The organism is Burkholderia sp. AU30280 (assembly GCF_020420125.1).
Taxonomy (GTDB): domain Bacteria; phylum Pseudomonadota; class Gammaproteobacteria; order Burkholderiales; family Burkholderiaceae; genus Burkholderia.
Window position 1 is genome coordinate 631496 of record NZ_JAIZRY010000001.1, and the last position, 55674, is coordinate 687169.

Below are 55674 nucleotides of genomic sequence, written 5' to 3' on the forward strand. Positions count from 1 at the left end.
TAGGCCTTCGACTTGTAGCCTTCCTTTTCGAACGCGCGGCGCATCTTGTCGAACCACTCGCTGATCTGCGCGAACTTCTCGAGCGAGGCACGCTTGAGGGCTTCGAGCTGGGCGGCGTTGGCCGATGCCTGGGCGGCACCGTCGTCTTCCTCCTCTTCCTCTTCTTCCTCTTCCTCTTCGGCTTCCTCGTCCTCGTTCTCGATGGCTTCCGCTTCCTTCGCGGAGAAGCCGTCGGTGTCAGCGGAGTCCGAAGCATTCGGATCGAGCAGGCCGTCGACGAGTTCGTCGACGCGGATCTCTTCGTTCGCGACGCGTTCGGCCATCGCGAGGATGTCGGCGATCGTCGTCGGGCACGCGGAGATGGCCATCACCATGTGGCGCAGGCCGTCCTCGATCCGCTTCGCGATCTCGATTTCGCCTTCGCGCGTGAGCAGCTCGACCGTGCCCATTTCACGCATGTACATCCGGACCGGATCGGTCGTGCGGCCGAATTCCGAATCGACGGTGGACAGCGCGACTTCCGCTTCCTCTTCGACTTCATCGTCCGACGACGCGGCGGGCGCGTTGTCGTTCAGGAGCAGCGTTTCCGCGTCCGGCGCCTGCTCGTAGACCGCCACGCCCATGTCGTTGAACGTGCCGATGATGCCTTCGAGGGCTTCGGTCTCGGTGAAGTTGTCCGGCAGGTGGTCGTTGATTTCGGCGTACGTCAGGAAGCCACGCTCCTTGCCGAGCTTGATCAGCGCGCGCAGTTTCACGCGGCGCTCTTCGAGCTCCTCGGCCGTACCCGGCGTGCTCGTCGCGAACGCTTCCTTCAGCAGCGCCTTTTCCTTGGCGCGACGATCGCGCACCTTGGATTTGCCCGGTGCAGCCGCCGCTGCGGGCTGCTCGTCGCTCTGATTTGCGTCGTCTTCGACGGATACTTCGTTCAGCTTTTTGGTCATGGAGTTCGCCGTACCGGCTATATCGACTCGCGGCTGCTGGACGACAGCCGGTTGAACCGTGGGTGCATGAGTAGTACGTACTGCCGTTTCGTCCGCGGCGGCAGTCGTGTCCCTTGCGCTTTTCGCACTTGCCCGCTTCGCCGCCGGCTTGGCCGGCCCGGAGTCGGGTCTGGCGGCAGCCCGTGTTCTGGCTGCCGGTGCCGGCGCAGCCTGAGCAGTGCCGGCCGCGGTTTTCTTTCCTGCAGCGGCTGACGTGGCTGAAGACGTTGTCCTGGTGGAAGAAGCAGACTTGGCCGCTGTGACCTTTCTGGTCGGCTCCGTCGAGCCCTTGCCCGTTGCTTTCTTTCCGCCTGTCGTCTTTGCCATCGCGATTCTCGCCTCTGCTTGGAAAACAAACCGCTGGAAACCTTATATTATAGCACGCTGGGGAGCCCTCTCTAAGCTCCCCGGCCGCCTACAGCCCGAGCCGACGCTTCATGTCGGTTCGCTGCTGGTTCAATTCCGTCAATTCGGCCAATTCCTCGGGTGTGAAGGTGGACTGCCGCGCCAGCCTGTCGAGCCGGTCGCAGCAGGCGTCGTAACGCATCTTGAGCACCGCCGCCTGCAGTTCCTCCCCCGCGATCCGTTCCTGTTCACGCTGCCGCTCGGGCACCGTCTCGTCTTCCGGATTCTGTAACAGCAAGTCGCGGACGTTTTCATCATAGTCCAGAATTTCGCGGAAGATTTCCTCGTAAGTCGCTCCATTCGAGGACGTCCGCAGGACATCCGACAGCAGCCGGAACTCCGCGCCGTCGCCCAGCGCGCGCGCATGATCGACGACTTCCGCGAACAATTCGCCGATGCGCGGCAATGCGCGCAAGGTCGCAATTTGTTCGTCGTCGAGCTGCGACGCGATACGCGGATGCATCACCAGCGTGCGCAGCGCACGCTTTTCGCTGTCCGTCACGCGGCGCCGCTCGCTGCGCGCGGGCGCCTGGCGCGGCGGCGGCGCGATCCGCGTATCGACGTCGGACAGCGCCGCGACCTCTTCGAACGGGATGTCGAGGCGGTCCGCGAACATGTGCATGATCTGCGCGCGCAACGCATTCGCGGGCAGCGCCTGCAGCAGCGGCTTCGCATCGAACAGCGCCTTCGCGCGGCCTTCCGGCTGGTCGAGCGCCTTGCCGGCAATTGCTTCGTTCAGCAGAAATTGTGACAGCGGCATGGCGCGCTCGACCTGCTCGGAGAACGCATCCGCGCCGAACTCGCGCACATAGCTGTCCGGATCGTGCTCGGCCGGCAGAAAAAGGAACCGGATCGTGCGGTTGTCCGCCGCATGCGGCAAGCACGCCTCCAGCGCGCGTCGCGCCGCCCGCCGCCCGGCCGAATCGCCGTCGAAACTGAAAATGACCGTATCGGTCTGGCGCAACAGCTTCTGCACGTGAATCGGCGTGCACGCGGTGCCGAGCGTCGCGACCGCGTTCGGGAACCCGAGCTGCGCGAGCGCAACGACGTCCATGTAGCCTTCGACGACCAGCACGTACTTGCGCTCGCGAATCGCGAGCCGCGCCTCGAACAGGCCGTACAGCTCGCTGCCCTTGTTGAACAGCGGGGTTTCAGGCGAATTCAGGTACTTCGGCTCGCCGCTGCCGAGCACGCGCCCGCCGAAGCCGATCACCTGCCCCTTCACGTTGCGGATCGGGAACATGATCCGCTCGCGGAACCGGTCGTAGCGGCGCGCAACGCCCTGCGCATCGGTCTTCTCGCTGACGATCACGAGCCCCGACTCGACCAGCGATTCGTCGCGATAGTCCGGGAACGCGGCTTCGAGGTTCTGCCAGCCGTCCGGCGCATAGCCGAGCCCGAAGCGCGCGGCGATCTCGCCGGTCAGGCCCCGGTTCTTCAGGTACTGGATCGCGACGGTCGCGCCGCGCAGCTGCTTGCGGTAGTAGTCGCACGCGGCGGTCATCGCATCGGACAGCGCGGTCGCGACCGATTTCGACACCGGCGCAGGATAGTCGCCACCCCCGCCTCCGCCACCACCGCCGCCACGCATCGAAGGCTCGTGCGGCACGGTCAGGCCAACGGACTGCGCGAGCTCCTGCACGGCTTCCGGGAACGTGAGCCCCGCGTGTTCCATCAGGAAGCCGATCGCCGTACCGTGCGCGCCGCAACCGAAGCAGTGATAGAACTGCTTGGTCGGGCTGACCGTAAACGACGGGCTTTTCTCGTTATGGAACGGGCACAGCCCCATGAAGTTGGCGCCGCCCTTCTTGAGCTGCACGTACCGGCCCACCACGTCGACGATATCGACGCGGTTCAGCAAATCCTGCAGGAACGAATGCGGAATCACCGTGGGTTCGAGCGAAAAAAGACAATACGACACCCCGGCGCACGCACTGCGCGCCGGGGAAGCAGGTGTTACTTCGTGAGCGCGGCCTTGACCAGCGCGGAAATGGCCGTCATGTCGGCACGGCCGGCGAGCTTGCCCTTCAGGACGCCCATCACCTTGCCCATGTCCTGCGGGCCGGCGGCGCCCGTCTGCGCGACAGCTGCCTGGACTTCGGCGGCCACCTCGGCCTCCGACAGCTGCTCGGGCATGTAGCCGCTCAGCACGACCAGTTCGGCCTGCTCCTTCGCGACGAGATCGTCACGGCCGGCGGCCTGGAACTGGCTGATCGAATCCTTGCGCTGCTTGATCATCTTGTCGATCACGGCCGTGATGCCTGCGTCGTCGAGGGTGACCTGATCGTCGACTTCGCGCTGCTTGATCGCGGCCATCAGCAAACGAATCGTTGCCAGGCGCTCGCTTTCCTTCGCGCGCATCGCGGCCTTCATGTCTTCGCTGATCTGCTCTTTCAAACTCATCTCTCACCCGGGAAGGAAACGTGAATCCGACGCCCTCCAAAAGGGCGTCAACACAAAAACCCGCTTGGGACAGTGTCTCAAGCGGGTTGCTCGAATCCGGCATCGGCGGCTCGCCTGATCGGTCGCACGATCAGGCGCGATCTTTCGCGATCGCCCGATCGCACGGAGTCGCCGGTGCGCCGCTCAGCGAACCGCGCGGCGCCCAATCGTTCAGTACAACTTCTTCGGCAGTGTCTGGCTGCGGATACGCTTGTAATGACGCTTCACCGCAGCAGCCTTCTTGCGCTTGCGCTCCGCGGTCGGCTTCTCGTAAAACTCGCGCGCGCGAAGTTCGGTCAGCAGACCATTCTTCTCGATCGTGCGCTTGAAGCGACGCATTGCAACTTCGAACGGCTCGTTCTCTTTAACGCGAATGATCGTCATGATCCGACACGAATAAAGGTTTGCAGGGAAAGACTACCGAGTATAGCAGAGCGATTGTCTAAAGGCACGGGGCCTGGTCCCGCCAAAACGGCGTCTCCGGCCCGTCAGGTGCCGCGCGAATACTCTGCCGCGGCCTGTCCGGCCGCCGTGCCGGACGCCCACGCCCACTGGAAGTTGTAGCCGCCGAGCCAGCCCGTCACGTCCACCGCCTCGCCGACGAAGAACAGCCCCGGCACGCGCGCGCTCATCATCGTTGCCGACGACAGGTCGCGCGTATCGACCCCACCTTTCGTCACTTCGGCCTTCTTGTAGCCCTCGGTGCCGTTGGGCGTCAGCGTCCAGCCGGACAGCGCGTCGCCGATCTGGCGCAGCGTCTTGTCGGGCAGGTCCGCGAGCCGCGCGTCGGCCGCGACGCGATGCGTGTCGAGCCACGCATGCGCGAGACGCGACGGCACCCAGTCCGCGAGCAGCGAACCGATCTGGCGCCTTGACGTGCGCTTCGCGTCGAGCAGGTCGGCGACCGTGTCGCGCTGCGGCAACAGATCGACGCGGATCGGCTCGCCAGGCTGCCAGTAGCTCGAGATCTGCAGGATCCCGGGCCCGGACAGGCCGCGATGGGTCAGCAGCAGATCCTCGACGAATTCGCCGCCGCGTTTCTTGTCGCCGGTCGATACGCGCACTTCGAGCGATACGCCGGACAACGCCGCGAACGGCTCCCAGTCTTGCTGCGCGAATGTCAGCGGCACGAGCGCGGGCCGCGTATCGATGAGCTTGTGACCGAACTGCTTGGCGAGCCGGTAGCCGAAGTCGGTTGCGCCGATCTTCGGGATCGACAGGCCGCCGGTCGCGATGATCAGCGCGCGCGCGCCGATCGTCCCCGCCTGCTGCGTGTCGAGCGTGAAGCCGTCGGCCGGCGCGTGGCGCACCGCGTCGACGACGACGGGCCGGCGCCACGCGACGCCGCCCGAATCGCACTCGTGCTTCAGCATGTCGATGATCGCGTCGCTGCCATGGTCGCAAAAGAGCTGGCCCTTGTGCTTTTCGTGCCAGGTCACATGATGGCGCTTGAGCAGCCCGAGGAAGTCGCGCGGCGTATAGCGCGCCAGCGCCGAGCGCGCGAAATGGGGATTCGACGACAGGTAGTTGTCGGGGCCGGCGTACAGGTTCGTGAAATTGCAGCGGCCGCCGCCCGAGATACGGATCTTCTCGGCGAGCCGCGGCGCGTGATCGATCAGCACGACGCGGCGGCCGAGCTGCCCGGCAACCGCGGCGCTCATCATCCCGGCGGCGCCCGCGCCGATCACGGCGATGTCATAAGTTTCCATGGCGCGAATTGTACCCGCCCGGCATCGGACCCGGGCCGCTGCCGGCGGCGATAGCCCCCCGCCTGCTATACTTTGCGGTTACGTTGACCTTCCCGCGGCGTGCCCGATACGGCGCGCCCTGCCCGTACCCATGCTCGTTCTCGGCATCGAAAGCTCCTGTGACGAAACCGGCCTCGCGCTCTACGACACGCAGCGCGGCCTGCTCGCGCACGCGCTTCACTCGCAGATCGCCATGCACCGCGAATACGGCGGCGTCGTGCCCGAGCTCGCGTCGCGCGACCACATCCGCCGCGCGCTGCCGCTGCTCGAGGAAGTGATGGCGCAAAGCGGCACGCGCCGCGACGACATCGACGCGATCGCGTTCACGCAGGGCCCCGGCCTCGCCGGCGCGCTGCTGGTCGGCGCGAGCATCGCGAATGCGCTCGCGCTCGCCTGGAACAAGCCGACCGTCGGCATCCATCACCTCGAAGGCCACCTGCTGTCGCCGCTGCTCGTCGCCGAGCCGCCGCCCTTCCCGTTCGTGGCGCTGCTGGTGTCCGGCGGTCACACGCAATTGATGCGCGTGACCGACGTCGGCGTGTATGAAACGCTCGGCGAAACGCTCGACGACGCGGCCGGCGAAGCATTCGACAAGACGGCCAAGCTGATCGGCCTCGGCTACCCGGGCGGCCCGGAAGTGTCGAAGCTCGCTGAAACCGGCACGCCGGGTGCGGTCGTGCTGCCGCGCCCGATGCTGCACTCGGGCGACCTCGACTTCAGCTTCAGCGGCCTGAAGACGGCCGTGCTCACGCAGATGAAGAAGTTCGAAGCGGCAAAGCTCGAGGGCGAAGCACTCGAGCGCGCGAAGGCCGACCTTGCGCGCGGCTTCGTCGACGCGGCCGTCGACGTGCTCGTCGCCAAGTCGCTCGCCGCGCTGAAGAAGACGAAGCTCAAGCGCCTCGTGGTCGCGGGCGGTGTCGGCGCGAACCGTCAGTTGCGCGCTGCGCTGTCGGCCGCCGCAGCCAAGCGCGGCTTCGACGTACACTACCCCGATCTCGCGCTCTGCACCGACAACGGCGCGATGATCGCACTTGCGGGCGCATTGCGGCTCGGCCGCTGGCCCGAGCAGGCGAATGCCGACTACGCATTCACGGTGAAGCCGCGCTGGGATCTCGCATCGCTCGCGCGCTGAGCCATGCACGCGACGCAACGTCGCACCGGCAAACCAAAAGGCCGCTCATTCGAGCGGCCTTGTTCCATCAGCGTGACAAAACGCCGCGGCGTTATGCAGCCTGCCGCTTGTCGCGTTCGATCAGCGCATACGCGCTGTGATTGTGGATCGACTCGAAGTTCTCGGCTTCGAGCACGTATGCCGCCACACGCTCGTCCGCATCGAGACGCTGCGCGACGTCACGCACGAGATCCTCGACGAACTTCGGATTCTCGTAGGCACGCTCGGTGACGAACTTCTCGTCCGGACGCTTCAGCAGGCCCCACAGCTCGCACGACGCCTCTTCCTCCGCGATGCGGATCAGCGCCTCGACCGGCAGGTCGGCCGCGAGCTCCGCATCGATCGTCACGTGCGAACGCTGGTTGTGTGCGCCGTACTGCGAGATCTTCTTCGAGCACGGGCACAGGCTCGTCACGGGCACGAGCACCTTCAGGAACAGGCGCGTATCACCGTTGCGGCTTTCGCCCGCGAGCGTCACTTCATAATCGAGCAGGCTCTGCACGCCCGACACCGGCGCCGTCTTGTTCACGAAGTACGGAAACGTGACTTCGATGCGGCCGGCCTCGGCTTCCAGCTTCTCGAGCATCGACGCGAGCATCGCGCGGAAACGCTCGACCGTGAGCGGCGCACGATTCTCTTCGAGCAGCGCAACGAAGCGCGACATGTGCGTGCCCTTCTGGTCGGCAGGCAGGCGGACATCGAGGTTCCAGACACCGACGGTCGGCTGCACGTCGCCGCTTTCGGTACACACCGTCAACGGATGCCGGACCGCCTTCACGCCCACGCGCTGAATCGGAATCTGGCGGGTATCCACCGTGCTCTGCACGTCGGGCATCACGAAGGCGGGATTCATCTGGTTCATCTTGTTCAATCCTTGTAAGCCGCGCGTTCGACGACGCGCACGCCGCGTCATGCGGCAGCCGGAAAAGCAACATGGGCCCGCAGGCCCATGTTTTCCGCATCAATGAAGACCGGTTGCGCCAGTCGCACCGGCACCGCCCGCAGGCGGCGCCAGCTTATGCGACGCGCTTCGCCTGACCGGCGACGTCGGCCGCCGGATTCAGAAAGCGTTCGCGAATCGATTTCGCGATACCCGCGCCGTCGAGGCCGCATTGCGACAGCAGCTTCGCGGGGTCGCCGTGATCGATGAACAGGTCAGGGAGGCCCAATTGTAGTACGGGTCGGATAACCCCACTCTCCATCAGGGCTTCCACGCAGGCCGAGCCCGCGCCGCCCATCACACAGCCTTCCTCGACCGTGACGAGGTAATCGTGCGTCTCGGCGAGCTCACGCACGAGCGCCCCATCGAGCGGCTTCACGAAGCGCATGTTCGCGACAGTTGCATCGAGCTCCTCGGCCGCGGCGAGCGACGGTGCGACCATCGTGCCGAACGCGAGGATTGCGACGCGCTTGCCTTCCGGCTGCGACGTGCGGCGACGCACTTCACCCTTGCCGAGCGGGATCTCGGTGAATTCCTTCACCGTCGCCACACCCGTGCCCGCGCCGCGCGGATAGCGCACCGCGGTCGGGTTCGGCTGCTGCAGCGCCGTGTGCAGCATCTGGCGGCATTCGTTCTCGTCGGACGCAGCCATGATCGTCATGTTCGGGATGCAGCGCATGAACGCGAGATCGTACGCGCCCGCGTGCGTCGCGCCGTCCGCGCCGACGAGGCCCGCGCGGTCGATCGCGAACACGACCGGCAGGTTCTGCAGCGCGACGTCGTGGATCAGCTGGTCGTACGCACGTTGCAGGAACGTCGAGTAGATCGCGACGACCGGCTTCAGCCCTTCGGTTGCGAGGCCGCCCGCAAACGTCACCGCGTGCTGCTCGGCGATGCCGACGTCGTAGTAGCGCTCCTTGAAGCGCTTTTCGAACTCGACCATGCCCGAGCCTTCGCGCATCGCGGGCGTGATGCCGACGACGCGCGTATCGCGCTCGGCTTCATCGCACAGCCACTCGCCGAATACTTGCGTGTACGTCTTCTTCGCGGGCGCGGCCGACGGCTTGATGCCTTCGGCCGGGTTGAACTTGCCCGGGCCGTGATAGAGCACGGGATCGGCTTCGGCGAGCTTGTAGCCCTGGCCTTTCTTCGTGACCACGTGCAGGAACTGCGGACCGCGCAGTTCACGGATGTTCTGCAGCGTCGGGATCAGCGAATCGAGATCGTGACCGTCGATCGGGCCGATGTAGTTGAAGCCGAACTCCTCGAATAGCGTGGCCGGCACGACCATGCCCTTCGCGTGCTCCTCGAGCTTGCGCGCGAGTTCCAGCACCGGCGGCGCAACGCTCAGCACGCGCTCGACGCCCGCGCGCGCGGCCGCATAGAAGCGGCCCGACATCAGGCGGGCGAGATGGCGATTCAGCGCGCCGACCGGCGGCGAGATCGACATGTCGTTGTCGTTCAGGATCACGAGCACTTTCGCATCTTCCGACACGCCCGCGTTGTTCATCGCCTCGAACGCCATGCCGGCCGTCATCGCGCCGTCGCCGATCACGGCGATCGAGAAGCGGTCGTCGCCGTTCAGCTGACTGCCGATCGCCATGCCGAGCGCGGCCGAGATCGACGTGCTCGAGTGCGCGGTGCCGAACGTGTCGTATTCGGATTCGCTGCGACGCGGGAAGCCCGAGATGCCGTCCTGCTGGCGCAGCGAATGCATCTGGTCGCGGCGGCCCGTCAGGATCTTGTGCGGGTAGGTCTGGTGGCCCACGTCCCAGACGATCCGATCGTTCGGCGTGTTGAACACGTAGTGCAACGCGATCGTCAGCTCGACCGTCCCGAGGTTGGACGACAAATGGCCGCCCGTCTTCGACACGCTGTCGAGCACGAACGCGCGCAGTTCATCCGCGAGCGGTTGAAGTTGGCGACGATCGAGGCGGCGCAAATCCGCCGGGTCGTCGATGGTTTTCAGCAAGTCGTACATCGTCGTTCCATTGTAGGAAATCAAACGCGCCCGCATTCTGTTGCACGCACCGTAGCATGTGCGCGGCGGCGGGCTTTCGCGTCAGCTGACCCGGTTCACTACCAGGTCGGCAAGTTCGGCGAGACGCTGTGCGCGTGCGCCGAACGGTTTCAGCGCGTCGTGCGCTTCGGCGCGCAGTTGCGCTGCGAGCTCGCGCGACGCCTCGAGGCCGAGGATCGATACATAGGTCGGCTTGTCGTTCGCCGCATCCTTGCCGGCCGTCTTGCCGAGCGTCGCCGAATCGGTCGTGACGTCGAGAATGTCGTCGACGACCTGGAAGGCTAGGCCCACGGCACCCGCGTACACATCGAGCGCAGCCATCGTTTCCACGGACGGCGTCTCGCCGGCCAGCGCGCCCATCCGCACGGCCGCGCGCAGCAGTGCGCCCGTCTTCATCCGGTGCATCGTCTCGAGCTGCTCGCGCGTCAGCTTGAGGCCGACGCTCGCCAGGTCGATCGCCTGCCCGCCGGCCATGCCGATCGAACCGCTCGCCAGCGCCAGCTCGCGCACCAGCGCGGCCTGCTGCGCCGGCGACAGCGCAGCGGCGTCGGTCAGCGCAACGAACGCCTGCGACTGCAGCGCGTCGCCGACGAGCAGTGCGGTCGGCTCGTCGTACTGCACGTGCACGGTCGGCTTGCCGCGACGCAGCGCGTCGTCGTCCATGCACGGCATGTCGTCGTGCACGAGCGAGTAGACGTGGATCATCTCCAGCGCTGCCGCCGCCGCATTGCGCGCCGCCTCCGTCGCGCCGGTCAGTTCGCCTGCTGCATGGCACAGCAGCGGGCGAACGCGTTTGCCGCCGCCGAGGACCGCATAGCGCATCGCCTCGTGGAGTTTCTCCGGCACCGCGGTTTCAGCGGGCAAATAGAGGCTGAGTGCGTCCTCGACGCGGTCAAGCACGGACCGCATCCATTGTTCGAATGTCATAGATCGTCGTCTTCGCCGTCCGTGGCGGCCGTTCCGGACGAAAGCGGCTTCAGCGTCGCGCCGTCGAGCACGCGAACCTGCTGCTCCACTTTCTCGAGCTGCTGTTGGCAAAACGCAACGAGGGTCGCACCGCGGCGATACGCCGTCAGTGAATCCTCAAGGCTCAACGCGCCGCCTTCCATCCGGGCAACCAGCGTCTCGAGTTCCGCGAGCGCCGTCTCGTAATTGTCCGGCAACGGTTCGGTGCCATTACCGGGCGGCGTGGCGCCTGGGGATGCGGTTTTCGCCATGGACGAGGGTGTCAAATTTCAAAACAAGTCGGACATTCTACGGCAAAAGAGAATTTTCCGACCTGCCGTCGTGGGCACCCGGGTACATATTCCGGCCCCACCTACGAAACATAGTGTGCGCCCCCTGATTGTCGCCCGACAAAAAATTGACACAAATCAGGCACTTAATCCTAGCCTAACGAGGCGAACCGGGTATAATTCCCCGTTTCCCTAAATCGATTTTTCGATGGTTGGGTTGTTCACTGCTTTCACGCTAACACCGGGAGTGGGAATGTCCAATCTGAGCGACGCGCTTCAGTTGAAGTCGGCTCACAGCCAGCTTCCAGTCACTGCATACTTCGATGAGGCGCTACTCGAGCGCGAGATCGAAACCCTCTTCAAGAAAGGACCTCGTTACGTCGGGCACGAGTTGATGGTGCCCGAGGCGGGGGATTATTTTGCGCTGCCGTCCGAGAAGGAAGGCCGCGTGCTGGTTCGCAACCAGGCGAACCAGATCGAACTGTTGTCGAACGTCTGCCGCCACCGGCAGGCGATCATGCTCAACGGGCGCGGCCACACGCAGAACATCGTGTGCCCGCTGCACCGCTGGACGTACGATCTGGAAGGCCAGTTGCTCGGCGCGCCGCACTTCCCCGACAAGCCTTGCCTGAACCTCGGCAAGAGCCCGCTGCAGAACTGGCAAGGGCTGCTGTTCGAGGCCGAAGGCCGGAATGTCGCGCGCGACCTCGCCAACCTCGGCACGAAGCATCACTTCGACTTCTCCGAGTACCACTTCGATCACGTCGAAGTACACGAGTGCGATTACAACTGGAAGACGTTCATCGAGGTCTACCTCGAGGATTACCACGTCGTCCCGTTCCACCCGGGCCTCGGCAGCTTCGTGTCATGCGACGACCTCAAGTGGGAGTTCGGCGACTGGTACAGCGTGCAGACGGTCGGCGTGCACAACGCCCTCGCGAAACCGGGCAGCGCGACCTACCAGAAATGGCACGAGCAGGTGCTGAAGTTCCGCAACGGCGTGCCGCCGGAGTTCGGCGCGATCTGGATGGTCTACTACCCGGGCCTCATGATCGAGTGGTATCCGCACGTGCTCGTCGTATCGTGGCTGATTCCGCAGGGCCCGCAGAAGACGACCAACATCGTCGAGTTCTATTACCCCGAGGAAATCGCGCTGTTCGAACGCGAATTCGTCGAGGCCGAACGCGCCGCCTATATGGAAACCGCCGTCGAGGACGACGAGATCGCGATGCGGATGGACGCTGGCCGCCATGCGCTGATGGCGCGCGGCGAGTCGCAGGTCGGCCCGTACCAGAGCCCGATGGAAGACGGCATGCAGCACTTCCACGAGTTCCTGCGCCGCCACCTCGGCGACCTCTGACGGCCGGTGCGGCGCCTTGACGCCGCACGGCATCCGGCAGACGAAAAGACGGGCTTCGGCCCGTCTTTTTTTGTTTAGACTTGGAATGTCAGGCCATTCGCACTCCAGGGAGCCGTCATGCCACACACTCACTACACCACGCTCATCTCCGCCGCCAATCTCGCCGAGCGCCTGGCGGCGGCGCCCGGCAGCGTCGCGCTGTTCGACTGCCGCTTCGATCTCGTCGATCCCGCTGCCGGCGAAGCCGCGTATACGGCCGGCCATATCCCCGGCGCCCAGTACCTCCATCTCGACCGCGACCTGTCGGGCCGCAAGACGGGCACCAACGGCCGCCATCCGCTGCCGACCCGCGACGCACTCGCCACGCTGCTCGCGAGCCGCGGCCTCAAGCAGGGCCAGCAGGTCGTCGCGTACGACGCACAAGGCGGCGCGTATGCGGCGCGCCTGTGGTGGCTGCTGCGTTGGCTCGGCCACGATTCGGTTGCCGTGCTCGATGGCGGCCTGCAGGCCTGGGAAGCAGCCGGCCAGCCGCTGGCAACCGACGCGCCGCATCCGGCTGCCGGCGATTTCCGCTCGGCCGCGCCGCTCGAATCGACGGTCGACGCGGCTGCCGTGCTCGCCAACGTGAACACACCCACGCGTGTCGTGATCGATGCGCGCGCACCCGATCGCTACCGGGGCGAAAACGAAACGATCGATCGCGTGGGCGGCCACATCCCCGGCGCGCGCAACCGTTTCTTCAAGGACAACCTGGCCGCCGACGGCCGCTTCAAGACCGGCCATGAACTGCGCGAGGCGTTTTCCGCCGTGCTGGCGGGCACCGAACCGAACCGCGTGATCCTGCAATGCGGCTCCGGCGTCACCGCGTGCCACAACGCGCTTGCGCTGGAGGTTGCTGGCCTGCACGGCGCGTCGCTGTATCCGGGCTCGTGGAGCGAATGGAGCGCCGACCCGTCGCGGCCGATCGCAACCGGCCCGACGCCGTAAGCGCCGGCGCGGCGCAGTCGCAACGAAGCGGCGGCATCTGCCGCCGCTTGCCGTTTACATCACGCCGTACTTGTGAAGCCACGCGATCGCGCGCTTCCAGCTCTCCTCCGCATCGGCCTTCACGTAACTCGGCCGGTAATCGGCAAAGAACGCGTGACCGGCATCCGGATACACGACGATCTCCGATTCGCGCGCGAGCTTCGAATCGCTCGCCTGGATCGCCTTGCGCATGTCCGCGAGCGAAGCCTGCGTGATGTTCGCATCCTTCTCGCCATACAGCCCGAGCACCGGCACCTTCAGCAACGATGCATGATCGACCGGGTTGAACGGTGTCATTTCGTCGGTCTTGCCTTCGACGAACCCGTACCACGCAACCGCCGCACGCACGTGCGGGTTATGCTCCGCATACAGCCAGCTCTGGCGGCCACCCCAGCAGAACCCGACCACGCCGAGACGCGACAGGTCGCCGCCGTTCTTGCCGGCCCACGCGACGGTCGCATCGAGATCCTCGGTAACCTGCCGGTCGGGCACCTTGCTGATGATGTGCTCGACCAGGTCCTTGATCGTCGAATACTTCTCCGCGTTGCCCTGCCGAGCGAACAGGTCGGGCGCGATCGCGAGATAACCGAGCTTCGCGAAACGGCGGCAGACATCGGCGATGTGCGCGTGCACGCCGAAGATCTCGTGGATCACGATGACGACCGGCAGGTTCGTCTTGTCCTTCGGCTGCGCGCGATACGCGGGCACGCTCGCGTCGCCCGAGCGGATCTCGACGGTGTCGACGTCCAGCCCTTCGCTGTCGGTCGTGACCGTCTGCGCCGACACGGGCAGCACGGCTGCCGCGAAGGCACCGCCCAGCGCGGCCTGCATGAACTTGCGGCGCGAGAACGGAACGTGGGGAACCAGGCTGTCGACTTCGGGTTTCAACATGAATGCACTCCTCGATTGGGGGCCGCCGTCGCGATCGCGGACACGACATGACGGGGCATCGCGCCGGCGCACAGCGCGGATGTCGCGGCGGTTGGCACTCCGCCGCAAACGGAAACCCGCACAAGATGCCCAATAATCCGTTGTCGCGTCAACTGTCAGATATGTAAGACTCGATTACGACGCCTTGATTCGGCGGCGAAGAAACGCGCAGGCGGCCCGTCGAATCGCGATGCAGCAAGCCGCTTGTCGATCGCCGTGGCGCGATCGAATGCTTGCCGGTTGAAACGAAAAACGCGCAGTCGATATCGCCCGTCACGCTCAGGTATGGCCGTCCGACTGCCCGCAAGAAACAACGGGCGGAAACGACGCACGACGTGCGCACTCCCCGCCCGCTTTCCGCGCTTGCCGCGCGTTCAGTGCAGCTTGACGCGCGGCAGCGTCGTGCGCCGCAGCCAGTGCGCGACCGTATCGAGCATCATGCGCGGATAGCCGTGCAGCGCGGCGATGTGCATCCGGTACAGCGACATGTACATGAAGCGTGCGAACAGCCCTTCGATCAGCATATTGCCGCCGATCAGCCCGCCCATCAGGTTGCCGACCGCGCTGAAATGGCCGAGCGACACGAGGGAGCCCAGGTCGCGATAGGTGAATTCTGGCAGCGGGCGCCCGTCGAGCCGGCAGCCGATTGCCTTCAGCAGGAAGCTCGCCTGCTGGTGCGCAGCCTGCGCGCGTGGCGGCACGTTGCGTTCGTTGCCGGGCCATGCACATGCCGCACAATCGCCGAGCGCGAACACGTTGTCGTCGGTGAAGGTCTGCAGCGTGCGGCGCACGTCGAGCTGGCCGAGCTTGTTGACCTGGAGACCATCGAGATTGGCGAGCACGGACGGCGCCTTGATGCCCGCGGCCCAGACCGTCAGGTCGGCACGCACCGTCTTGCCGCTCGCCGTATGGACGGCTCCGGGCGCCACCTCGGTCACGCGCTCGGCGAGCATCAGCCGCACGCCAATCTTTTCGAGCAGTTCGGCCGTCGCCGACGACACGCGCTCCGGCAACGCCGGGAGGATCCGCGGCCCCGATTCGATCAGCACGATGCCGACGTCGTGCCGCGGGTCGAGCTTGTGCAGCCCGTAGGCCGACAACACCTGTGCGGTGTTGCGCAGTTCGGCGGACAGCTCGACGCCAGTCGCACCGCCGCCGACAATCGCGACCTGGATGCGCGGCTCGGCCGCCTCGCCCGGCGTGGCTGGCGCCGGCGCCTGGTGCTCGGCGCGCATGCACGCGGCGATCAGCCGCTTGCGGAAGCGCTCGGCCTCGCCGACGGTATCGAGCGCGATCGCGTTTTCCGCCGCGCCCTGCACGCCGAAGAAGTGAGTCGTGCTGCCGATCGCGATCACGAGCGTGTCATATTCCAGCTCGCGCGCCGGCAACAGCTCCTCGCCGTCGCTGTCGTTGACCGGCGAGAGCGTGATGCGTTTCGCCGCGCGGTCGAGCCCGGTCAGCCCGCCCTGCTGGAACTCGAAGCCATGCCAGCGCGCCTGCGCCGCATATTCGAGCTCCTGCGTGAACGGATCCATGCTGCCGGCCGCAACCTCGTGCAGCAGCGGTTTCCAGATGTGGGTCGGATTGCGGTCGACGAGCGTGACAAGCGCACGCGCGGGACGATTGCCGCGCGCGCCGTAACGGTCGCCGAGCCGCGTCGCCAGTTCAAGGCCGCCCGCGCCTCCGCCTACGATGATGATCCGATGCATCTGTTCCCCCTTTGCGATTCGAAACTGCTGCCGCCGGACAGTGCAAACGCGATGCATTCGCGCCACCCGGTGGATTAACCGGTTCGGACACCATCGATGTGCAGTTCGAAGCACTTCGATGTTTCCAACCCCGGAACGCGGGGTGCGCATGCTCCCGCGTCAATGACATGCATTGTCCGGGAGCTTGCGCGTTGACCACAAGCAAACCACCTCGATATTCAGCATCCCTGCAACAATATGCCGCAGGAATCGGGAACCGCGCGGCGGGGCGTCAGTGCGCCTCTTCCCAGTTCGCGCCGGCGCCCACTTCGGCAACCAGCGGCACCTTCAGCTTCGCCACGCCGCACATCATTTCCGGCAGTTTCTCGCGCACCAGCGACAGTTCGCCGTCGGGTACCTCGAGCACCAGTTCATCGTGCACCTGCATGATCATCCGCGATGCAAGCTTGTCGCGTGTGAGCCAGTCGTCCACCGCGATCATCGACAGCTTGATCAGGTCGGCCGCCGTGCCCTGCATCGGCGCATTGATTGCCGCGCGCTCGGCCGCCTGGCGGCGCGGGCCGTTGCCACCGTTGATCTCGGGCAGCCACAGGCGGCGACCGAAGACGGTTTCGACGTAGCCCTTCTCCTTCGCGACCGCGCGCGTGTCTTCCATGTACTGCGCAACGCCCGGGTAGCGGGCGAAATAGCGGTCGATATAGAGCTTCGCCGCATCGCGTGTAATGCCGAGGTTCGACGCGAGCCCGAACGCGCTCATCCCGTAGATGAGCCCGAAGTTGATCACCTTCGCAATGCGTCGCTGGTCGGAATTGACCTCCAGCGGCGTCACGCCGAACACCTCGGCGGCCGTCGCACGGTGGATGTCCTCGCCCTGCGAGAACGCGCGCAGCAGCGACGCGTCGCCCGAGATGTGCGCCATGATCCGCAGTTCGATCTGCGAATAATCGGCCGACACGATCCAGTGGCCCGGCGAGGCGATGAACGCCTCGCGGATCCGTCGGCCCTCGGCCGTGCGCACCGGAATGTTCTGAAGATTCGGATCGTTCGACGCAAGGCGGCCCGTGACCGCAACCGCCTGCGCGTAGTTCGTGTGCACGCGGCCCGTCGACGGGTTCACCATGCGCGGCAGCTTGTCGGTATAGGTCGACTTCAGCTTCGACAGCCCGCGATGCTCGAGCAGCAGCTTCGGCAGCGGGTAGTCCTCGGCCAGCTTCTGCAGCACCTCTTCGTCGGTCGACGGCGCGCCGCTCGGCGTCTTTTTCACGACCGGCAACTGCAGCTTTTCGAAGAAAATCTGCCCGATCTGCTTCGGCGAGCCGAGATTGAATTCGCCGCCCGCCAGTTCGTACGCCTGCGCTTCGAGCTCGATCAGGCGCGTCGCAATTTCGGTGCTCTGCGCGTGCAGGAGTGCATCGTCGATCAGCACGCCCGTACGCTCCATCTTGCGCAGCACGAGCGACACGGGCATCTCGATCTCGCGATACACGCGCAACAGGCCTGGTTCGCGCGCAACCTGCGGATACAGCGCGTGATGCAGCTGCAACGTGATGTCCGCATCCTCGGCCGCGTATTCGGCGGCCTGCGCGAGCGCCACTTCGTCGAAACCGATCTGCTTCGCGCCCTTGCCGGCCACGTCTTCGTACTTGATCGTCTTGACGCCCAGATGACGCAGCGCAAGGCTGTCCATGTCGTGCGTGCGGTGCGATTCGACCACGTAGGATTCGAGCAGCGTGTCGTGCTCGATGCCGTTCAGCGCGATGTCGTAGTTCGCGAGCACCTGCGCGTCGTACTTCAGGTGCTGGCCGACCTTCTTGCGGTCGGCCGATTCGAGCCACGGCTTCAGGCGCGCGAGCACTTCATCGAGTGGAAGCTGCTCGGGCATGTCGGGGCCGCGGTGTGCAACCGGCAGGTACGCAGCCTTGCCCGGCTCGACCGAGAACGACAGACCGACGAGCCGCGCGAGCATCGGATCGAGCGAGGTCGTCTCGGTGTCGAATGCGGTCAGCGCGGCCGCATCGATCTTCGCGAACCACGCATCGAATTGCTCCCAGGTCTGGATCGTGTCGTATTCGCGGCCGATGTCGGCCGCCACCACCGGCGCCGGCTCGCCTTCCGGCGCATCGGCGCCGCCGCCTTCCGCCGGCGCGCTGTCGACTTCACGCAGCCAGGTCTTGAAGCCGTAGCGCGCGAAGATGTCGCGCAACAGGTCGCGCGCTTCGCCGTCGGTCTTCAACGACGCTTCGATCGATTCGAGATGCGGCGCGAGATCGCAGGCCGTCTCGACGGTCACGAGCTTGCGGCCAAGCGGCAGGAAGTCGAGCGCGCGGCGCAGGTTGTCGCCGACCACGCCCTTGATGTCGCCCGCATGCTCGATCACGCCGTCGAGACTGTCGTACTGCGCCAGCCATTTCACGGCCGTCTTCGGCCCGCACTTCTCGACGCCCGGCACGTTGTCGACGGTGTCGCCGATCAGTGCGAGGTAGTCGATGATGCGCTCGGGCGGCACGCCGAACTTCGCGATCACGCCTTCGCGGTCGAGCGTCTCGTTGGTCATCGTGTTGACGAGCGTGACGTGGTCGGTGACGAGCTGCGCGAGATCCTTGTCGCCCGTCGACACGATCACGTTCATCCCGTGCCGCTCGGCTTCGCGCGCGAGCGTGCCGATCACGTCGTCGGCCTCGACGCCCTCGACCATCAGCAGCGGCCAGCCGAGCGCGCGCACCGCGCCGTGGATCGGTTCGACCTGCAACGCGAGGTCGGGCGGCATCGACGGGCGGTTTGCCTTATAGTCGGCATAAAGGTCGTCACGGAACGTCTTGCCCTTTGCATCGAACACGCACGCGCTATACTCTGCACTGACTTCCTTGCGCATACGGCGCAGCATGTTGATGATTCCGTAGAGCGCTCCGGTCGGCTCCCCGCCAGGGCCACGCAAATCAGGCATCGCATGGTAAGCCCGATACAGATAGCTCGAACCGTCAACCAATAGCAGGGTCTTACCTTCCAGATTTCGTTCTTCAGGCATTATGAACAAGAGAAAAGTGATTCCGAGTCTGCGTTCGCTCGCAGATCAAGAACGCGCGACGGCCAAGAAGGCGCGCGCATCGTGGCAGATGTTCACGATTATGGCAGAGTTTATCGAGGCGACCGAGTACCTGTCGGAGATCCGCCCGGCTGTCAGCATCTACGGTTCTGCCCGCCTCAAACCCGATACGCCGCACTACAAGCTCGCCACGCAGATCGCGCGCAAGCTGTCGGACGCCGGCTTCGCCGTGATCTCCGGCGGCGGCCCCGGCATCATGGAAGCCGCGAACAAGGGCGCGCACGCGGGTAAAGCGCCGTCGGTCGGCCTGAACATCGAGCTGCCGCACGAGCAGGCCGGCAACCACTACCAGGACATCTCGCTGCGCTTCCGCCACTTCTTCACGCGCAAGGTCACGTTCGTGAAGAACTCCGATGCGGTGATCGTGATGCCAGGCGGTTTCGGCACACTCGACGAGCTGTCGGAAGTGCTCACGCTGATCCAGACGAAGAAGTCGCGCCTCGTGCCGATCATCCTCGTCGGCAGCGAGTTCTGGAAGGGGCTGCTGCAGTGGTTCCGCGACCAGCTGATCCCGATGGGCCTCATCAATCCGGAAGACATGGACCTGATGCAGGTGATCGACGATCCCGACCAGGTGCTCGACGCAGTGCTCGCGTTCTACGAGGACAGCGGCGAGGAAGAAGGCTCGGACGATGACGGCCATCCGCCGCGCCCCGAAGAAGACCGGATGTTCTACCTGTAATCCATCCGTGACGACCGCCGGCCCGACGGCCGGCGTCCCCCTCGCGCGCGGCAGGCGTGGCGGTTCCGCCACCTGCCGCGTGTCACTTTGTAACGCGCGATTAATCGCGCTTCGTGGCCTCGCGCCGCCGAATGTCAAATCCGCGCAGCCGGTGCCCTGCGACTCGCGCGCAATCATCCGCGCACGCAGGTCGCCATTGTCAAATGATGCGGCCCGTCACCCGCACTCCGCGCCTGCCAGCCGCCAATCCGCCGTAACAAACCCGCCTCGCGTTTTCTGTCGTGCGCCAGCACACTGCATGTGTCGGTGCGGCGTTTCCCCCGGTGGAACGATCCCCCCTCGCTTCCATCGCGTCGCGCCGGCCCTTTACAACGACATCACGGAAAAAGAACATGCAACGCTCGCTGATCGCCCTTGCCTTCGCCGGCCTCGGCCTTTCGCTGTCCGGCCTCGCCCACGCCGTCAACGTCGACGTCAACATCGGAACGCCCGCACCGGTCGTCGTCGCGCCCGCGCCCGCGGTGATCGTCGGCTGGCATGGCGACCGCTATTGGGACGGCCACCGCTACTGGGAACGCCGCGAGTGGGAAGACCACCAGCGTCATCGCGGTCACGACGATCACGGCTATCACTGCCCGCCGGGACACGCGAAGAAGGGTGAGTGCTGAGCGACACCGCTCGCCGTACGCAAGGCCGCCCGTGCGCTTCGGCGCCGGGCGGCCTTTTGATTTTCAACCGCTGGCAGCATGAGTCGACGGCGGCGTCGGCTGGAAAAATCGCTTCGCGCCCGGTGGTAGCATTGCCCCTGCCCGAGGCCAATCCCGCCAACCATGCCGCTCATCCGAATCTGGGCCGTCGAACATGCCCTTGCATCCGGCGTCGCCGCGCCGACCGACATCCTCACGGCGGCCAATCATCTCGCTGCAACGACATCGCAGGGCCGCACGCGCACACCGTTTCGCTGGCGCGTCGAATCGATCGGCGGACGGCCGGTGCGCGCCGCCTCCGGCCCGGTCATCCCGGTCGACGGCGCGATCGACGGCAGCAGTCCCGCCGACGCGATCTGGCTGACGAGCCCATTCGTCGCGGATCTCGAGCGGCTGCTCGACCGCCCCGCCGCGCTCGCGCCGCTGTTCGACGCGCTGCGCCGGCAACACGCGCGCGGCACGCTGATCGCGACGTACTGTACCGGCGCATTCCTGCTCGCCGAGGCCGGCTTGCTCGACGGCCGCGTTGCCACGACGCACTGGTCGAAGGCATCGAGCTTCCGCGCGCGCTACCCGGACGTGGCGCTGCGTGCGTCGGACATCCTGACCGAGCAGGACGGCATACTCTGCGGCGGCGCCATCACCTCTTATCAGAATCTCGCGCTGCGAGTCGTCGACAAGCTGGCGAATGCGCGCCTTGCCGCGTCGGTCGCCAGGCTCATGCTGATCGACATGAACCGCGTGTCGCAGGATTCGTTCATCGACCTCGACCGGACGAGCCATCGCGAGCACGACGATGCAGCCATCGCGCGCGCCCAGCGCTGGATGGAAAAGCACTTGCGGGAACCCTTCAGCCTCGCCCGGCTGAGCGATCACGTCGCGATGAGCGAACGCACGCTCCATCGCCGGTTCCGGGACGCGGTGGGCGCGCCGCCGCTCAGGTATCTGCAGACGCTCAGGATCGAAGTCGCGAAGCGGCTGCTCGCGGAAACGAAGCTCGCGATCGATGCTGTATGCGAGCGCGTCGGCTACGCGGACATCAGCGGCTTTCGGCAACTGTTCAAGCGCGAGACCGGCATCTCCCCCGGCGAGTATCGCCGTCGCTTTAGGCAATAGTCGCGCACGACAGGCATCGAACACGATGTCGGAAATGGCATCGTTGAATGGCAGTTTCGCCACTGCGCGTATCGGCATCGGGTTCATACACTGGGTTCACGTCGTCCCGCTCCGGAGCGACGCCCTCTGAACCGAACCAGGACACCGCCATGCCGATGATCGACGTCATCATTCCCGAAGGTGCGCTCGCACCGCAGGCCGAAGCACGACTGATGGAAGAGCTGACCGATACGCTGATCCGTCACGAGGGGCTCGATCCCGACAATCCGCGCGTGCGGGACGTGACCTGGATCTTCGTTCATCGCCCCGCGGCCGTGTATCGCGCCGGAGTTGCCGCCCTTGCGCCGATCTACCGGATCGTGCCGACCGTGCCCGAAGGTCAGTACACGGACGCCGCGCGCGCCGGGCTGATCGCGGACGTGACCGCAGCCGTCGCTCGGGCGGAAGGTGTGCCGGTCGACGCCGTCGCCACGCGCGTGTGGGTCTTTCCAACGGAAATCGACGACGGCTGCTGGGGCAGTCGCGGTGCGGTGCGTCGCCTGCCGGATATCATGGACTATTTCGGCGGCGCGCCGCTGCGGGCGCTCGGAGAACAGCGGCTGGCGATCAAGCGGCGCACGGATGCGATCGCGGTGCTCGAAGCCGTGCTCGCCGCAATGCGCGAGACGCATCAACGCGTATCGCACGTTCGCGACGCCGAGCCCGCGTACTGATGCTCGACGAGCGCGTGCCGCCTCCCGGCACCCGAACCCGGCTTCAGGGAGTACGGGTATGTGCGGCGCGCGCAGCGGCGCGACGCCGTGGCCCGGCTCGCCACCAGGGCGCGCGTTGGCCGTGACGACGTCGCACGGCACGACGAACGCGCCGATCGCGGCCATGACGACAGCCATGGCCAGCCGGGGCGCTTGAACATCCGCGAGCGCGAAGCGATCACGCGCAATCTCCCGGCCGGCAAGGCCGCCCGGAGGCTCGCCCGCGATCAGGCGCGTGTCATGCCGACGCTTCCGCAAACGAAATCGGCGCAAGATCCGGATGCGCGCCAAGCCGGTCGGCAAGGAAATCCATCAGCAAACGGCTCCTCCGCGGCAGATGCATGCGCTGCGGCATGCACAGATGGAGGCCGTAACGGCAGGTCACGTGCCGGGTCAGCAGCGGCACGAGACGCCCCTCGCGAATGTGCGCGTGAACCGAATAGCCGAAGAACTGGCCGATCGCGGCGCCGCTCAGCACCGTGTCGAGTTCCGCATCGATGTCGTTGGTCGCGATGAACGGGTCGATCTGTCGTGTGTCGACACGACCATCAACCAGGAATTCCCACGGAAACGGCTTGCCCGTGCGCGGATACAGGAATGCGGTGCAACGATGATCGCGCAACGCGTCTATCGTCTGCGGCTCGCCGTGTCGACGCAGATACGCAGGCGCCGCGCAGACGATCAACTGAAGATCGGTGACGCGCCGTGCCACGAGCCCGCTGTCGGGCAGATTGCCGGTCCGCACGGCAATGTCGATCCGCTGTTCGACGATGTCGGCCATGTCGTCGCTGACGATGAGCTCTGCCGTGACGCCCGGCTGCCGGTCGCAGAATTCACCGAGCAGCGGCGCGAGGAAGCGCCGGGCCAGCGAATACGGCGCCGCAACACGGATCGTGCCGGCCGCGAGCGCCCGATCGTCGTCGAGCATGCGCAGCGCGCTCTCCAGTTCCCCGACAGCGCCGCGGCATTGTGCCAGCAGGCGCTCACCCTCGAGCGTCAGCGCGATTCCGCGCGTCGAGCGCAGGAGCAGCCGTACGCTCAACAACGCTTCCAGCGCTGCGACCTGCTTGCTGGCCGCTTGCGGTGTCATGCCCAGCTCGCGGGCGCCCGCGCTGATACCGCCCGCGGCCGCGATACGGACGAATACCGTCAGCGCTTTCAACCGATCCATTCGCAGCTCCCGTCAAACCCGGAACACCCGGGCAATCGTCCATTGCACGCAACGCCTGTCCGACCGGTTGAATCGGTTTCAACCGGTCGGGTGCTATTCGCGCGGCACCCTGCTTCGCACAATGGCGCTGTCTTCGATACCCGATGCCAGACAGCCCACCGCCATGAACACACTCTCATTTTCAGCCGTTGCGCGAACCGTCGTCGCAGCCGCATTGATCGTCGCTGGTTCGCCGCGAGCAACCGCACAGGAAGCCGACGCGGGCAGCCGCGTGACCGAGACGGTACTGCTGCGAACCACGCAGGCGTGGGACGGCTCGCGGTATCGCACGTACCCGTCAGGACAACCGGAGATCACGGTCGTACGCTACACGATTCCGCCGCACGCGGTATTGCCGTGGCATACGCATCCGTCGATCAACATCGGCTACGTGCTGTCGGGCCACCTCACCGCCGTGCGCCGCAGCGACGGCAAGCGGCTGGCGCTCGGCCCCGGCGACGTGGTGCCGGAAATGGTCGACGGCGCCCATCGCGGCGAAACCGGCGACGAGCGCGCCGAACTGATCGTGTTCTACGCCGGCGCGCCCGGCACGCCCCTGACGGTGCCCGACCGCCGGGACTAAGCACCTCGACCATGCGCCGGCCCGCCGGCCAGCTCGCTTCCCTTTACATGGAGCCACTCTCGTCATGCCCGACTCACGAAGCGCGTCATCATCTCCCGCCACCACGCGACCCCGACTCGACGGACGCGTCGCGCTCGTTACCGGCGGCGGCACCGGCATCGGCCGAGCGGCCGCGCTCGCCTTCGCGCGGGAAGGCGCCCATGTCGTCGTCGCCGGACGGCGCGCGGCGCCGCTCGACGAAACCGTACGCGCGATTACCGAGCGCGGTGGCGAAGCCTTCGCGATGGCCATCGACGTCGGATCCGCCGATGGCGTGCGCGCGCTCGTCGACGCAACGATCCGACGCTACGGCGCATTGCATGCCGCGTTCAACAATGCAGGTACGGAAGGCACGTTCGCCCCGATCGTGGAACAGACCGAGGCCGACTTCGACCATGTGATCGCCACCAATCTCAAGGGTACGTGGCTGTCGATCAAATACGAAATGGAGGCAATGCTCGCGCACGGCGGCGGTGCGATCGTCAATACGTCGTCGTGGCTCGCGAAAGGCGCGCTTGCCGGCTCGTCGACCTATTCGGCCAGCAAGGGCGCGCTCGATGCACTGGTGCGCGCGGTCGCACTCGAAGGCGGCCCGTACGGCGTCCGGATCAACAACGTGAACCCCGGCATCATCGACACGCCGATGGCGCGCCGCTTCGGCGACGACGAGATGTTCCGCCCCTTTGCCGCATTCACGCCCGCACGGCGGATCGGCACGCCGGAAGACGTGGCCGACGCGGCCGTCTGGCTCTGCAGCGACGAAGCGCGCTTCGTGACGGGAGAGTCGCTCCTGGTCGACGGCGGCTACACGATCGGCGGCATGCGCTGATCCGCGCCGGGACGGAGGAGGAACCGATGGAATACGTGAGGCTGGGAAGGTCCGGGCTGAAGGTGTCGAGGCTATGCCTGGGCTGCATGACCTACGGCGACCCGTCGTGGCGTCCGTGGGTCGCGACCGAGGAGGAAGCCCGCCCTTTCATTCGCACGGCACTCGATGCGGGCGTGAATTTCTTCGACACGGCCGACATCTACTCGGGCGGCGAGAGCGAGCGCATTCTCGGGCGGGCGCTGCGCGATTTCGCGACGCGCGATGATGTTGTGATCGCAACCAAGGCGTTCTTTCCGACCGGCGACGGGCCGAACGCACGCGGGCTGTCGCGCAAGCATCTGCTCGCCAGCATCGATGCGTCGCTGCAGCGCCTCGGGACGGATTACGTCGATCTCTACGTGATCCACCGGTTCGATCCGGACACGCCGATCGAAGAAACGCTTGATGCGCTCGATACCATCGTGAAGAGCGGCAAGGTCCGCTATCTCGGCGCGTCGTCGATGCATGCGTGGCAATTCATGAAGATGCTCGCGTTCCAGCGGCATCACGGACTTGCACGATTCGTCTCGATGCAGAGCCAGTACAGCCTGATCTGCCGCGACGACGAGCGCGACATGCTGCCGCTCTGCGTGGGGGAAGGGATTGCCTACACGCCGTGGTCCCCGCTCGGCCGCGGGCTGCTGGCCGGCTCGCGCGACGCGTCGACGACGCGGGCCGCAACCGACCGGCAAATGGTGTCCTGGTACGACGGGCGTGACGCGGTCCCGGCGACCGTCGATGCCGTCCGGCAGGTGGCGCAGGCGCGCGGGCTGCCGCCCGCGCGGATCGCCCTGGCATGGGTGCTGAGCCGGCCAGGCATCACCGCGCCGATCGTCGGATTGTCCAAGCCGCATCACCCGACCGACGCACTCGCGGCGCTCGACCTGAGACTCGACGATCGCGAGACCGCGTTGCTCGAGGCTGCATTCGACCGGACCGTCGAAACGGTCCAATGGTGACCAAGGCGCCTGCGATCGGATCCAGCCTGCGTTTCGAAGCCGCGTCGTTCATTACGGGCGCGCGACCGTACTCTGCCAGCCCTCTCAATCGCATGCACCGTCACGTCCGCGAGGGCGGCAACTCGGAAGACGTGAACCCCGGCGACGCCCCGCAGGGCCCGCCGGTCATCGCCTTACTGGAACGCCACTTCCGCAAAGCTCCGCAGCTTGCGGCTATGCAGCTTGTCGAGCCCGTTCGTCCGCAGGATCTCCATCGCCCTCACGCCGATCTGCAGATGCTGGTCGACCTGCCCGCGATAGAACGTGTCGGCCATGCCCGGCAGCTTCAGCTCGCCGTGCAGCGGCTTGTCCGACACGCACAGCAGCGTGCCGTACGGCACGCGGAAGCGGAAGCCGTTCGCGGCGATCGTCGCGCTTTCCATGTCGAGCGCGATCGCACGGCTCTGCGACAGCCGCTGCACCGGCTCGCGATGATCGCGCAACTCCCAGTTACGGTTGTCGACGCTCGCGACCGTACCCGTGCGCATCACGCGCTTCAGTTCAGCGCCCTCCAGCCGGGTCACGTCGGCCACCCCGCGCTCGAGTGCGAGCTGCACTTCGGCGAGCGCCGGAATCGGCACCCACAGCGGCAGGTCGGCGTCGAGCACGTGATCCTCGCGCACGTAGCCGTGTGCGAGCACGTAGTCGCCGAGACGCTGCGTGTTGCGCAGCCCCGCGCAGTGACCGAGCATCACCCACGCGTGCGGACGCAGCACCGCGATGTGATCGGTGATAGTCTTCGCGTTCGACGGGCCGACGCCGATGTTGACCATCGTGATCCCGCTGCCGTCCGCGCGCTTCAGGTGATACGCGGGCATCTGCGGCAGGCGCGGCGGCGCGGCGCCCTCTGCCGGCTCGCTACCGAGGTTCGCGTTGTACGTGACGACATCGCCCGGCTCGACGAACGCGCTGTACTGGCTCCGGTATGCACGCACCTCGGGATCGTCGCTCTCCGTCATCACCGTGCGGCCCAGCTTCACGAACTCGTCGATGTAGAACTGGTAGTTCGTGTACAGCACGTAGTTCTGGAAATGCGTGGGCGACGTCGCCGTGTAGTGGCGCAGCCGGTGCAGCGAGAAATCGACGCGCGCGGCCGTGAACAGCGCGAGCGGATGCGGCTCGCCCGGCGCCGGCTCGAACGTGCCGTTGACGATGCGGTCGTCGAGATACGACAGGTCGGGCGTATCAAAGATGTCGCGCATCGCGAGCAGGCGGTCGCGGTCGAGCTCGCCCTCGAGATGGATCCCTTCAGGAAACGCGAAATGAATCGGAATCGGCTGCGACGACACGCCGATCTCGATCTTCACATGGTGGTTCTTCGACAGCAGGCGCAGCTGCTCGCGATAGTAGTTCGCGAAAAGATCGGGGCGCGTGACCGTCGTCTCGAACACGCCGGGGCCCGCGACGAAACCGTACGAGCGGCGCGAATCGACATGCGTGTTGACGTCGGTGCGGATCCGCACGAACGGGTAGCACGCGCGCACGTGCTCGGTGATCGGTTCATGGCGGCGATAGCGCGCGAACGCGTCGCGCAGGAAGCCCGTGTTCGTGTCGTAAATGGCGGACAGCCGCGCAACGGCGGCGATCGGATCGTCGAAAGCCTCGACCGACGGGCTCTCGGGCGTCAGCACTCGGTGCCGGCGGCTCAAATCGTTCTTCATTTTCATCACCTCGTCTGATCCGACGACATTACCACGGAACCCGGTCGCCCTTATGGCTGCCCCTACGCACGCGAGGGCCGGATGGGGCGCAGTATTTGCTAAAATCGGTGGGTTCACTGGAGACTCATCATGAAGCCGCTCATTCTCGTCGCCGCTGCCGCCGCGTTTGCCGCCGCCAGCGTCGCTTACGCCGCCGGCGGCACGCCTGACGCCGACGCGCAGGCCCGGGCCGAGGCCAACGAGGCCGCCGGCCTGCCCGATCTCCGCAAGATCAACCGGCCGGGCGCCGAAGTCACGTCGAAAGTCGACTTCGCCGACATCCGCCGCACGCCGAGCTTCCACGAAAAGAGCAAGAACGGCACCGAAGTCACCGAGTACCGCGATCGCGGCAAACCGGTCGAGATCGACGTGAAGTCGAACTTCGGCACGCGCTACCAGATGAGCTCGACGCCCGACACGTCGCCGAAGCCGCACGACGCGGGCATCCCGATCACGCGCCTGCCGTCGCTGAACCTGCGCTACTGATTCCGCGGCGCGCGGCACCGAACGCCGCGCGCCGCCTCCCTTCACCTGCTGTCGCGACGCACGCCGCCCGCGTGCCGACACCCTGACCTGACGCATCCCGCATGGCCGTTTTCACTGCTGTTTCCGACTCCGATCTCGCGCAATGGATGCGCCACTACGAACTGGGCGACGTGCTTGCGTTCCGCGGCATTCCGTCCGGTATCGAAAACAGCAATTTCTTCCTGACGACGACGCGCGGCGAGTACGTCCTCACGATCTTCGAAAAGCTCACGGCGCAGCAACTGCCGTTCTACCTCGACCTGATGCGCCATCTGGCCGGCCACGGCGTGCCCGTGCCCGATCCGATCCCGCGTGACGACGGCGCGCTGTTCGGCATGCTGCACGGCAAGCCGGCCGCGATCGTCACGAAGCTCGACGGCTCGGCTGAACTCGCGCCGGGGGTCGAACACTGCATCGAGGTCGGGCAGATGCTCGCGCGCCTGCACCTCGCCGGCCGCGACTATCCGCGCAACCAGCCGAACCTGCGCAGCCTGCCGTGGTGGCAGGAGAACGTGCCGGCTATCGTGCCGTTCATCACGGAGCCGCAGCGCGCGCTGCTGGAAAGCGAACTCGCGCACCAGGCCAGCTTCTTCGCATCGGACGACTACGCGGCGTTGCCGGCCGGGCCGTGCCATTGCGACCTGTTCCGCGACAACGTGCTGTTCGCGCACGCGGCGCCCGGCACCGGCCACGACGTGCGGCTCGGCGGCTTCTTCGACTTCTATTTCGCGGGCTGCGACAAGTGGCTGTTCGACGTCGCGGTCACGGTCAACGACTGGTGCGTCGACCTCGCGACCGGCGTGCTCGACGTCGCGCGCGCCGACGCGCTGCTGCGCGCATACCAGACCGTTCGGCCGTTCACGGCCGAGGAGCGCCGCCACTGGAGCGACATGCTGCGCGCGGGCGCGTATCGCTTCTGGGTGTCGCGCCTGTACGACTTCTATCTGCCCCGCGCGGCCGAGATGCTCAAGCCGCACGACCCCGGCCATTTCGAACGCATCCTGCGCGAGCGTATCGCGCACACGCCCGCGCTTCCCGAGATCCAAACCGCATGCAACTGATCGAAGTGCCCGCCAAAACGGGCTATGTCTGGTTCCGTCAAGGCGTCTGGCTGTTCCGCCGGAACCCGCTCGCGTTCATCACGCTGTTCTTCACGTACCTGCTGGCGATCACGCTGATATCGATGGTGCCCGTGATCGGCTCCGCGCTGCCGCTGGTATTCATTCCCGGCGTCGCGGTCGGCTTCATGGCCGCGTGCCGCGACACGGTAGCCGGCAAGCCCGTGATGCCGACGATCCTCGTCGACGGCTTCCGCTCGTACGGCACCATCGCGACCCAGCGGCTGCTCGTGCTCGGCGTGATCTACGTCGCGTCGATGGTGCTCGTGTTCGCCGCTTCGTCGTTCGTGGACGGCGGCGCGCTGTTCCACGTGATGATGGGCGCGGCGGACGAAGCGAGCACCACGCCGGAAGGGCTCGCCGCGCAAGGCACGCTCGGCGCGCTGTTCTTCGCGACGCTGCTCTACCTGCCGGTCGCGATGCTGTTCTGGTTCGCGCCGGTGCTGGTCGCGTGGCATGACGTCCCGCCCGTCAAGGCACTGTTCTTCAGCGTCGTCAGTTGCTGGCGCAATCGCGGCGCGTTCGTCGTGTACGGCATGCTGTGGTTCGGCGTCGCGCTCGGCACGTCGCTCGCGCTGTCGCTGCTGCTGCAGGCGCTCGGCGCCGGCGCCTACGCGCTGACGATCATGATGCCGGTAACGATCATCATCGTCACGATGCTGTACTGCTCGTTCTACGCGACCTATCGCGGCTGCTTCGGCGTACAGGAACCGGGCGCAACGACCACCACATCGGGTCGCTGAAGTCCCCCGGCCGGCGCACGTCGCCGGCCACCGTTCTCCGCGGCGGGTTGGCTCCCGGCGCCCCATCCCTTTCCCCGCCTCGGTCGGCCGCCGCACCGCGCCGGCCGCCCCCTGTTCATCCCGATCTTTTGCGCGCAAAATAATTTGCGTGCAAATTGTTCGCGCGTTCGCCGCGCCTCCCGAATCATGGACCGCCTGCCCCTGCTGCCCCAGACGCTCGACGAGCAACTCTGCTTCGCGCTCTACTCGACTTCGCACGCGATGACGAAGACGTACAAGCCGCTGCTCGACAAGCTGTCGCTGACCTATCCGCAATATCTCGCGATGCTCGTGCTGTGGGAGCGCGACGACATCGCCGTGAAGGACATCGCCGCGCGGCTCGACCTCGACCCGGCCACGGTCACGCCGCTGCTGAAGCGACTGGAGGCGCTCGGCTACGTCGAGCGCGTGCGCAGCGCGGCCGACGAACGCGTCGTGAACGTACTTGTGACGCCGGAAGGCCGTGCGCTGAAGGATCGCGCGCGCTCGGTCCCCGTCGATCTCTTTTGCGCGATGCAGCAATCCCCCGAGTTCCTGGTCAGGCTGCGCACCGATCTCCAGCAGTTGCGCGACGCGCTGTCGGCCGCCAACGAACGCTGACAGGCGAGCCTCCGCGAACCGGCCCGGCACTCCCGGGCTTTTTCTTCAAAAATTCATTTGCACACAAATGATTTGTGTTCTATATTTTTCTCGTGGCCGGCGACACCCCGTTCGACCGGACCGCTTTTCTTCCCCTTTACCGACAGGAGCTGCACGATGAACATTCTGTACAAGACCAGCGCCACGAGCACGGGCGGCCGCGACGGCCGCGCGGTATCCGCCGACAACAAGCTGGAAGTGAAGCTGGCCGCGCCGCGCGAACTCGGCGGCACGGGCGCGGAAGGCACGAACCCGGAGCAGCTGTTTGCCGCAGGTTACTCGGCCTGTTTCCTGAGCGCGATGAAATTCGTCGCCGGTCAGGACAAGAAGGCACTGCCGGCCGACACGCAGGTCACGGCGGAAGTGGGCATCGGCCCGAACGACGCCGGCGGTTTCGCGCTCGACGTCGAGTTGCGCGTGTCGCTCCCGGGATTCGACAAGGCCGACGCGCAAGCGCTGGTCGAAAAGGCGCACCACGTGTGCCCGTACTCGAACGCGACGCGCAACAACGTGCCGGTACGCCTGACGGTCGTCTGACGCGACACAAGGCCGGGCCAGGAATACAAAAAGGGCGCGTGCGGCATGTAGCCGCACGCGCCCTTTTTTGCTGCGTGACTCGCCGGAACGGCGGACCTGACTGCCCGCCCTGCGCTGCTTAGCGCGCGCCGATCGAGTACGGGCGGTTCATCGCCGCTTCGCGATCGATCTTGCGCATGCGGAATTCGAGGTCGTAGATGTCGGTGGCTTCGGCCAGGTACGCCTCGGCGCGCTCTTTCGAGGCCTTTTCAGCGTTCTTGGTCAGCATCAGGAAGAGGTGGCTCAGCAGGTACATGGTCGATCTCGCAATCCAGAGGTTCTTTGACTAGGGTTTTCCCGAATTATAGGGAAAACCCTAGCCTTTGGCCAGCGTCGATCAGACGATGCGTCGTTCGGTCGCCACAGTGCGACGATGGGCTTCGAAAAAGGCCCAGATCATCGCGCTCGCATCGGGGCCGACCGCTGCATGAAACGGCACGGCTTCGTCGCCGCCGGCCCACGCATGGTCGAGCCCTTTCACATGACAGAGCCGCACGACCGGCTCGCCGTCGCGGCAGACATCGGTGATCTGCGCGCCCGCTTCGCGCGTCTCGACCCGCTCGCCTCCGCGCAGTGCGCCGCGGCTGTCGGCGAGCCCGTTCAGGCGCATGAACTGCACCGTCAGCTGGTCGGCGTTCTTCGGCGCGACCACGTGGTCGCCGTCACCCTGGACGATCAGCGCGGGCATGCCCGGATAAGCGGCGGCATCGACCACCGCATCGACGGCCGCAGCCGGGTTCTGGCGTACCCCGCGCCGCATCACGTCCATCGCGGTAATGCCCGAACTCGCCTCGCCGAGCGCAGGGCCCGAATGCAGCGCCACCGCCGCAAAACGGTCCGGATGGTGCAGTGCAAGAAGCGACGCGAGGCCCGCACCGGCCGACAGCCCCGCGACATAGACACGCGACGCGTCGAAACCGTGTTCGTCGACGAGCGCGTCGACGAGCGACGCCACGGCGTTCGCCTCGCCGCGGCCCGCGCGGTCGGTGTCTTCATACCAATGCCAGCAGCCGTGCGCGTGCGCGCGCAGCGACTGCTCCGGATACAGCACCGCGAAACCATGCTTGTCGGCCAGCAGATTCATCCGCGTGCCTTGCACGAATTCGTCGACGGACTGCTGGCAGCCGTGCAGCATCACGACGAGCGGCATCGCGCCACGCCGGCGGCCCGGCGGCACGTAGAGGCCGTACGCGAGATTCTGGACGAGGCGCCCGAGCGCGGGCGCCATCGGATGTTCGCCGCGCGTCCACTCGCCGGCCGCCCATGCGGCGGCGCGCGGCCGCACGCGCGATTCACGCGGCGGGGACAGATCGGATACGGCGGGAGAGGCCGCGGCCTCGAGCGCGTCGCGTGTGATGCGCTGCGCGTCGCGCGCCGCGCGCTTGGCGGCCGGTGACAGGATGCGTTTCATGCCGCCCAGCCACACCTTGGTCAGACTCTTGGTCATCGATCGGGCTCGCAGTCAGGAAAAATAGGGGCACCACAGCGGATGCATCGTTCGTCTTTGTGCAATGCACCATAACATTGTTTCTGGGATTTTTCCTGCATGCGGATCGTTCCCGGCAGCGCAAAAAACGGGGCTCGTGCGCACGCGGCGCTATACTGGGGCTTCGTCGCTTGTATCCGTTGTAGTCGTTCTTTCCGGCTCGCGCGTTGATTTAAGCATCTTCCCCGCCTTCGTTCGTCCCCTTCCCGATGTTCGACCTGCCGTCTCACCTGTGGATCATGATCACCGCGTTCGGCGGCGCCGGCCTGACCTTGCCGCTCGCGATCACGATCGCCGTCTGGCTCGCGCTCGGCTACTCGTGGCAGCGCGCGGCCGCGTGGCTCGGCGTGCTCGCGGCCGCGATCGGCGTGGTCGCGCTCACGAAGATCGCGTTCCTCGGCTGGGGAATCGGCATCCGCAAGTGGGATTTCACGGGGTTCAGCGGCCATGCCATGCTGTCGACGTCGGTCTATCCGGTCGCGATTTTCCTGGCGCTGATCCGCACGCGCACGCCGATGCGAATCGCCGGCATCGCGCTCGGGCTCGCGGCCGGCATCGCGGTCGGCGTGTCGCGCGTCGCGCTCGACGCACATTCGCCGTCCGAATCGATCACCGGCTGTATCGTCGGCGCGATCGCCGCGCTCGCGTTCATCGCCGGCTCGTGGCGCGCGGTGCCGCACCGCTGGTCGGTGCCTGCGGTCGTCGCGAGCCTCGCGCTCGTCACCGTGGCGCTGCACGGCATCACGGTGCCGTCGCATCGGTGGGTCACCAAGGTGGCGCTGCAACTGTCGGGCCACGAGCGTCCGTTCGTCCGCGCGCGCTGGAAGGCCAACCCGAACTACCGTCCTGCATCGCAGCCGTCGTCGCTGCAGCGCACCCAGTCGTCGCTGCAAACGCTCCGTACGTGACCGGCCGCCCCACCGTCACGCCCGCTCCTTTTCACGTCTGACCATTCCATGCGCGCCATCGCATGAGCGGTATGTCGAGCGTTATAACCCGCCCTATATTACGATTACGGTTTCCACCCATTCAGAACGAATCCGCCATGCGCTCAACCGTCCGTCCGCTTCGCCGCACCCTGCTCCGCCTGCTGCCGATCGCCACGCTTGCCGCTGCCGGTATCGCGTTCAGCGCGCCCGCTTGCGCCGCGGATGAACTGGTCGTGTCGGCCGCCGCCAGCCTGACGAACGCGTTCAAGGCCGTCGGCGATGCGTACGAGAAGCAGCATCCGGATACCAAGGTGCTGTTCAACTTCGGCGCGTCGGACGTGCTGATGCAGCAGATCGCCAAGGGCGCACCGGCTGACGTGTTCGCGTCGGCCGACCAGAAGGCGATGGACCGTGCGGCCAACGAAAAGGTGATCGTGCCCGGCACGCGGCGCGATTTCGCGGCGAACTCGCTCGTGCTGATCGTGCCGGCGGACAGCAAGGCCGCCGCGCCGACGTCGCTGAACGACCTGACGGCACCCGGCGTGAAGCGCATCGCGTACGGCGACCCGGCATCGGTGCCGGTCGGCCGCTATACGGAAGGCGCACTGCGCGCGGCCGGCGTGTGGGATGCCGTCAGCGCGAAGGGCGTGCTGGCCGCGAACGTGCGCCAGAGCCTCGACTACGTCGCGCGCGGTGAGGTCGACGCAGGCTTCGTGTTCGGTACCGACGCTGCGATCATGCCGGGCCGCGTGAAAGTTGCGCTGACCGTGCCGACGAAGACGGCCATCACCTATCCGATCGCCGTAGTCAAGGACAGCCGCCACGCCGCGCACGCGCAGTCGTTCATCGACTTCGTCGCGTCGCCGCAGGGCCAGGCCGTGCTGTCGACGTTCGGCTTCAAGCCTGCGGGCAAGTGAGCGTCACGCGATGCAAGACGCCTGGATACCGCTGCTGCTGTCGCTGAAGGTTGCCGGCTGGGCAACCGCGCTCGACATCGTGCTCGGCGTCGCGGCCGCGTTCATGCTCGCGCGCTGGCGCTCGCCGCTGCGCGACGTCGTCGATTCCGTGCTGACGCTGCCGCTCGTGCTGCCGCCGACGGTGCTCGGGTATTACCTGCTCGTGCTGCTCGGCCGGCGCGGCGTGTTCGGCGCGTGGCTCGACAAGCTCGGCATCGAGCTCGTCTTTACGTGGCAAGGCGCGGTAATCGCGTCGATGGTCGTCGCGTTCCCGTTGATCCTGAAGTCGGCCCGGGCTGCGTTCGAAGGCGTCGATCCGCACCTCGAACGCGCGGCGCGCACGCTCGGGCTCGGCGAAGCCGCGGTGTTCTTCCGTGTGACGCTGCCGCTCGCCACGCGCGGAATTCTCGCGGGCGCGCTGCTCGCGTTCGCACGCGCGCTCGGCGAGTTCGGCGCGACGCTGATGATCGCGGGCAACCTGCCCGGTCGCACGCAGACGCTGTCGGTCGCGATCTACGCGGCCGTGCAGGCCGGCGACGACAGCACGGCCAACTTCCTCGTGCTGGTGACGTCGATCACCTGCGTGCTGGTGCTGCTCGCGACCGGCTGGCTCGTGCCGTCGCGCGCCCGGCGGAGCCAGCTGACATGAAGCGCGCATTTCGTCCGTATCGCCTGCTTCGCGCGGCCGCCGGGTTGCGTCGACGGAGGTTCGCATGAGCCTCGTCGTCGACATCCGCAAGACCTACGCGAACGCCGAGCGCCGCTTCACGCTCGACGTGTCGTTCACGGCGACGACGCAGCGCGTCGTGCTGTTCGGGCCGTCCGGTGCGGGCAAGAGCATGACGCTGCAGGCGATCGCCGGCCTGCTGTCGCCCGACGAAGGCACGATCAAGCTGAACGACGAACCGCTGTTCGACGCCGCTCGCCGCATCGACGTGCCGACCCGCGAGCGCCGCGTCGCGTACCTGTTCCAGGATTACGCACTGTTTCCGCATCTGAACGTGCGCCAGAACATCGCGTTCGGGCTGACATCGGGGCTGCGCAATCCGCGCGCGAAGGCGGTGCCGCGGGAAGTCGCGTACTGGCTGCAAGCATTCGATCTCGAAGCGCTCGCGGGACAGTATCCGTCGCAATTGTCGGGCGGACAGAAACAGCGCGTCGCGCTGGCGCGCGCACTGGTCGCGCAGCCGCGGATCCTGCTGCTCGACGAACCGTTCGCGGCGCTCGACGGCGCGATGCGCCAGCGCATGCGTCACGAGCTCGCCGAGCTACAGGCGCGACTCGATATCCCGATGGTGCTGATCTCGCACGATCCCGACGACGTTGCCGCGTTCGGCGACCAGGTCGTGCAGTTGAGCGAAGGACGCGTGCAGGCGGCTCCGCCGCACGCCGAGTGGCCGACGCGCGTCGCATGAGCGCGCGAGGCGGTGGTCGTGGCAGGCAGATTCGAGCCTGAGAGAAGCCGCGCGTAGCGGCACATGCTGAAAGCGGAAACGAAGCCGGCGCCGGGCAGGCACTGTGCGATGCCGGCTTCGCCCCGCCCGTCACACGATCCTCGAAGCGCGCCGCCCGGCCTGCCTCGTCAGCCCGTCACCGCAAGAATCACGCTCGACGCCTTGAACAGTGCGATCGCCCGCCGGCCGGCGTCGAGTTGTAACGCATCGACGCTGTCGTTGGTCACGACGGCCGTCAGCGTCCCGCCGCCGTCGAGCGCCAGCGTCACCTCGCTGTTCACCGCGCCCGCCGCGACGGTTTCCACGCTGCCGCGCAGTTGATTCCGCGCGGACACCTTCATCTCGGGCTCGCCATCGTCGACCGCGAGCACGACCCACGACGCCTTCACCAGCGCGCAGGCGTCCGCGCCGACCTGCAGGCCGAGCGCATCGGCGCTCTCGTGCGTCAGCACGGCAACGATCGGCTGTCCGCCGGGCAGCGTGAGCGTGACCTCGTCGTTGACGGTACCGCGCACGATCGATGCGACGTTGCCGAACAACTGGTTGCGCGCGCTGGTCTTCATCCCGATCCGGCCGATCAACGCCCAGTCGACGTCGAATCCGGCCACGGCCGCGCTTGCGGCCTCGATGAACCGGCGATGCTCGCGCTCGATCGTGCGGAACGCGGCGATCAGCGACGTCGCGCGCGGCGTCAGCGTCGTGCCGCCGCCGCCCTTGCCGCCCGTCGAACGTGCGACGAGCGGTTCGCCGGCAAGATTGTTCATCGTGTCGACCGCATCCCACGCCGCCTTGTAGCTGAGGCCGACGGCCTTCGCCGCGCGCGTGATCGAACCGGTGTCGCCGATCGCCGCGAGCAACGCGATACGCGTGGCGCCGCCGAGCGTCTGCTCGCCGGCGCGCAGCCACAGCTCGCCGCCCAGTTCGAGCGGTTCGGCGGACGGGGAAGAATGCGGTGCGTCGGTCATCGGGATACGTGCGGGAATCGGGCGGCCATTATAGTCAGCGCGTGCCGGTCAACCCGGCTTGCCGTCGAGCTTCGGCGGCCGCAGGCTGGCCAGCAGCGCCTCGGCATCGCGCGCCGCGCGCTGCTCGAGCGCCGCGCCGTAGCCGCGCACGAAACCGAGCTGGTAAGGCGGTGCAGCCAGTTTTTCGAGGTGATGCAGCGCGACCATCGTGTCGTTCGCTTCGCCGAGCACGCTCTGCACGCGCGTGAGCGTCTTGACCGTTTCGGTACGCGTGCGGCGCGACGCCAGCGACGCGAAGAATTCGAGCGCATAGCGCAGCCGCTTCGCCTCGATCCGTACCTGATGGCGCGCGGCCGTGTCGAGCGACGTGAGCGACGGCGATGCATAGAGATGACCGAACAGCCGCCGGACACGCTTCGTCGCGTGGCGCCGCAGCGAGGGCGCGTCGCCGTCTTCGGCGGCCGGCAGCGCAAGCGCGCTCAGCCATTCGAGCCAGCCGAGCGTCAGCCGCGCATAGCGGGCCGAATGCAGCGCCTGCCGCAATTCGACCCGCGCGGCCGCGCACTGCGCGCGCGCGGCGTCGAGCGTGCCGTTCCACTCGCCGTCGCCGCCGTCGGCCGCGATCAGCGCGGGCAGGCTTTCGGTCGCGAACACGTCCCAGTCGCGCACGGTGCCGAGCAGCGAGGCAAGCCAGTGCAGGTCGACACCGAGCGTGTCGCGCCACTGGCGGTCGGCAAAGAGCGGGAAGAAGCGCATCAGCGTGCGCAGGCGGCGCAGCGCAACGCGCATCTGGTGCACGAATTCGGGATCGTCGTGCTCGAGCACCCCGCCCTCGTTGCCGAGCCATTGCGCGGTGATGTCGCCGGACAGCGCGAACAGCGCGGCGCGCTGCGTGCGCACGCCGGTCAGGTCGACGAGCTTCGCCTTGACGGGCGGCCCGTCGGCGGCCGGCTCGGCCGCGCATGCGCGATCGATCACGCTCGTCAGTTGCGCGAATGCGGGCCACGCACCGCTCAGCTCGCGCGCCGCGGCAAACAGCGCTTGCAGCGCGGCCGTGCGCGCGGGCAGCGTTTCCCAGTCGGGCGTGGCAAGGCGCAGTTCGACGTAGCGGCGCGGCGGCTCGCTACCATGATGCAACGTGATGTCGTCGAGCGTCATCTCGACCACGACGCCGCTGTCGTCGGCCCAGCGGCCGCGCCGCCGTTCGCTGACGAGACGCAGCGCCGGCGATTCCGGCTGGGTACCGGTCTCCTCCGGGCGCCCGGTCGGATCCGGCGCGGCGCCGTCGACTTCGCCTGCCGCGACGACGGCCTCGGCTGCGACGGCCGCCTCGGGTACGGGCGGCGGCATCGCGACGACGATGCCCGCATGCTCCGCGTCGAACCGTTCGCGCGCCGTGACACCCGGCGCAAACGCCTTCGTGCGCGACGCGACGACCCGCCTGCCGTGCGCATTCGATTCGACCCACGTCCACCAGCTCGCGCCGGGGCTCGGCTCGGCCTCCTCGATCCGGCACGGCTCGATCGTCACGCGCTCGTGGCCGCGGCGCATCCGGACCTGCGGGCAGATCCGCCACGCGCGCACGAGTTCGGCGCCGAAATCACGCTGCGCGTCGCGGGCGCGACTTGCAGCCTTGACCGGCCATCCTTCCAGGGACAGCGACAACACGATTTCCAGCACACGCGACATGGAGGCCCCTGCACATGAAGAATCGCCGGCGCATCGTTCGCGCCGGCGTCGCCCGTGAAGCTGCTTCCATAGTACACGTCGCCGAAACGCGCAGGCAGCGATCCGGCCCTGTCGCGCTGTCGCAGGTCAAACGGCGTATTGCGCGATGCCGTTGCCGAACGACCAGTCCTCTTTCAGCACCTCGACCAGACTGATGAATACGTCCTGCTGCCGCACGCCGGGCTGCTGCGCGAGGTTGTCGGCGATCGCCCGGTACAGCGCCCGCTTCTGCTCGAGCGTACGCGTGTTGTTCGCGGTGATCTGGATCATCACGAGATCGTCGCTGCGTTCGATATCGAGGTAGTGACGCCCGAACACGAAGTTCTCGGCCGCGTGCTCGGTGACGACCATGAAGATGTCGTCCTCGGGCACGTTGAACGTGTGCATCAGCGCGCGATGCACGCCGCTGACGAGGGCCGCACGGTAGGCGGCCGGCTTGCCTTCGCGGACTGCGATACGGGTGAATGGCATGGTCCTGCTCCTGTCGGTGAGGTTGACGTTGAAGAACGGAAACACAGCGTCAGGTTAGGCCCGCCGATCTATAATGAACAGTCATCGATTAATATTTCATCCATTTACATTGAAAATGAAAGTCCTCGACCTCGATGCCGTGCGCGCGTTCGTGCTGGTCGCCGATCTCGCCAGCTTCACGCGCGCCGCCGATGCGCTCGGCACCACGCAATCGGCCGTCAGCCTGAAGCTGAAGCGGCTGGAAGCCCATCTCGGCAAGCCACTGCTCGCGCGCACGCCGCGCGTCGTCAAGCTGGCCGCCGACGGCGAGAATTTCCTGCCGGCCGCCCGCGCGCTGCTCGACGCGCACGATCACGCGCTGGGCGCGATCTCGGCCGGCACGCACCGCCTGTCGCTCGGCGTCAGCGAGCACGTCGCGGTGCCCGACCTGCCGGCCGTGCTCACGAGCCTGCATCGGCAGGATCCTGGGTTGTCGCTCGAAATGCATCTGGGAACGTCGACGAACCTGCTCGCGCAATACGACGAACGCCGGTTCGATGCGGTGATCGTGCGGCACGAGCCGGGCGAAGACCCGCCGCGCGAAGACGGCACGCTGCTGTTCTCCGAACCGCTGGCCTGGCTCGCCGCGCCGGACTGGGCACCGCGCGCGGGCGAGCCGCTGCCGCTCGCGGTGCTAGCCGGCCCGTGCGGCGTGCGGGCCGCCGCGCTGCGCGCGCTTGACCATGCGGGGCGGCCATGGCGGGAACGCTTTACGGGCGGCGGCGTGGCGGCGGTCACGGCCGCCGCCGCAGCGGGGCTGGCCGTCTGCCCGCTCGCGCGGCGGGTCGCGCCGCGCACGCTGGTCGACGTCGGCGCGAAATTCGGGTTGCCACCGCTGCCGCTGTCGCAGGTCGTGCTGTATTCGCGCGTGCGCGACGCACGGGCCGCCGCCGCGTTGCGCAGGTTTGCCGACAGCCTTGCAATCTCGGCGTAAACTAGCCGGTTTCGCCGCCCGCAATCTCCAGAAGAATCCCGATGACGCCCGAAGCCCGCAAGCACCTCCGTGCCAACCTGCTGATGCTCGCCGCCGCCGCGATCTGGGGTTCGGCTTTCGTCGCCCAACGCCTGAGCCTCGACGTTATCGGGCCGTTCCTGTTCACGGGGCTGCGTTTCCTGCTCGGCGCGCTGGTGCTGGTGCCGCTGCTGATGCTGAACGCGGCGTCGCGCACGCAACTCGCGGCGATCCGCCGTGAACCGAAGCGGCTGCTGCCGGGCCTCGCGCTCGGCGGGCTGCTGGCCGTATCGATTTCGCTGCAGCAGATCGGCCTGCAGTACACGCGCATCGCCAACGCAGGCTTCATCAGCTCGCTGTACGTCGTGATCGTGCCGCTGATGGGTGTGTTCGCACGTCACCGGATCGGCCCGGGCACGTGGTTCGGCGCGCTGCTCGCGGCGATCGGCCTGTATTTCCTCAGCATCAACGAGCAGTTCTCGGTGCTGTACGGCGACTGGTTCCAGCTCGCGGGCGCCGTGATCATCGCCGCGCACGTGATGGCCGTCGGCCGTTTCGCGAAGCGCCACGATCCGCTCGTACTCGCGTTCATGCAGTTCGTCGTGTGCGGTGCGGCGTGCCTCGCGATCGGCCTCGTCATCGAGCCGGTCAGCGGCACGATGCTGCGCAGCGCGCTGCCGACGCTGCTGTACGGCGGCCTGCTGTCGGTCGGCGTCGGCTATACGCTGCAGGTCGTCGCGCAACGCGACGCGGCGCCTGCACACGCGGCCGTGATCTTCAGCATGGAAGGCGTATTCGCGGCGGTCGCCGGCTGGGCCGCACTCGGCGAAACGCTGACGCTGCGCGCGCTCATCGGTTGCGCGCTGATGCTGGCCGGCCTGCTCGCGTGCCAGCTGCTGCCGAACGGCGACGCCCGGAAAAAGGACGAGGACGCGCTGCCGGCGTGACACGCACCGTCCCTATAATGACAATTCGCGTGACTTCCACGCCAACCGCTTCCGACAGGCCAGCTCCGTGACGTCCACTTCCGTCGATCCCGCCGCCGACCTGCTGCGCGAACGCGCAGCGCATTACGCCACCCAGGCGGCGCTGTTCCTGCGCGACCAGGCGCTCTCCACCGCGTCGCATGACCTGCGCAGCCCGCTGAACGCCATGCATAGCTGGGCGTACGTGCTCGAGCGCCAGCTCGCCAACGCCGATCCGAACCTGCAGCGTGCGCTTGCGGGCATCTGCACGGGCATCGACCAGCAGGTCGCGCTGATCGACGACGTGCTCGACGCGCCGCGTGCCGACACGCGCACGCTCGCGCTCAAGCCGCAGCCGTTCGCGCTGCGCGCGCTGCTCGACGACACGATCGCGCTCGTCCGTTTCGCGCTCGCCGACGCGCGACAGGTCGCGCTCGATGCGACGCTGCCGGACGGCGAACCGTCATTGATCGCCGACCGCGAACGCATCGCGCAGGCGCTCTGGACAATGCTGACGGCCGCGGTCGAAGCCAGCGCCGCCGGCAGCCGCGTGACGTTCACGTGCACCCGCGACGGCGTGCAGTTCACCGCGAGCGCCACGTGCACCGTCAACGCCGGCGCGCTCGCCGATCCCGCTCAGCCGCATGCGTTCGAACCGTTCGCACGACGCGAGATGCTGCGCCAGCGCGACGCCAAACGGATCGCCTGGACGCTCGCGCTTTGCCAGCGCGTCGCGCTCGCACACGGCGGCACGTTCTCGCACGACGCGTTCGCCGACGGCGCCACGGCCACCCTCACGTTCTCCGTCCCCGGTGAGGCGCCGGTGTAAGCAATCGGCCACCCGACACATTACAGATTCCTTTCTGGCTCTATACTGACGGGCCTGTCATAACCGGAGTGCTTCTTTGTTACAGATCTTCGCGCTCATCGGCGCGTTGTTCCTGGTGGCCCTGAACGGGTTCTTCGTCGCGGCCGAATTCGGCCTCGTCAAACTGCGCGCCACGCGCGTCAAGACACTGGCCCGCAAGCACGGCCTGCGCGGCCGCATCCTCGGGATCGTGCATGGCCGGCTCGACGCGTATCTTTCCGCGTGCCAGCTCGGCATCACGCTTGCGTCGCTCGGCCTCGGCTGGGTCGGCGAACCGGCCTTCGCGCAACTGCTCGGCCCGCTGCTCGACCTGATCGGCGTGCAGTCCGAACGCGTCGTGCACCTGATCTCGCTGGTGTTCGCGTTCTCGCTGATCTCGTTCCTGCATATCGTCGTCGGCGAGCTGGCGCCGAAATCGATGGCGATCCGCCAGTCGGAGAAGGTCGGCCTGTGGGTCGCGCTGCCGCTCTATGCGTTCTACTGGGCGATGTATCCGGCGATCTGGGTGCTCAACAACAGCGCCAATGCGGTGCTGCGGCTCGCGGGGCTGTCGGCCGACCATGGCGGCGACGCGCACTACTCGACCGACGAGCTGAAGCTGATCCTGCGCAGCCGCCGCAGCACGGCCGGCAATCCGGCCCAGCCGGCGCGCGGCACGTACAGCAACGACGAGTGGAACACGCTCGCGCATTCGCTCGATTTTTCGTCGATGACAGTGTCGGACCTGATGCGGCCCGCCCATGAAATGATTGGCCTGCGCCGTGACCTGCCGCTGCCCGACAACATGGAGATCGTCGCGCGCCACCGCTTCAGCCGCTATCCGCTGTTCGAGGATGCGTCGCGCGAGCAGGTGAGCGGGCTGATCCACCTGAAGGACCTGCTGCTCGCGCGTCACGCGGGCGCGGCGCTGGAAGACCTGTCGGACTACGTACGTCCCGTGCAGTATGTGAAGCCCGACACGCCGGCGCTCGACCTGTTCCGCCGCTTCCGCAAGGGCGCGCCGCACTTCGCACTGGTCGGCAACAAGGGCGAGAAGCCGATCGGCTTCCTGACGCTCGACAACCTGCTCGGCGCACTGGTCGGACAGATCCACGACGAGTTCCGCCAGGGCGACGCCGACTGGAGCCGCCTCGACGACGGCACGCTGATGGGCAAGGGCAGCCTGCCCGTCGTATCGCTCGAACAGGCGCTCGGCATCGACATCGACGAAGGCCGCGCGGAATCGGTCGGCGGCCTCGTGATCCAGGCGCTCGGCGACCTGCCGACCGAAGGGCAGCGCGTGTCGTTCGACCGCTTCGACGTCGTCGTGAAGAAGATGAACGGGCCACGCATCGTGCTCGTGCGCGTCTACCCGAAGATCGCGAAAGAGGCCGACGAATGACGGCCGCACTTCGCCGCACGCGATGAACGCCACGCTGCCGCGCTGCTGCGTGATCACGCCGGAACCGGCGTCCGCGTCGGCGGCCGATTGCGCGGCGTTCCTCGACCGGCTGTCGGACGTGCTCGCGCGCGGCGAGACACTCGTGCAACTGCGGGTGAAATCGCTCGATGCCGCCGCGTTTGCGCGGCTCGCCGCCGAAGCGCTCGCGCGCTGCGACGCGGCCGGCGCGGACCTGATGCTGAACGGCCCGATCGATGCGGCCGGCGTGATGCGGCTCGACGGCGCCGGCTGGCATCTCGACGGGGCCGCCTTGCGCGCTGCCACGCAGCGGCCATTGCCGGCCGGACGCAGGGTGTCCGCTGCCTGTCACACGCACGATGACCTGCTGCGGGCCGCGCACGCCGGCGCGGATTTCGTCACGCTGTCGCCCGTGTTGCCGACGCTCAGCCATCCCGGTGCGCCGACGCTCGGCTGGACACATTTCGGCGCGCTGGCCGCCGAGGCCGCGATGCCCGTGTTCGCGCTCGGCGGCATGACGCGCGCGCACCTCGACGAGGCACGCCGCCACGGCGCATACGGCGTCGCGGGCATTCGCGGGTTCTGGTAGCTCGGGGATTGCCTGCGGCGCAACCGGGCGCGGATGCGCCCGGTCTCTCAGACACTTGCCCGCTCAGGTCGTCATGCGTTCAGGCTCGGACGCATTCCGCGCCACGTGCCGTCGTCGATGCGACGCGCATCGTGCGTGAGCGCATACCGGTTGACGTCACCCGTCAGCCACGCGACGAGCGAGTACGGCGGCAACACCCCTTCATCGACCCGGTCGCGCGCACGCGCCGGCGTCTCGAACACGACTCGCCCGCTCGGTGCGTCGAACGGCACCGCGTCGGGCGACAGGTTCAACGCGATCGTCAGCGTCTCGTCATCGGCGAGCCGCCACGATGCAAGCAGCGCGTCGGCTTCGCCGTCGCCGTCCGACTTCAGCGCATGCGCATCCTGCGGCCGACAATCGGACAGCCGCGGCGAGATCAGCTTCGCGCGCACCGCAAGCGCCGACTGCACGAAATGCGCGCGATCGGCATCGCGCGCGGTTTCGTCGAAGATCAACGGGATCTGCGGCGTGAGCAGCGACAGCGCAAGTGCGGCCAGACCGGCCTCCTGCCCGTGGTCGCCCTGCCCGCTGTCGCGCCACGCGCCATCGGACAGCACCAGCGACGTCAACGACAGCCCGCTGTCGGCAGTCATGCCTTCTCCCGACCCGGCCGGCTGGAATGCGGCCCCGGCCGCGGTCAGCGCACGGGCGAGCGTGTGAATCGACTGGTGCGTGGAAATACCTTCGTGGGGCGACGCGTCGCGCCCCGTCAACCGGTGCAACGCGCGTTCGCCGCACCCGTTCCACTGCGCATCGAAATGGGTATCGGCAAGATGCGCCGGATGCCGCTCGCTGCCGAGCACGAGATGGATCAGCCGGTCGGCCGGCACGGCCGCGCGCACGCGGTCCGCGATCTCGCATAGCCACGACACGCCGATCCGGTCGGCTTCGCGCAGGCGCAGCCCGTCGCAACGGTACTCGTCGATCCAGTACAGCGCGTTGTCGCAGAAGAAATCGCAGACTTCCGGATGATCGAGCGCGAGCGGCGGCGCCTGCAGCGGATCGTCGCGCGTATGGAAGAACGGTGCCGCGTAGTGACGCAGCGCCTCGGTGCCGCTGCCGAAGCGCGCGTAGTCGAGCTCCAGCAGCACCGCGAGACCATAGCCGTGCGCGTCGTCGATCAACGCCTTCAGCGCGTCGGGGCCGCCTTCGGCCGCGAGCGGCGCGAAAGGCAGGCTGTCGTGCGGCGACGCGAGCAGCTCCAGCGCGGTCACGCCGAGGCGCGCGAGTTGCGGCAGGCGCCGGCGCACGCCGTCGAAACCGCCCACCGCGTGCGGACGAATCGCATAGAGCGCGATGTCTTCCCATGCGCGCCCGCGCCAGAACGTATTGCGCCAGGTGAACGCGCGCGGATCGACGACCTCGCTCGGGCCGTTGAGCCCTTCGGGTTGCGAGCGCGACGCGGGATCGGGAATCGATACCGCATCGTCGAGGCGATAGCGGTAAAGCGCACCCGCGCCACAATCGGCAAAGACTTCGAACCAGTTCGGGCCGGCAGCCGTCATCGGGACGAGCAACGGGCCGAAGCCGGTATCGAGTTCAAGCTGGACCTGCGTGCTGCCCGGCGCCCACAGGCGAAAATGCGTGCGCGGCGTCGCGCAGAGCGCGCCACAGGGCTGTGCGCCGAACGGCAAGCAGTGAATGTAGTGCTGCGCATACGGATCGTGCGGACAATCGGACATCATGCGCTCCTCATGCGTACCGAGCGGCATGGCCGCGCCAGCGGGGCGCGGCACATCGGGGCGCGGCACATCGGGGCCCGGCATGCGACGGCCAGGCGGGGGGAGAGAAACGAGTATGCGCCGGTTTCGCCACCGCGATGCATCGCTCCCGGACATTTTTAAATACGAATCGACCCCGGGAAAACCCGCAATCCGACCGGTCCCGGCGAGTCAGGTAGCCGGCATACCGGAATGACTGCTCGCCTTGTTGCACCGGCCGCGCACGCTTACGCTCAGCGTCATGCTCGCGGACACGTCGTCCGCGCCCGACCCGAGGAACCCGCCATGTCGCTTCCCGCCAGCGCCGCCAAATTCGATCCGGCACGCGCACACGAATACGCCGAGCAATCCCGCATCGCGCTTGCCGGCTACGATGCCTGCCACGAACTCACCGCGTGCATGCTCGCATCGGCAATCGCAGCGCCCGAGGCGCGGATCCTCGTCGCGGGCGCGGGCGGCACGGGGCAGGAAATCTGCGTGGCGGCCGCGCTCGAGCCGGGCTGGCAGTTCACCGCCGTCGACCCGTCCGTGCCGATGCTCGCGCTCGCGCGCTCGAACGTCGAGACCGCGGGCTTCGGCGCGCGCACGGCGTTCGTCGAAGACGGCGTCGATGCGTTGCCCGATACGCCCGCGTTCGACGGCGCGACGCTGATCGGCGTGCTGCATCACGTCCCCGGCGACGAAGCGAAGGCGGCGCTGCTGGATGCGATCGCGCGGCGCCTGAAACCCGGTGCGCCGCTCGTGCTCGCCGGCAACCATCGCCGCTACGCGGACCACCCTCGCCTGCTCGACGCGTGGCAGCAGCGCTGGCGCATGAAAGGCGCAACGCCCGACGCGGTGCGCGCGCAACTCGCGAAAATCCTGCAGGGCGCCGATCCGCCCGCGTCCGAGGAAGCGGTGTTCGGCATGCTGCGCGATGCGGGCTTCGACGCGCCGCTGCGCTTTTTCGCGAGCCTGTTCTGGGGTGCGTGGATCGCGGTGCGGCGCGCATGATGGGTCGGGGCGGTCGGCTGGACGCGGCTCGTCATCGCGCACGATGCGCTTCGCGTACGCGCCACGCGCACTGGGTATGATGTCGTTCCCGCCCCCACTTCCGGCGTCGACATGCTCACCGTCCATCACCTGAACAACTCGCGCTCGCAGCGTGTGCTCTGGCTGCTCGAAGAACTGGATGTGCCGTACGAGATCGTGCGCTACGCGCGTGATCCGAAGACGATGCTCGCGCCGCCCGAGTTGCGCGCGATCCATCCGCTCGGCAAGTCACCGGTCGTCACCGACGACGGCCGCACGTATGCCGAATCGGGCGCGATCATCGAATACCTGGTCGAACGCTACGGCAACGGCCGCCTGGCGCCGCCGCCCGGCGCGCCCGAGCGGCACGACTACACGTACTGGCTGCACTACGCGGAAGGGTCGGCGATGCCACCGCTGCTGCTCAAGCTCGTCGCGCTGCGGATCGCGCACGCGCCGATGCCGTTCTTCGCACGGCCGATCGCGCGCAAGATCGCCGACACGCTGCAATCGAGCTTCGTCGATCCGCAGATCGCGCTGCATCTCGGCTATATCGACGACACGTTGAGCCGCACCGGCTGGTTCGTCGGCGACAGTTTCAGCGCAGCCGACATCCAGATGAGCTTTCCGCTCGAAGCCGCGACCGCGCGCGGGGGCGACAGCCGGTATCCCGCGATCGCGCGCTTCCTCGACGCGATCCACGCGCGGCCCGCGTACCAGCGGGCGCTGGAGCGCGGCGGCCCGTACGACCTGCTCAAGTAGCCCTTGGCCTGCGTCAGCTCAGCAGGCCCGCCGCGACGTTGATCGACAGCCCGAGCACGGCCATGTTGAAGTAGAACGACAGGATCGACTGCGCGAGCACCGAGCGCCGCGCGGAACGGTTCGTCATCGACACATCGGCCGTCTGCGACGCGACCGCGATCGTAAACGCGAAATACAGGAAGTCCCAATAATCGGGTTCCGGGTGCTGGTCCGGGAAGCAGAGCGCGCGGTCGCTGCTCGGCGAGCCATAGTAGAGCCGCGCATAGTGCAGCGTGAAGATCGTCGGGATCAGGAACCACGCACCGAACAGCGTCGCGCCCGTTACCGCGTAATGGCCGAGCCCCGCGCGAAACCCGACGCCCTTGGCCGTCGCCAGCTCGATCGCGATCGCGGCCACGCTCGCGACCGTCGCGAGGCAGACGACGGTCAGCACCGTCGTCGCGTTTTCATCCTCGCGAATCGCGATTTCGCGCACCTTGTGATGGTGCGCGGTGACCATGCGCACCCACATCAGCGCGAGATACAACCAGATCGCGCAATCCCAGCCGATCAGCGCGCGCACGGTCGGACGCAGCGGAATCGGCAGCAGCACCGCGCAAAGCAAGCCTGCGACGAACGCCGCGACCATGCGCGGCCGGTTGCGTAAAACCTGCGGATAAAACGTCATCGTGAAATTCCGAAAGCGGATGGAAAGGATTCGGGCGGCGCTCGGTGCGGCCCGCTGCGCCGCACCGGCGGGTAACGCGCCCCGATTATCGCCATTCCAGCGTGACGTGGCGATGGGCGCGAGCGCCTAAGATGATGGGATGACTGCCACCGCCCCCCTCTGCCACCATCCGGCGAACACGGCCGGCCGCGACTTCGTCGTCGGCGACCTGCACGGCTGCGTGGATGTGCTGCGCGCGCTGCTGCACGACATCCGCTTCGATCCGGCCCGCGACCGCCTGTTCTCGGTCGGCGACCTGGTCGACCGCGGCCCTGCCTCCGAAACCGCGCTCGACCTGCTCGACCGCCCGTGGTGCCACGTCGTGCGCGGCAATCACGAGGAAGTGCTGAGCCTCGTGGCGCGCGGCAAGCTGTCGCCCGACGCGTGGCGCGGGATCGGCGGCGACTGGGGCGCCGACCTGCCGCCGGAACGGCTGCACGCGCATGCGGCGCGCGTCGACGCGCTGCCGCTGGTGCGCGTGATCGGCGACGGTCCCGGGCGCTTCAACGTACTGCATGCGGAATTCTTCGGCTCGGACGCCGATCTCGACACGGGCAGCTATGCGCACGACGTGCGCGAGCGGCTGATCTGGGGCCGCGATCTCGTCCAGGGTCTCGCCGATCCGGCGCGGCAGGCCGGGCTGTCGCTGACCTGCACGGGGCACACGCCCGTGCGCGCGCCGCAGCGGATCGGCGCGCAGTGGTTCATCGACACGGGCGCGTTCGCGCCGGCCGGGCGGCTCACGCTCGCCGAGCCGCGCACCGGGCGCACCTGGTCGATGACCCAGGCCGAAGCGCGCGAACGCCACGCGGGCGACTGGCCGCTGCCTTGACGCCTTGACGCCAGCAAGGGTGCCCTAGCCGACCTGGTTCAGTTCGAACACCGCATCGACGACCGAGCCGTTCCAGTTGTATTCAAGGTACGCCGCGTGATGGCAGTCGCGCAGCAGCGCGGTGCGGAACGCCGCCAGGCACTCGCCGCGCGGGTCGCGCACTGACGGATAGACGATCCCCGCGCCGCCGGCATTGCGCACCGCGCGACCGAGCGCCTGCCCGGCGCTGTAATCGAGCGGATGCAGCAACGCCGGATCGCGTTCCGGCCACGTGCGTAGGTCGGCCACGTCGCCTTGCGCGATCACCGTATAGAGCCGCATCTGCTGACGCATCGGCGGCTCCTTCGTCGCTTCCAGGAACAGCGCGCTGTGATACCGCGTTTCGGCGATCGCCGTATCGCGAGAACGCGCGCAGTAGAACACGCCATAGCTGCCGTCGGAAAAGCGGCTGCCCTGCGGATTGAGGTGCGTGAACGCGGCCATGATCGGCCCCCAGCCGGGCCCGTAGCGGCGCTCGGCCGGCGGCACGAGATCGAGCGTGCCGACTTCATTGCGGATGCGGTCGTTGGTCAGCGATTCGAGCGCGTAAAGCGCGTCGAAATCGTCCGCCGAGGCCACGCGGTCAAACAGGTTGATCGCCGGAAAACGGGTGGGAATCACGCGATAGGCTGGCGCCCAGTCGACCGCCGTCGTGGGCCATTGTTGTGCTCGGATCGGCATGGTCACGCCCAGCCGCCTCGCATCGCGTCGAGATATTGCCGGACGGCGACCAGATCGCCGACGTTGCCGGCGAGCATCCGGTCGAGTGCGCGCTTGCCACCGAACGGCGCCGCGTCGTTCGGCCGCTTGACCCACGCATCGGCCGCGGCCGGCTGCGGCAGCAGGATCTGCAGCGCCTTGTAGATGCCAAGCAGCAGCGACAGGCGCTCGAGCGTATCGCGCGGCAGCCGCGCCGATTCCGGCGTGGACTTCCACTTGAAGAACGTCGAACGGCCTGGCGACCCGAGCAGCACGATCTGCTCGTCGATCGTCAGTCCCCAGTCGCGTGCGATGTTGAAAAACGCACGCAGCCCGGCCGCCGACATCTGCGCGATCGAGGCCCGCGGTGGGGCGGAGTGCGATTCATAAGCGGGCTGTGACATGATCGTTAGTCTCGAAACGAATTTACTAACAAGATTAGTCCATTTTCGCATTTTTGCAAGGGTCGAGACCCGACGACCGGCCCGCACGCCCGAAGAAACGATATTTTTTGTCCATTCTGGACTCTTATTTTATTTTCTGCGTTAATGGCCGTGCGGACCCCGCGCGCAGACGCGGTTCGTGTCCGTGAAACCGTGTCGCACGGAAACCGGAAGCACCCGCCAAGGAACGCACCATGAAGAGACTGATTGCCGCTGTTTCGATCGCCCTGCTCGCGGTATCCGCAGGCCCCGCCGTCGCGAAGGACTGGACCACGATCCGCTTCGGCACCGACGCCAGCTACGCGCCGTTCGAGTCGAAGGCACCCGACGGCAAGCTGGTCGGCTTCGACATCGACCTCGGCAACGAGATCTGCGCGCGCCTGAAGGCGAAGTGCGTGTGGCTCGAGAACGACTTTGACGGGATGATTCCGGCGCTGAAGGCGAAAAAATTCGACGCGGTGCTGTCGTCGATGTCGATCACGCCGCAGCGCGCGCAGCAGATCGGCTTCACGACGAAGATCTACAACCAGCCGACGCGGCTCGTCGTGAAAAAGGGCTCGCCGCTGCTGCCGACAGCCGAATCGCTGAAGGGCAAGTCGATCGGCGTCGAGCAGGGCACGACGCAGGAAACGTACGCGAAGGCGTACTGGGGCAAGCAAGGTGCGAACGTCGTCTCGTACCAGAACCAGGACGGCGTGTACGCGGACCTGACCTCGGGCCGCCTCGACGCGGCGCTGCAGGATGAAGTGCAGGCGGCCATCGGGTTCCTGAAATCGTCGCGCGGCGCGAACTACACGTTCGTCGGCCCCGAGCTCGTCGACGAGAAGGTGCTCGGCATCGGCGCCGGCATCGGGCTGCGCAAGGAGGACGCCGACCTGAAGGCGAAGATCGATGGCGCCATCCTCGACATGGTCAAGGACGGCACCTACAAGCGGCTCGCATCGAAGTACTTCGATTTCGACATCTACGGCGGCTGAAACGGCGTCGCGCGCGTACGGGCGCCACTCCCGTCGCGCGCGTCCGACCGCCCCTCCCCTCACGACCTGGCGGCAACGGCATGATGCCGTGCGCCATCACATCGAATGCATCATCCGTCATACGCGCGGCACGACGCTTCGTATTTCATTCGGATTGCAGATTGATCGTTCGCGACGACGATGCGCGGCGCGAACGGATATCGTGCGGCTTCGGTCAGTATGCGAAGACCGGGCGTCGAGGTACCGGCGCCCGTGCGCACATGCCCTTGCGTATCGGGTTCGCGTGCAGGAAAGTACCGACCCGGCGCGGATGACCGGCAACCAGCCGGATCCGCCTCGCACCGGGCGCGGAGAGATGGCCTGTCGATGCATGCCGGCCGGCTGCGAGACCCACGTTCGACCGGCGATGCTCCGACTCACTGCGATCGCGGCCTGCCGGCCGCGGCGTGTGGCGATCGATCATTTTTCTTCCCCGTATCAGTCTGATGGTTGTTCCGGCAACCGGACGAGGCCGGTGCCCCGACGATCATCGACGACGCTCCGTGCTCGCCGGAACGCGGCTGTCGTGCCGCGCTCCGCCGCCGCATCCCCGCGGACTGTATCCTGGCCGGTACTGACAGGGTTCGCTGCCGAACCGGACGGACCGTGCATCGTCGGCTTTCGCACGCCCACTGTCGCAAGGAGCGGGCCAGCTTCGCGCGAGCCCGTCCGGACAAGGGGTTGACCGGGCAGCGTGGCGGCCGGTACGGGTGCGGCAGGCGGGAAGTTGCGAAACTGAAACACGCGGCGCGCGGCGCGCATCGGCCGCGCGGCGGCCCGGCCTTGCCGGATAAGGCTGAACAATGCAGCGCGGCATTTTTACCGATCAGGAGCCGGCCGTTCACCCCGATTTGTCGCGCAAATCGGCGTTGCTGCCGAGGCGAAATGTTTCATGCGCTTTACATGCCGTCGGCTGCGCGCGCCACCGGTTGTCCGCGCCATCCATTGGCCGGCGCCGGGACGGCCGATCGCGTGGCTATACTGCGAAACCGGCGCGCGTCACGTTTGCGTCGGCGCCTGTTGCCGGCCCATGCCCCGTGACACCGCTCTACACGCCACCACGCCGCTCGAACGACCGCACTCCATGATCCGCACCCTCTATACCGCCGAACGCGCCAGGCTGATTCGCTTCGGGGTGTCGGGCGTCGGTTCGACCGCACTGCATGCGCTGATCGCGGCCGCGATGTTCGCGCTGTTCGACGCGACGCCGGTGAGCGCGAACGCGGTCGCGTTCGCGTGCTCGACCGCGTTCTCGTATCTCGCCAACACGTTGTGGAGTTTTTCGTCGCCCGTGACGTGGGGCAACTTCATGCGCTTTCTCGCCGTCGCGATGGCCGGCCTCGTCGTGACTATGCTGCTGGCGCACGGCACCGACACGCTTGGCCTCGCCCGCGCGTGGAGCGTCGTCGCGGTCGTGTTGTGCGTGCCGCCCGTCACGTTCGTGCTGCACCGGCTCTGGACCTATCGCTGAACCGGTTCACGCGTCACGCGTGTATCGCTCAGCCGACCCGCTGATGCCCCGCGTCGCCGGACGGCGTGCCGTCGTGACCGCCGTTGTCGCCGTTGTTGTCGTGATCGTTCAACCCGTGCTCGATCATCATCCGGTAGAGCGTCACGCGTGAAATGCCGAGTTCGGCCGCGGCCTTGTTGATGCGGTGATCGTTGCGCAGCAGCGCATTCTCGATCGCGGTGCGCTCGGCGAGCGCCCGCGCCTGTTCGAGCGTCACCGGTTCGGTTTCTCCCGGCGTGTCGAGCCCGAGATCGTGCGGCGTCAGCAGCCGGCTCTCGGCCATCACGATCGCGCGCCGCACCCGGTTGATCAGCTCGCGCACATTGCCCGGCCATTCGTAGCGGCGCATCGCATCCAGCGCGGCCGACGTGAAGCCGCTGATCTTGCGGCCGCTGTCGGACTTGAATTTCTGCAGCACGTAGTGCGCGAGGATGTCGATGTCCTTGCCGCGCGCGCGCAGCGGCGGCTCGTGGATGCGCAGCACGCACAGGCGGTGATAAAGGTCCGCGCGGAAACGCCCGCCCTCGACCGCGCTGTCGAGATCGACGTGGGTGGCCGAGATGATCCGTACGTCGACCGGAATCGACTCCTGCCCGCCGAGCCGCTCGATCTTTCCTTCCTGCAGGAAACGCAGCAGGCTCGCCTGGCTTTCGACCGGCATGTCGCCGATTTCGTCGAGAAACAGCGTGCCGCCGTTCGCCGACTCGATCCGGCCCGCGCGCCGCTGGTTCGCGCCGGTGAACGCACCGCGCTCGTAGCCGAACAGTTCCGACTGCAGCAGGTGATGCGGAATCGCGCCGCAATTGATCGCGACGAACGGCCCCTTGCCGCGGCCGGAACGCTCGTGAATCGCGAGCGCCGTCAGCTCCTTGCCGGTGCCCGACTCGCCCGAGATGAACACGCTCGCGTCGGTCTTCGCGACCTTGCGGATCGTGCTGAACAGCTGCTGCATCGCCTCGCAGTTGCCGATCATCCCGTGTTCGCCGATCGACGCCGCATAGGCCGCGCCGTCGACGCGATCGAGCGCGGCCATCCCGCGCGCATGGCCGAGCACGTGCGAAATCCATTCGTACGGCAACGGAAGCGTCACGTAATCGAAGCAATAGCTGCGGATCAGTTCGCGCACCGCGGCACTGATCGTGATGCCGGCCTGCGCGATGGAAATCCAGCCGATCGACGGCTGGCTCAGGCACGCCTTGAGCGCGGGATAGTCGCGCGACGTGAACCCGGTGAAATCGACCAGGCCGGCGGCGACACTCACGCCGGACGTCATGTTCTGCGCGGCGCCGGCCGTCTTCGCAACGGAGATTTCCCAGCCGAGCCCGCGCAGTTGCGCAAGCAACGGCTCATCGGGCGAACGCATGATCACGAACAGCTTGCGTCCGTCTTCGGGCGCGGTGACGGACACATGCGTCATCTCGGACACCGCTTGCCCGTTTGCGTCAGGTGACCTAGCAACCATCGTTGTTCCCCGCTTGGCGTTGGTATCGCGCCGGCTCGCCGTCGCACGCGACGGACCTCGATAGAACCGACATATTGGCCGCATTTCCGTCCGAATAAAATCCCCTCGTGCATGAATCGCGCGTGAGGTGGACATTGTCATGAACGGTATATCGATGCGGCCGGCGCGCCGCTAGATGGGTGTTATCCCTGTGGCGTACGTGGGGGGAACCCTGATCGGGCGGCTGCGCGGCGCGCAAAGCCGCGCCGGTGCTGGCGCACGGCGCGCTCGGGCGATGCGGCGCACCCAGGATCCGCTTGCCCGCGCATGCGTGCGCAACGGGTCGACGGGCCGGCAACGCAGCCGCGCGACCGGTTCGAGTTGATTTGGGTCAATTGTCAGAGGAAGCCGGCTGATGCACGAACGCAACATGCGCGGCCCGACGCCGCGCATGGTGGCGTAGCGGCGGCCTCAGCGGCCCGATGCGAGCGGCGCCGGCGCGTTCGCGCGGCCACGGCCGGCCGGCGTGCCGCCGTGTTCGCCGTAGGTGGCGGCGAGCGCGTCGACTCGCGCCAGATGATGGTGATTGTCGTGATCCCACGGATGGAAGCCCGGCCGGAAGAAGCTCAGCCATTCGCCGGCGATGCGCGGGAACAACCCGCGGCGCGGCCCGTAAAGGAACGCGATCATCCGCAGCATGCCGCGCACGTGATGGCCGGCGCCGCGATCGCGCCACAGCAGCGTCGCGTGCATCAGGAATACGGTCGGCCAGAACGTCAGCGTCGTCAGCAGATACACGCCGATGCGGATCAGGTAACGGCGCAGCCCCGGTTCCATTGCGGCATTCCATACGTCGAACGACACGGCCTTGTGCTCGGTTTCCTCGAGCGCGTGCCAGATCCACATCTGGCGGTAACCCTCGACCGAGCCGTCGAGGCGCGTCGGGTCGCGCAGCAGCCAGTCGGCGAGCATCGCCGTGTAGTGCTCCGCCGCGACCGTGTGTGCGAGTTGCACCGAATGCGGAAGCTTGCGCTTCATGTAGCCGAGCACCGTCCACACGCGCTTGTCGAGCTTGCGCGCGGGCAGGCGGTTCGCCTGCATCAGCTCGTTGTACTCGATGTGCTCGCGCGTGTGCATGGCCTCCTGGCCGATGAAGCCCAGCACCTGCTGCTTCAGCACGGGATCGTCGATCCGGTCGCGGTAGTTGCGCACCGAATCCATGAAGAAGCGTTCGCCGGCCGGGAACAGCAGCGACAGCGCGTTGAAGAAATGGGTCACGTGCGACCC

Annotated in this window: 54 protein-coding genes (2 of these 54 only partly in view); 29 read left to right on the forward strand and 25 right to left on the reverse strand. The window is 67.1% G+C overall.

Annotated features, from left to right (window positions below; all coding sequences use genetic code 11):
* The 5 genes from rpoD to LGN17_RS02815 all read right to left on the reverse strand — a co-directional run.
* Positions 1-1307, reverse strand: partial view of an RNA polymerase sigma factor RpoD gene (gene rpoD, locus LGN17_RS02795; protein WP_226195063.1) — the 5' portion only. The gene continues 1111 nt to the left of window position 1, outside the view; the window shows 1307 of its 2418 coding nt (coding positions 1-1307); it begins with the start codon at positions 1305-1307; the stop codon falls past the left edge of the window.
* A gap of 88 nt (positions 1308-1395) precedes the next feature.
* Complete coding sequence (gene dnaG / locus LGN17_RS02800; RefSeq protein WP_226195064.1) at positions 1396-3273, reverse strand: DNA primase; 1878 nt, start codon at positions 3271-3273, stop codon at positions 1396-1398.
* 68 nt (positions 3274-3341) lie between these two features.
* Complete coding sequence (locus tag LGN17_RS02805) at positions 3342-3788, reverse strand: GatB/YqeY domain-containing protein (protein WP_175965953.1); 447 nt, start codon at positions 3786-3788, stop codon at positions 3342-3344.
* Between the two features lie 210 nt (positions 3789-3998).
* Positions 3999-4211 (reverse strand): 30S ribosomal protein S21, encoded by a 213-nt coding sequence (gene rpsU, locus LGN17_RS02810; RefSeq protein WP_006479415.1) that lies wholly within the window; start codon positions 4209-4211, stop codon positions 3999-4001.
* A gap of 104 nt (positions 4212-4315) precedes the next feature.
* The gene (locus LGN17_RS02815) at positions 4316-5536 is read right to left on the reverse strand and encodes an NAD(P)/FAD-dependent oxidoreductase (protein WP_264165798.1); all 1221 of its coding nucleotides are present in this window, start codon (positions 5534-5536) and stop codon (positions 4316-4318) included.
* Positions 5537-5666: 130 nt separating this feature from the next.
* Here LGN17_RS02815 and tsaD point away from each other — a divergent pair, with 130 nt between their 5' ends.
* The gene (gene tsaD, locus LGN17_RS02820; RefSeq protein WP_175955052.1) at positions 5667-6707 is read left to right on the forward strand and encodes a tRNA (adenosine(37)-N6)-threonylcarbamoyltransferase complex transferase subunit TsaD; all 1041 of its coding nucleotides are present in this window, start codon (positions 5667-5669) and stop codon (positions 6705-6707) included.
* 91 nt (positions 6708-6798) lie between these two features.
* Here tsaD and folE2 read toward each other — a convergent pair whose 3' ends face one another.
* The 4 genes from folE2 to LGN17_RS02840 all read right to left on the reverse strand — a co-directional run bounded on the left by folE2 (position 6799) and on the right by LGN17_RS02840 (position 10923).
* Positions 6799-7608 (reverse strand): GTP cyclohydrolase FolE2, encoded by an 810-nt coding sequence (folE2, locus tag LGN17_RS02825; protein ID WP_011355803.1) that lies wholly within the window; start codon positions 7606-7608, stop codon positions 6799-6801.
* 154 nt (positions 7609-7762) lie between these two features.
* Entirely contained in the window at positions 7763-9667 is a 1905-nt protein-coding gene (gene dxs / locus LGN17_RS02830; RefSeq protein WP_175955045.1) for a 1-deoxy-D-xylulose-5-phosphate synthase, read from the reverse strand.
* Positions 9668-9748: 81 nt separating this feature from the next.
* A complete protein-coding gene (locus LGN17_RS02835) occupies positions 9749-10633 on the reverse strand; it encodes a polyprenyl synthetase family protein (protein ID WP_226195065.1) in 885 nt (294 codons plus the stop codon).
* Positions 10630-10923 (reverse strand): exodeoxyribonuclease VII small subunit, encoded by a 294-nt coding sequence (locus LGN17_RS02840; RefSeq protein WP_027791079.1) that lies wholly within the window; start codon positions 10921-10923, stop codon positions 10630-10632. Before LGN17_RS02840 ends, LGN17_RS02835 begins: the two co-directional genes overlap by 4 nt.
* Before the next feature lie 271 nt (positions 10924-11194).
* Here LGN17_RS02840 and LGN17_RS02845 point away from each other — a divergent pair, with 271 nt between their 5' ends.
* On the forward strand, positions 11195-12301 hold the full coding sequence (locus LGN17_RS02845) for an aromatic ring-hydroxylating oxygenase subunit alpha (protein ID WP_226195066.1): 1107 nt from the start codon (positions 11195-11197) through the stop codon (positions 12299-12301).
* 117 nt (positions 12302-12418) lie between these two features.
* Complete coding sequence (locus LGN17_RS02850) at positions 12419-13288, forward strand: sulfurtransferase (protein WP_226195067.1); 870 nt, start codon at positions 12419-12421, stop codon at positions 13286-13288.
* 54 nt (positions 13289-13342) lie between these two features.
* Here the strand turns inward: LGN17_RS02850 and LGN17_RS02855 are convergent, their stop codons facing one another.
* The 3 genes from LGN17_RS02855 to polA all read right to left on the reverse strand — a co-directional run bounded on the left by LGN17_RS02855 (position 13343) and on the right by polA (position 18991).
* On the reverse strand, positions 13343-14218 hold the full coding sequence (locus tag LGN17_RS02855) for a dienelactone hydrolase family protein (RefSeq protein ID WP_175965948.1): 876 nt from the start codon (positions 14216-14218) through the stop codon (positions 13343-13345).
* Positions 14219-14631: 413 nt separating this feature from the next.
* The gene (locus tag LGN17_RS02860) at positions 14632-15966 is read right to left on the reverse strand and encodes an NAD(P)/FAD-dependent oxidoreductase (protein WP_175955020.1); all 1335 of its coding nucleotides are present in this window, start codon (positions 15964-15966) and stop codon (positions 14632-14634) included.
* A 271-nt stretch (positions 15967-16237) separates the two neighbouring features.
* Positions 16238-18991, reverse strand: coding sequence for a DNA polymerase I (gene polA / locus LGN17_RS02865; protein WP_226195068.1), 2754 nt, complete (start codon positions 18989-18991; stop codon positions 16238-16240).
* 1 nt (position 18992) lies between these two features.
* Here polA and LGN17_RS02870 point away from each other — a divergent pair, with 1 nt between their 5' ends.
* From LGN17_RS02870 to LGN17_RS02885, 4 genes are all read left to right on the forward strand, one after another.
* Positions 18993-19751, forward strand: a complete 759-nt coding sequence (locus LGN17_RS02870) for a TIGR00730 family Rossman fold protein (protein WP_175955016.1) — start codon at positions 18993-18995, stop codon at positions 19749-19751.
* A 392-nt stretch (positions 19752-20143) separates the two neighbouring features.
* The gene (locus LGN17_RS02875) at positions 20144-20419 is read left to right on the forward strand and encodes a hypothetical protein (RefSeq protein ID WP_175955014.1); all 276 of its coding nucleotides are present in this window, start codon (positions 20144-20146) and stop codon (positions 20417-20419) included.
* A 162-nt stretch (positions 20420-20581) separates the two neighbouring features.
* On the forward strand, positions 20582-21574 hold the full coding sequence (locus tag LGN17_RS02880) for a GlxA family transcriptional regulator (RefSeq protein ID WP_226195069.1): 993 nt from the start codon (positions 20582-20584) through the stop codon (positions 21572-21574).
* Between the two features lie 149 nt (positions 21575-21723).
* On the forward strand, positions 21724-22287 hold the full coding sequence (locus LGN17_RS02885) for a tautomerase family protein (protein ID WP_226195070.1): 564 nt from the start codon (positions 21724-21726) through the stop codon (positions 22285-22287).
* A 277-nt stretch (positions 22288-22564) separates the two neighbouring features.
* On the opposite strand, the gene LGN17_RS02890 is transcribed toward LGN17_RS02885, so the two are convergent.
* Positions 22565-23497 (reverse strand): LysR family transcriptional regulator, encoded by a 933-nt coding sequence (locus LGN17_RS02890; protein WP_226195071.1) that lies wholly within the window; start codon positions 23495-23497, stop codon positions 22565-22567.
* Positions 23498-23660: 163 nt separating this feature from the next.
* Here LGN17_RS02890 and LGN17_RS02895 point away from each other — a divergent pair, with 163 nt between their 5' ends.
* From LGN17_RS02895 to LGN17_RS02905, 3 genes are all read left to right on the forward strand, one after another.
* Entirely contained in the window at positions 23661-24119 is a 459-nt protein-coding gene (locus LGN17_RS02895) for a cupin domain-containing protein (RefSeq protein ID WP_226195072.1), read from the forward strand.
* Between the two features lie 64 nt (positions 24120-24183).
* Positions 24184-24987 carry an SDR family NAD(P)-dependent oxidoreductase gene (locus tag LGN17_RS02900; RefSeq protein WP_226195073.1) on the forward strand — a complete coding sequence of 268 codons (804 nt, stop codon included), beginning with the start codon at positions 24184-24186 and terminating at the stop codon, positions 24985-24987.
* 26 nt (positions 24988-25013) lie between these two features.
* Positions 25014-25985, forward strand: a complete 972-nt coding sequence (locus LGN17_RS02905) for an aldo/keto reductase (RefSeq protein WP_226195074.1) — start codon at positions 25014-25016, stop codon at positions 25983-25985.
* 173 nt (positions 25986-26158) lie between these two features.
* Here LGN17_RS02905 and LGN17_RS02910 read toward each other — a convergent pair whose 3' ends face one another.
* On the reverse strand, positions 26159-27685 hold the full coding sequence (locus LGN17_RS02910; RefSeq protein ID WP_175955000.1) for an AMP nucleosidase: 1527 nt from the start codon (positions 27683-27685) through the stop codon (positions 26159-26161).
* A gap of 129 nt (positions 27686-27814) precedes the next feature.
* Here LGN17_RS02910 and LGN17_RS02915 point away from each other — a divergent pair, with 129 nt between their 5' ends.
* The 5 genes from LGN17_RS02915 (at position 27815) to LGN17_RS02935 (ending at position 31325) form a co-directional block, all read left to right on the forward strand.
* Positions 27815-28210, forward strand: a complete 396-nt coding sequence (locus tag LGN17_RS02915) for a hypothetical protein (protein WP_039358086.1) — start codon at positions 27815-27817, stop codon at positions 28208-28210.
* 101 nt (positions 28211-28311) lie between these two features.
* The gene (locus LGN17_RS02920) at positions 28312-29310 is read left to right on the forward strand and encodes a homoserine kinase (protein ID WP_226195075.1); all 999 of its coding nucleotides are present in this window, start codon (positions 28312-28314) and stop codon (positions 29308-29310) included.
* A complete protein-coding gene (locus tag LGN17_RS02925; protein ID WP_175965935.1) occupies positions 29301-30110 on the forward strand; it encodes a BPSS1780 family membrane protein in 810 nt (269 codons plus the stop codon). The genes LGN17_RS02920 and LGN17_RS02925 overlap by 10 nt, the downstream gene beginning before the upstream one ends.
* A gap of 186 nt (positions 30111-30296) precedes the next feature.
* Positions 30297-30749, forward strand: a complete 453-nt coding sequence (locus LGN17_RS02930; RefSeq protein ID WP_226195076.1) for a MarR family winged helix-turn-helix transcriptional regulator — start codon at positions 30297-30299, stop codon at positions 30747-30749.
* A gap of 156 nt (positions 30750-30905) precedes the next feature.
* The gene (locus tag LGN17_RS02935) at positions 30906-31325 is read left to right on the forward strand and encodes an organic hydroperoxide resistance protein (RefSeq protein WP_226195077.1); all 420 of its coding nucleotides are present in this window, start codon (positions 30906-30908) and stop codon (positions 31323-31325) included.
* Between the two features lie 118 nt (positions 31326-31443).
* Here the strand turns inward: LGN17_RS02935 and LGN17_RS02940 are convergent, their stop codons facing one another.
* On the reverse strand, positions 31444-31620 hold the full coding sequence (locus tag LGN17_RS02940) for a DUF3563 family protein (protein WP_175954990.1): 177 nt from the start codon (positions 31618-31620) through the stop codon (positions 31444-31446).
* An 81-nt stretch (positions 31621-31701) separates the two neighbouring features.
* Entirely contained in the window at positions 31702-32811 is a 1110-nt protein-coding gene (locus LGN17_RS02945; protein WP_226195078.1) for a PHB depolymerase family esterase, read from the reverse strand.
* A 248-nt stretch (positions 32812-33059) separates the two neighbouring features.
* Here LGN17_RS02945 and LGN17_RS02950 point away from each other — a divergent pair, with 248 nt between their 5' ends.
* The 4 genes from LGN17_RS02950 to LGN17_RS02965 all read left to right on the forward strand — a co-directional run bounded on the left by LGN17_RS02950 (position 33060) and on the right by LGN17_RS02965 (position 36150).
* The gene (locus LGN17_RS02950; protein WP_175954986.1) at positions 33060-33758 is read left to right on the forward strand and encodes a phosphatase PAP2 family protein; all 699 of its coding nucleotides are present in this window, start codon (positions 33060-33062) and stop codon (positions 33756-33758) included.
* A 137-nt stretch (positions 33759-33895) separates the two neighbouring features.
* Positions 33896-34696, forward strand: a complete 801-nt coding sequence (gene modA / locus LGN17_RS02955) for a molybdate ABC transporter substrate-binding protein (protein WP_226195079.1) — start codon at positions 33896-33898, stop codon at positions 34694-34696.
* Positions 34697-34706: 10 nt separating this feature from the next.
* A complete protein-coding gene (modB, locus tag LGN17_RS02960; RefSeq protein WP_175954982.1) occupies positions 34707-35384 on the forward strand; it encodes a molybdate ABC transporter permease subunit in 678 nt (225 codons plus the stop codon).
* A gap of 64 nt (positions 35385-35448) precedes the next feature.
* Entirely contained in the window at positions 35449-36150 is a 702-nt protein-coding gene (locus tag LGN17_RS02965) for a sulfate/molybdate ABC transporter ATP-binding protein (protein WP_226195080.1), read from the forward strand.
* 167 nt (positions 36151-36317) lie between these two features.
* Here LGN17_RS02965 and LGN17_RS02970 read toward each other — a convergent pair whose 3' ends face one another.
* From LGN17_RS02970 to LGN17_RS02980, 3 genes are all read right to left on the reverse strand, one after another.
* Positions 36318-37154, reverse strand: coding sequence for a TOBE domain-containing protein (locus tag LGN17_RS02970; RefSeq protein WP_226195081.1), 837 nt, complete (start codon positions 37152-37154; stop codon positions 36318-36320).
* 48 nt (positions 37155-37202) lie between these two features.
* Positions 37203-38843, reverse strand: coding sequence for a CHAD domain-containing protein (locus LGN17_RS02975; protein ID WP_226195082.1), 1641 nt, complete (start codon positions 38841-38843; stop codon positions 37203-37205).
* A gap of 126 nt (positions 38844-38969) precedes the next feature.
* Positions 38970-39353 carry a tautomerase family protein gene (locus LGN17_RS02980; RefSeq protein ID WP_226195083.1) on the reverse strand — a complete coding sequence of 128 codons (384 nt, stop codon included), beginning with the start codon at positions 39351-39353 and terminating at the stop codon, positions 38970-38972.
* 115 nt (positions 39354-39468) lie between these two features.
* Here LGN17_RS02980 and LGN17_RS02985 point away from each other — a divergent pair, with 115 nt between their 5' ends.
* From LGN17_RS02985 to LGN17_RS03005, 5 genes are all read left to right on the forward strand, one after another.
* Positions 39469-40326 carry a LysR family transcriptional regulator gene (locus LGN17_RS02985; RefSeq protein WP_226195084.1) on the forward strand — a complete coding sequence of 286 codons (858 nt, stop codon included), beginning with the start codon at positions 39469-39471 and terminating at the stop codon, positions 40324-40326.
* Positions 40327-40367: 41 nt separating this feature from the next.
* Positions 40368-41291, forward strand: a complete 924-nt coding sequence (locus tag LGN17_RS02990) for a DMT family transporter (protein WP_226195085.1) — start codon at positions 40368-40370, stop codon at positions 41289-41291.
* Positions 41292-41358: 67 nt separating this feature from the next.
* Positions 41359-42138, forward strand: a complete 780-nt coding sequence (locus LGN17_RS02995) for a sensor histidine kinase (RefSeq protein ID WP_226195086.1) — start codon at positions 41359-41361, stop codon at positions 42136-42138.
* 76 nt (positions 42139-42214) lie between these two features.
* On the forward strand, positions 42215-43558 hold the full coding sequence (locus LGN17_RS03000; protein WP_175954966.1) for a hemolysin family protein: 1344 nt from the start codon (positions 42215-42217) through the stop codon (positions 43556-43558).
* A 22-nt stretch (positions 43559-43580) separates the two neighbouring features.
* Positions 43581-44165, forward strand: a complete 585-nt coding sequence (locus tag LGN17_RS03005; RefSeq protein ID WP_226195087.1) for a thiamine phosphate synthase — start codon at positions 43581-43583, stop codon at positions 44163-44165.
* Between the two features lie 71 nt (positions 44166-44236).
* Here LGN17_RS03005 and LGN17_RS03010 read toward each other — a convergent pair whose 3' ends face one another.
* Positions 44237-45889: a DUF3459 domain-containing protein gene (locus LGN17_RS03010; RefSeq protein WP_226195279.1), complete on the reverse strand. Its 1653-nt coding sequence runs from the start codon at positions 45887-45889 to the stop codon at positions 44237-44239.
* Between the two features lie 324 nt (positions 45890-46213).
* On the opposite strand from LGN17_RS03010, the gene LGN17_RS03015 reads away from it, so the two are divergent.
* Positions 46214-46921 carry a class I SAM-dependent methyltransferase gene (locus LGN17_RS03015; protein ID WP_226195088.1) on the forward strand — a complete coding sequence of 236 codons (708 nt, stop codon included), beginning with the start codon at positions 46214-46216 and terminating at the stop codon, positions 46919-46921.
* A 111-nt stretch (positions 46922-47032) separates the two neighbouring features.
* Complete coding sequence (locus LGN17_RS03020; RefSeq protein WP_226195089.1) at positions 47033-47701, forward strand: glutathione S-transferase; 669 nt, start codon at positions 47033-47035, stop codon at positions 47699-47701.
* A 13-nt stretch (positions 47702-47714) separates the two neighbouring features.
* Here LGN17_RS03020 and LGN17_RS03025 read toward each other — a convergent pair whose 3' ends face one another.
* Positions 47715-48368, reverse strand: coding sequence for a DUF1345 domain-containing protein (locus LGN17_RS03025; RefSeq protein WP_175954958.1), 654 nt, complete (start codon positions 48366-48368; stop codon positions 47715-47717).
* Positions 48369-48507: 139 nt separating this feature from the next.
* On the opposite strand from LGN17_RS03025, the gene LGN17_RS03030 reads away from it, so the two are divergent.
* Entirely contained in the window at positions 48508-49239 is a 732-nt protein-coding gene (locus tag LGN17_RS03030; protein ID WP_226195090.1) for a metallophosphoesterase, read from the forward strand.
* Positions 49240-49263: 24 nt separating this feature from the next.
* On the opposite strand, the gene LGN17_RS03035 is transcribed toward LGN17_RS03030, so the two are convergent.
* The gene (locus tag LGN17_RS03035; protein ID WP_226195091.1) at positions 49264-49959 is read right to left on the reverse strand and encodes an RES family NAD+ phosphorylase; all 696 of its coding nucleotides are present in this window, start codon (positions 49957-49959) and stop codon (positions 49264-49266) included.
* A 2-nt stretch (positions 49960-49961) separates the two neighbouring features.
* The gene (locus LGN17_RS03040) at positions 49962-50381 is read right to left on the reverse strand and encodes an MbcA/ParS/Xre antitoxin family protein (RefSeq protein ID WP_175954952.1); all 420 of its coding nucleotides are present in this window, start codon (positions 50379-50381) and stop codon (positions 49962-49964) included.
* Positions 50382-50614: 233 nt separating this feature from the next.
* Between LGN17_RS03040 and LGN17_RS03045 the strand changes: the two genes are divergently transcribed.
* Together LGN17_RS03045 and LGN17_RS03050 are read left to right on the forward strand one after the other, a co-directional pair.
* Complete coding sequence (locus LGN17_RS03045) at positions 50615-51397, forward strand: ABC transporter substrate-binding protein (protein ID WP_226195092.1); 783 nt, start codon at positions 50615-50617, stop codon at positions 51395-51397.
* A gap of 1123 nt (positions 51398-52520) precedes the next feature.
* A complete protein-coding gene (locus tag LGN17_RS03050; protein WP_226195093.1) occupies positions 52521-52907 on the forward strand; it encodes a GtrA family protein in 387 nt (128 codons plus the stop codon).
* A 28-nt stretch (positions 52908-52935) separates the two neighbouring features.
* Here LGN17_RS03050 and LGN17_RS03055 read toward each other — a convergent pair whose 3' ends face one another.
* Both LGN17_RS03055 and LGN17_RS03060 read right to left on the reverse strand, forming a co-directional pair.
* A complete protein-coding gene (locus LGN17_RS03055; RefSeq protein ID WP_226195094.1) occupies positions 52936-54408 on the reverse strand; it encodes a sigma-54 dependent transcriptional regulator in 1473 nt (490 codons plus the stop codon).
* Positions 54409-54858: 450 nt separating this feature from the next.
* Positions 54859-55674: the 3' portion of a metal-dependent hydrolase gene (locus LGN17_RS03060; protein WP_226195095.1), read on the reverse strand. Its footprint extends 102 nt past the window's final position; only the last 816 of its 918 coding nucleotides appear in the window; the start codon falls outside the window, past its right edge — the gene reads right to left on this strand; it ends in the stop codon at positions 54859-54861.

Coding starts and splice junctions, on each gene's coding strand:
- polA (WP_226195068.1), bottom strand. CDS start 18,991: ATGCCTGAAGAACGAAATCTGGAAGGTAAGACCCTGCTATTGGTTGAC.
- LGN17_RS03025 (WP_175954958.1), bottom strand. CDS start 48,368: ATGACGTTTTATCCGCAGGTTTTACGCAACCGGCCGCGCATGGTCGCG.
- LGN17_RS02875 (WP_175955014.1), top strand. CDS start 20,144: ATGCAACGCTCGCTGATCGCCCTTGCCTTCGCCGGCCTCGGCCTTTCG.
- folE2 (WP_011355803.1), bottom strand. CDS start 7,608: ATGAACCAGATGAATCCCGCCTTCGTGATGCCCGACGTGCAGAGCACG.
- LGN17_RS02910 (WP_175955000.1), bottom strand. CDS start 27,685: ATGAAGAACGATTTGAGCCGCCGGCACCGAGTGCTGACGCCCGAGAGC.
- LGN17_RS03055 (WP_226195094.1), bottom strand. CDS start 54,408: ATGGTTGCTAGGTCACCTGACGCAAACGGGCAAGCGGTGTCCGAGATG.
- LGN17_RS03050 (WP_226195093.1), top strand. CDS start 52,521: ATGATCCGCACCCTCTATACCGCCGAACGCGCCAGGCTGATTCGCTTC.
- LGN17_RS02945 (WP_226195078.1), bottom strand. CDS start 32,811: ATGACCAAGAGTCTGACCAAGGTGTGGCTGGGCGGCATGAAACGCATC.
- LGN17_RS02940 (WP_175954990.1), bottom strand. CDS start 31,620: ATGTACCTGCTGAGCCACCTCTTCCTGATGCTGACCAAGAACGCTGAA.
- LGN17_RS02880 (WP_226195069.1), top strand. CDS start 20,582: ATGCCGCTCATCCGAATCTGGGCCGTCGAACATGCCCTTGCATCCGGC.
- tsaD (WP_175955052.1), top strand. CDS start 5,667: ATGCTCGTTCTCGGCATCGAAAGCTCCTGTGACGAAACCGGCCTCGCG.
- LGN17_RS02815 (WP_264165798.1), bottom strand. CDS start 5,536: ATGGAAACTTATGACATCGCCGTGATCGGCGCGGGCGCCGCCGGGATG.
- LGN17_RS03035 (WP_226195091.1), bottom strand. CDS start 49,959: ATGCCGATCCGAGCACAACAATGGCCCACGACGGCGGTCGACTGGGCG.
- LGN17_RS03020 (WP_226195089.1), top strand. CDS start 47,033: ATGCTCACCGTCCATCACCTGAACAACTCGCGCTCGCAGCGTGTGCTC.
- LGN17_RS02895 (WP_226195072.1), top strand. CDS start 23,661: ATGAACACACTCTCATTTTCAGCCGTTGCGCGAACCGTCGTCGCAGCC.
- LGN17_RS03030 (WP_226195090.1), top strand. CDS start 48,508: ATGACTGCCACCGCCCCCCTCTGCCACCATCCGGCGAACACGGCCGGC.
- LGN17_RS02835 (WP_226195065.1), bottom strand. CDS start 10,633: ATGACATTCGAACAATGGATGCGGTCCGTGCTTGACCGCGTCGAGGAC.
- LGN17_RS02935 (WP_226195077.1), top strand. CDS start 30,906: ATGAACATTCTGTACAAGACCAGCGCCACGAGCACGGGCGGCCGCGAC.
- LGN17_RS02855 (WP_175965948.1), bottom strand. CDS start 14,218: ATGTTGAAACCCGAAGTCGACAGCCTGGTTCCCCACGTTCCGTTCTCG.
- dxs (WP_175955045.1), bottom strand. CDS start 9,667: ATGTACGACTTGCTGAAAACCATCGACGACCCGGCGGATTTGCGCCGC.
- modB (WP_175954982.1), top strand. CDS start 34,707: ATGCAAGACGCCTGGATACCGCTGCTGCTGTCGCTGAAGGTTGCCGGC.
- LGN17_RS02970 (WP_226195081.1), bottom strand. CDS start 37,154: ATGACCGACGCACCGCATTCTTCCCCGTCCGCCGAACCGCTCGAACTG.
- rpsU (WP_006479415.1), bottom strand. CDS start 4,211: ATGACGATCATTCGCGTTAAAGAGAACGAGCCGTTCGAAGTTGCAATG.
- LGN17_RS02840 (WP_027791079.1), bottom strand. CDS start 10,923: ATGGCGAAAACCGCATCCCCAGGCGCCACGCCGCCCGGTAATGGCACC.
- LGN17_RS02975 (WP_226195082.1), bottom strand. CDS start 38,843: ATGTCGCGTGTGCTGGAAATCGTGTTGTCGCTGTCCCTGGAAGGATGG.
- modA (WP_226195079.1), top strand. CDS start 33,896: ATGCGCTCAACCGTCCGTCCGCTTCGCCGCACCCTGCTCCGCCTGCTG.
- LGN17_RS03040 (WP_175954952.1), bottom strand. CDS start 50,381: ATGTCACAGCCCGCTTATGAATCGCACTCCGCCCCACCGCGGGCCTCG.
- LGN17_RS02870 (WP_175955016.1), top strand. CDS start 18,993: ATGAACAAGAGAAAAGTGATTCCGAGTCTGCGTTCGCTCGCAGATCAA.
- LGN17_RS02850 (WP_226195067.1), top strand. CDS start 12,419: ATGCCACACACTCACTACACCACGCTCATCTCCGCCGCCAATCTCGCC.
- LGN17_RS03015 (WP_226195088.1), top strand. CDS start 46,214: ATGTCGCTTCCCGCCAGCGCCGCCAAATTCGATCCGGCACGCGCACAC.
- LGN17_RS02980 (WP_226195083.1), bottom strand. CDS start 39,353: ATGCCATTCACCCGTATCGCAGTCCGCGAAGGCAAGCCGGCCGCCTAC.
- LGN17_RS02805 (WP_175965953.1), bottom strand. CDS start 3,788: ATGAGTTTGAAAGAGCAGATCAGCGAAGACATGAAGGCCGCGATGCGC.
- LGN17_RS02920 (WP_226195075.1), top strand. CDS start 28,312: ATGGCCGTTTTCACTGCTGTTTCCGACTCCGATCTCGCGCAATGGATG.
- LGN17_RS02915 (WP_039358086.1), top strand. CDS start 27,815: ATGAAGCCGCTCATTCTCGTCGCCGCTGCCGCCGCGTTTGCCGCCGCC.
- LGN17_RS02985 (WP_226195084.1), top strand. CDS start 39,469: ATGAAAGTCCTCGACCTCGATGCCGTGCGCGCGTTCGTGCTGGTCGCC.
- LGN17_RS02900 (WP_226195073.1), top strand. CDS start 24,184: ATGCCCGACTCACGAAGCGCGTCATCATCTCCCGCCACCACGCGACCC.
- LGN17_RS02890 (WP_226195071.1), bottom strand. CDS start 23,497: ATGGATCGGTTGAAAGCGCTGACGGTATTCGTCCGTATCGCGGCCGCG.
- LGN17_RS03010 (WP_226195279.1), bottom strand. CDS start 45,889: ATGTCCGATTGTCCGCACGATCCGTATGCGCAGCACTACATTCACTGC.
- LGN17_RS02860 (WP_175955020.1), bottom strand. CDS start 15,966: ATGCATCGGATCATCATCGTAGGCGGAGGCGCGGGCGGCCTTGAACTG.
- LGN17_RS02925 (WP_175965935.1), top strand. CDS start 29,301: ATGCAACTGATCGAAGTGCCCGCCAAAACGGGCTATGTCTGGTTCCGT.
- LGN17_RS02845 (WP_226195066.1), top strand. CDS start 11,195: ATGTCCAATCTGAGCGACGCGCTTCAGTTGAAGTCGGCTCACAGCCAG.
- LGN17_RS03005 (WP_226195087.1), top strand. CDS start 43,581: ATGAACGCCACGCTGCCGCGCTGCTGCGTGATCACGCCGGAACCGGCG.
- LGN17_RS02885 (WP_226195070.1), top strand. CDS start 21,724: ATGCCGATGATCGACGTCATCATTCCCGAAGGTGCGCTCGCACCGCAG.
- LGN17_RS02965 (WP_226195080.1), top strand. CDS start 35,449: ATGAGCCTCGTCGTCGACATCCGCAAGACCTACGCGAACGCCGAGCGC.
- LGN17_RS02905 (WP_226195074.1), top strand. CDS start 25,014: ATGGAATACGTGAGGCTGGGAAGGTCCGGGCTGAAGGTGTCGAGGCTA.
- LGN17_RS02950 (WP_175954986.1), top strand. CDS start 33,060: ATGTTCGACCTGCCGTCTCACCTGTGGATCATGATCACCGCGTTCGGC.
- LGN17_RS02990 (WP_226195085.1), top strand. CDS start 40,368: ATGACGCCCGAAGCCCGCAAGCACCTCCGTGCCAACCTGCTGATGCTC.
- LGN17_RS02930 (WP_226195076.1), top strand. CDS start 30,297: ATGGACCGCCTGCCCCTGCTGCCCCAGACGCTCGACGAGCAACTCTGC.
- LGN17_RS03045 (WP_226195092.1), top strand. CDS start 50,615: ATGAAGAGACTGATTGCCGCTGTTTCGATCGCCCTGCTCGCGGTATCC.